The 44,427-nt window shown below is 43.7% G+C and carries 39 protein-coding genes and 1 riboswitch; of the genes, 19 read left to right on the top strand and 20 right to left on the bottom strand.

The window, feature by feature from the left end; all coding sequences use genetic code 11:
- Positions 1-759 precede the first annotated feature (759 nt).
- Positions 760-2,598, top strand: coding sequence for a hypothetical protein (locus AB4589_RS22590; RefSeq protein ID WP_372101728.1), 1,839 nt, complete (start codon positions 760-762; stop codon positions 2,596-2,598).
- 272 nt (positions 2,599-2,870) lie between these two features.
- Here AB4589_RS22590 and AB4589_RS22585 read toward each other — a convergent pair whose 3' ends face one another.
- Positions 2,871-3,092, bottom strand: a complete 222-nt coding sequence (locus tag AB4589_RS22585; protein WP_372101729.1) for a GyrI-like domain-containing protein — start codon at positions 3,090-3,092, stop codon at positions 2,871-2,873.
- 412 nt (positions 3,093-3,504) lie between these two features.
- Between AB4589_RS22585 and AB4589_RS22580 the strand changes: the two genes are divergently transcribed.
- The 7 genes from AB4589_RS22580 to phnE (AB4589_RS22550) all read left to right on the top strand — a co-directional run bounded on the left by AB4589_RS22580 (position 3,505) and on the right by phnE (AB4589_RS22550) (position 12,179).
- Entirely contained in the window at positions 3,505-5,478 is a 1,974-nt protein-coding gene (locus AB4589_RS22580; RefSeq protein ID WP_372101727.1) for an ATP-binding protein, read from the top strand.
- Positions 5,475-6,827, top strand: a complete 1,353-nt coding sequence (locus tag AB4589_RS22575) for a sigma-54-dependent transcriptional regulator (protein ID WP_372045870.1) — start codon at positions 5,475-5,477, stop codon at positions 6,825-6,827. Before AB4589_RS22580 ends, AB4589_RS22575 begins: the two co-directional genes overlap by 4 nt.
- A gap of 275 nt (positions 6,828-7,102) precedes the next feature.
- A complete protein-coding gene (locus AB4589_RS22570) occupies positions 7,103-8,323 on the top strand; it encodes a glycerophosphodiester phosphodiesterase family protein (RefSeq protein WP_371710784.1) in 1,221 nt (406 codons plus the stop codon).
- A 301-nt stretch (positions 8,324-8,624) separates the two neighbouring features.
- A complete protein-coding gene (phnD, locus tag AB4589_RS22565) occupies positions 8,625-9,665 on the top strand; it encodes a phosphate/phosphite/phosphonate ABC transporter substrate-binding protein (protein ID WP_004732989.1) in 1,041 nt (346 codons plus the stop codon).
- Positions 9,666-9,793: 128 nt separating this feature from the next.
- Positions 9,794-10,564, top strand: a complete 771-nt coding sequence (gene phnC / locus AB4589_RS22560) for a phosphonate ABC transporter ATP-binding protein (RefSeq protein ID WP_004732991.1) — start codon at positions 9,794-9,796, stop codon at positions 10,562-10,564.
- Positions 10,552-11,376 (top strand): phosphonate ABC transporter, permease protein PhnE, encoded by an 825-nt coding sequence (gene phnE / locus AB4589_RS22555; RefSeq protein ID WP_372101726.1) that lies wholly within the window; start codon positions 10,552-10,554, stop codon positions 11,374-11,376. The genes phnC and phnE (AB4589_RS22555) overlap by 13 nt, the downstream gene beginning before the upstream one ends.
- Entirely contained in the window at positions 11,376-12,179 is an 804-nt protein-coding gene (gene phnE, locus AB4589_RS22550; protein ID WP_017097992.1) for a phosphonate ABC transporter, permease protein PhnE, read from the top strand. The genes phnE (AB4589_RS22555) and phnE (AB4589_RS22550) overlap by 1 nt, the downstream gene beginning before the upstream one ends.
- Positions 12,180-12,335: 156 nt before the next feature.
- Here the strand turns inward: phnE (AB4589_RS22550) and AB4589_RS22545 are convergent, their stop codons facing one another.
- The 3 genes from AB4589_RS22545 to glgC all read right to left on the bottom strand — a co-directional run bounded on the left by AB4589_RS22545 (position 12,336) and on the right by glgC (position 15,265).
- A complete protein-coding gene (locus AB4589_RS22545) occupies positions 12,336-13,130 on the bottom strand; it encodes an HAD-IIB family hydrolase (protein WP_371710451.1) in 795 nt (264 codons plus the stop codon).
- A gap of 115 nt (positions 13,131-13,245) precedes the next feature.
- The gene (gene hpf, locus AB4589_RS22540; protein WP_009846260.1) at positions 13,246-13,602 is read right to left on the bottom strand and encodes a ribosome hibernation-promoting factor, HPF/YfiA family; all 357 of its coding nucleotides are present in this window, start codon (positions 13,600-13,602) and stop codon (positions 13,246-13,248) included.
- Positions 13,603-14,044: 442 nt separating this feature from the next.
- Positions 14,045-15,265 carry a glucose-1-phosphate adenylyltransferase gene (gene glgC / locus AB4589_RS22535; protein WP_065678951.1) on the bottom strand — a complete coding sequence of 407 codons (1,221 nt, stop codon included), beginning with the start codon at positions 15,263-15,265 and terminating at the stop codon, positions 14,045-14,047.
- A gap of 400 nt (positions 15,266-15,665) precedes the next feature.
- Here glgC and ompW point away from each other — a divergent pair, with 400 nt between their 5' ends.
- From ompW to AB4589_RS22520, 3 genes are all read left to right on the top strand, one after another.
- Positions 15,666-16,313: an outer membrane protein OmpW gene (gene ompW, locus AB4589_RS22530; RefSeq protein ID WP_012601085.1), complete on the top strand. Its 648-nt coding sequence runs from the start codon at positions 15,666-15,668 to the stop codon at positions 16,311-16,313.
- Positions 16,314-16,525: 212 nt separating this feature from the next.
- Positions 16,526-17,458: a TAXI family TRAP transporter solute-binding subunit gene (locus AB4589_RS22525; RefSeq protein WP_017102057.1), complete on the top strand. Its 933-nt coding sequence runs from the start codon at positions 16,526-16,528 to the stop codon at positions 17,456-17,458.
- 73 nt (positions 17,459-17,531) lie between these two features.
- On the top strand, positions 17,532-19,445 hold the full coding sequence (locus AB4589_RS22520) for a TRAP transporter permease (RefSeq protein WP_372101725.1): 1,914 nt from the start codon (positions 17,532-17,534) through the stop codon (positions 19,443-19,445).
- Positions 19,446-19,556: 111 nt separating this feature from the next.
- Here the strand turns inward: AB4589_RS22520 and AB4589_RS22515 are convergent, their stop codons facing one another.
- A complete protein-coding gene (locus tag AB4589_RS22515) occupies positions 19,557-20,276 on the bottom strand; it encodes an SDR family oxidoreductase (protein WP_009846263.1) in 720 nt (239 codons plus the stop codon).
- A gap of 210 nt (positions 20,277-20,486) precedes the next feature.
- Here AB4589_RS22515 and AB4589_RS22510 point away from each other — a divergent pair, with 210 nt between their 5' ends.
- The gene (locus AB4589_RS22510) at positions 20,487-21,392 is read left to right on the top strand and encodes a LysR family transcriptional regulator (protein WP_009846264.1); all 906 of its coding nucleotides are present in this window, start codon (positions 20,487-20,489) and stop codon (positions 21,390-21,392) included.
- Between the two features lie 47 nt (positions 21,393-21,439).
- On the opposite strand, the gene AB4589_RS22505 is transcribed toward AB4589_RS22510, so the two are convergent.
- The gene (locus AB4589_RS22505; protein ID WP_372101724.1) at positions 21,440-21,778 is read right to left on the bottom strand and encodes a winged helix-turn-helix transcriptional regulator; all 339 of its coding nucleotides are present in this window, start codon (positions 21,776-21,778) and stop codon (positions 21,440-21,442) included.
- 105 nt (positions 21,779-21,883) lie between these two features.
- Here AB4589_RS22505 and AB4589_RS22500 point away from each other — a divergent pair, with 105 nt between their 5' ends.
- Together AB4589_RS22500 and AB4589_RS22495 are read left to right on the top strand one after the other, a co-directional pair.
- Positions 21,884-22,651 carry an SDR family NAD(P)-dependent oxidoreductase gene (locus AB4589_RS22500; protein WP_009846265.1) on the top strand — a complete coding sequence of 256 codons (768 nt, stop codon included), beginning with the start codon at positions 21,884-21,886 and terminating at the stop codon, positions 22,649-22,651.
- A 134-nt stretch (positions 22,652-22,785) separates the two neighbouring features.
- Positions 22,786-23,439, top strand: coding sequence for a cupin domain-containing protein (locus AB4589_RS22495; protein WP_371727816.1), 654 nt, complete (start codon positions 22,786-22,788; stop codon positions 23,437-23,439).
- A 77-nt stretch (positions 23,440-23,516) separates the two neighbouring features.
- Here AB4589_RS22495 and AB4589_RS22490 read toward each other — a convergent pair whose 3' ends face one another.
- Complete coding sequence (locus AB4589_RS22490; RefSeq protein WP_372101723.1) at positions 23,517-24,155, bottom strand: NAD(P)-dependent oxidoreductase; 639 nt, start codon at positions 24,153-24,155, stop codon at positions 23,517-23,519.
- A gap of 154 nt (positions 24,156-24,309) precedes the next feature.
- Between AB4589_RS22490 and AB4589_RS22485 the strand changes: the two genes are divergently transcribed.
- Positions 24,310-25,206: a LysR family transcriptional regulator gene (locus AB4589_RS22485; protein ID WP_009846268.1), complete on the top strand. Its 897-nt coding sequence runs from the start codon at positions 24,310-24,312 to the stop codon at positions 25,204-25,206.
- 120 nt (positions 25,207-25,326) lie between these two features.
- Here AB4589_RS22485 and AB4589_RS22480 read toward each other — a convergent pair whose 3' ends face one another.
- The 6 genes from AB4589_RS22480 to ribB all read right to left on the bottom strand — a co-directional run bounded on the left by AB4589_RS22480 (position 25,327) and on the right by ribB (position 32,470).
- Positions 25,327-26,190: a hypothetical protein gene (locus AB4589_RS22480; protein ID WP_372101722.1), complete on the bottom strand. Its 864-nt coding sequence runs from the start codon at positions 26,188-26,190 to the stop codon at positions 25,327-25,329.
- A gap of 402 nt (positions 26,191-26,592) precedes the next feature.
- Positions 26,593-28,053 carry an ABC transporter ATP-binding protein gene (locus AB4589_RS22475; RefSeq protein ID WP_372101721.1) on the bottom strand — a complete coding sequence of 487 codons (1,461 nt, stop codon included), beginning with the start codon at positions 28,051-28,053 and terminating at the stop codon, positions 26,593-26,595.
- On the bottom strand, positions 28,050-28,928 hold the full coding sequence (locus AB4589_RS22470; RefSeq protein ID WP_372101720.1) for an ABC transporter permease: 879 nt from the start codon (positions 28,926-28,928) through the stop codon (positions 28,050-28,052). The genes AB4589_RS22475 and AB4589_RS22470 overlap by 4 nt, the downstream gene beginning before the upstream one ends.
- The gene (locus AB4589_RS22465; RefSeq protein WP_372101719.1) at positions 28,925-29,938 is read right to left on the bottom strand and encodes an ABC transporter permease; all 1,014 of its coding nucleotides are present in this window, start codon (positions 29,936-29,938) and stop codon (positions 28,925-28,927) included. The genes AB4589_RS22470 and AB4589_RS22465 overlap by 4 nt, the downstream gene beginning before the upstream one ends.
- A complete protein-coding gene (locus AB4589_RS22460; RefSeq protein ID WP_372101718.1) occupies positions 29,931-31,466 on the bottom strand; it encodes an ABC transporter substrate-binding protein in 1,536 nt (511 codons plus the stop codon). Before AB4589_RS22460 ends, AB4589_RS22465 begins: the two co-directional genes overlap by 8 nt.
- A 347-nt stretch (positions 31,467-31,813) precedes the next feature.
- Positions 31,814-32,470 (bottom strand): 3,4-dihydroxy-2-butanone-4-phosphate synthase, encoded by a 657-nt coding sequence (gene ribB, locus AB4589_RS22455; RefSeq protein ID WP_004733029.1) that lies wholly within the window; start codon positions 32,468-32,470, stop codon positions 31,814-31,816.
- A gap of 348 nt (positions 32,471-32,818) precedes the next feature.
- Positions 32,819-32,969, bottom strand: a riboswitch (FMN riboswitch).
- Positions 32,970-33,352: 383 nt separating this feature from the next.
- Here ribB and AB4589_RS22450 point away from each other — a divergent pair.
- Positions 33,353-34,099 (top strand): phosphatase PAP2 family protein, encoded by a 747-nt coding sequence (locus AB4589_RS22450; protein ID WP_372101717.1) that lies wholly within the window; start codon positions 33,353-33,355, stop codon positions 34,097-34,099.
- A gap of 177 nt (positions 34,100-34,276) precedes the next feature.
- On the opposite strand, the gene AB4589_RS22445 is transcribed toward AB4589_RS22450, so the two are convergent.
- The 4 genes from AB4589_RS22445 to AB4589_RS22430 form a co-directional block, all read right to left on the bottom strand.
- The gene (locus tag AB4589_RS22445) at positions 34,277-36,181 is read right to left on the bottom strand and encodes a methyl-accepting chemotaxis protein (RefSeq protein ID WP_372101716.1); all 1,905 of its coding nucleotides are present in this window, start codon (positions 36,179-36,181) and stop codon (positions 34,277-34,279) included.
- Between the two features lie 390 nt (positions 36,182-36,571).
- The gene (locus AB4589_RS22440; RefSeq protein WP_372101715.1) at positions 36,572-37,297 is read right to left on the bottom strand and encodes a sulfite exporter TauE/SafE family protein; all 726 of its coding nucleotides are present in this window, start codon (positions 37,295-37,297) and stop codon (positions 36,572-36,574) included.
- A gap of 224 nt (positions 37,298-37,521) precedes the next feature.
- On the bottom strand, positions 37,522-38,733 hold the full coding sequence (locus AB4589_RS22435) for an MFS transporter (RefSeq protein ID WP_280543644.1): 1,212 nt from the start codon (positions 38,731-38,733) through the stop codon (positions 37,522-37,524).
- 15 nt (positions 38,734-38,748) lie between these two features.
- Complete coding sequence (locus AB4589_RS22430; RefSeq protein WP_157933231.1) at positions 38,749-38,976, bottom strand: hypothetical protein; 228 nt, start codon at positions 38,974-38,976, stop codon at positions 38,749-38,751.
- A gap of 396 nt (positions 38,977-39,372) precedes the next feature.
- Here AB4589_RS22430 and AB4589_RS22425 point away from each other — a divergent pair, with 396 nt between their 5' ends.
- A complete protein-coding gene (locus AB4589_RS22425) occupies positions 39,373-39,987 on the top strand; it encodes a YitT family protein (protein WP_017065874.1) in 615 nt (204 codons plus the stop codon).
- A 120-nt stretch (positions 39,988-40,107) separates the two neighbouring features.
- On the opposite strand, the gene sigZ is transcribed toward AB4589_RS22425, so the two are convergent.
- A complete protein-coding gene (gene sigZ, locus AB4589_RS22420; RefSeq protein WP_017092193.1) occupies positions 40,108-40,722 on the bottom strand; it encodes an RNA polymerase sigma factor SigZ in 615 nt (204 codons plus the stop codon).
- A complete protein-coding gene (locus tag AB4589_RS22415) occupies positions 40,706-41,002 on the bottom strand; it encodes a helix-turn-helix transcriptional regulator (RefSeq protein ID WP_004733042.1) in 297 nt (98 codons plus the stop codon). The genes sigZ and AB4589_RS22415 overlap by 17 nt, the downstream gene beginning before the upstream one ends.
- 233 nt (positions 41,003-41,235) lie before the next feature.
- Between AB4589_RS22415 and AB4589_RS22410 the strand changes: the two genes are divergently transcribed.
- Positions 41,236-42,342, top strand: a complete 1,107-nt coding sequence (locus AB4589_RS22410; RefSeq protein ID WP_372101714.1) for a permease — start codon at positions 41,236-41,238, stop codon at positions 42,340-42,342.
- A 119-nt stretch (positions 42,343-42,461) separates the two neighbouring features.
- Here AB4589_RS22410 and trmY read toward each other — a convergent pair whose 3' ends face one another.
- The gene (gene trmY / locus AB4589_RS22405) at positions 42,462-43,061 is read right to left on the bottom strand and encodes a tRNA (pseudouridine(54)-N(1))-methyltransferase TrmY (protein WP_372101713.1); all 600 of its coding nucleotides are present in this window, start codon (positions 43,059-43,061) and stop codon (positions 42,462-42,464) included.
- Between the two features lie 257 nt (positions 43,062-43,318).
- Between trmY and AB4589_RS22400 the strand changes: the two genes are divergently transcribed.
- Positions 43,319-43,843, top strand: coding sequence for a DUF3087 family protein (locus AB4589_RS22400; protein ID WP_372101712.1), 525 nt, complete (start codon positions 43,319-43,321; stop codon positions 43,841-43,843).
- The last annotated feature ends 584 nt before the right edge of the window (positions 43,844-44,427 follow it).

The raw sequence follows: 44,427 nt of genomic DNA, 5'->3' as shown, positions 1-44,427 counted from the left end.
GTTTATGGCGCGTTTACAAAACAACCAGTTTTTGCTGTTTATTGAAACTTCTTATCGTATAGATTAGACCCGCTGCGGTAATAAAAGCAGCGACACCATCAGCAGATAACAACTCCCAAAATTTCTGTAGATATTCCACTTATTCTACCTTTTTTCATTGAAACACATAACATTTTACTATCGTGCCAGCACGAATTGATGTATTCAGCATATCTCACCAAACATCTCTAACCAACTGAAAGTATGCATATAATTCAGTTTTAATCTAATTTCTAGTTAAAAAACGAGCAAGCACATATTGCTTACGATTCAAAGCACGTTATCAATCAAAAACTTTCCTTTAGTTATCTATTACTCAATAGCTTAGAAATAGTTGAACAACATATTCGTGCGTAAGTGTGATTGAAGGTCAGTCTGTTGTGGATTAGAAAATTTAGCCACATTGTTGGAACTCTAGGCATGAAGAAAAGTAAGGCAAGTTGCAGGATTTGAAACTGAGCTCAATCCTTCTCTGGCTCACTTTGGGGCACAAACGTTCTAGCTGTCATGTTCACGTTGATCGTATTGGCACATATCTGGACAGCTTAATAGCGCTTTTCTTACAGTTCAGTATTGATTGTGTAAGTTGCTTTGGAGATTTACCTGTTTCTTATATCAAACCAGTGACATAGTTAACAGATTGATATTGATTAATATACCTAATAAAAACGCGGAGTTATCATTCACCGATTACTTTACGTATTTCACTAGGACATTCTCATGAAGTTAAATTTGGTTCTTAACCACACAAATCAAGTCGAGCGATCAAAGTTTGTAAATTGCATCGATAAGCTATGCCAAGACAGCAAAGGAGATTCTGATTTAACCAAACAACTCGAGAAAATCGATGGCCAACTTAAAGCAGCATCAGGCAATGAAATCACGCAATTATTTAGTCTAATTCAGTCTCTTTTCCAAAAGCATCTAAAAGAACAAATCGCTATCGGCGGACCTCAAGTGTCTTTACTTATCAATATCCTAGTCAGAGATGGGAATTGCATTGCTACCATTCCTTGGATTGAAAATCTTTATGCCAAAGAATATACCGAAATTGATGAGCTAAGCCAAAGCCTCATCAAAGAGATTGAAGAAAATGACTCAAGCGACTTTGAGCGATTGAATCGCCTAGATATATACCGTGAGTGCATGAAAACAGCATTTAACAACGATTTAAGGTCTAATCGCACCGCAAAGATATCTGAAGATGAACGAAGCATCTTAAATGTCTTAGCTGAACGTCTAGCGCTTTCAAGAGAGGAAATTCATGCGATTGAACACTCTGTCGACCCAATTCCAGAACTAGGTATTGAAAGTGCATTAGAGTACCTTCGAGAAAACGGTGTCATCCTTATCAACCGCCGTCGCTCTGAAATTATGATTGCCGATGAAGTTATCGAATCTCTTCATGACGTTCTTGGCAAAGAGCTGCATGATAAATATGTCCTTCGCATTCTAAGGTCACTTTCTGATGCTGATCTCTCCAATATACTCAAAAACCACGGCTACAAAATTCGTGGCATTGAAAGACAAGAAAAAATAACCACAATTTCGCACTCTGGCTTATCAATCAGAAGTATTTTAATGACAGATCTTCACGCTGAAGATGCCACTCAAAATCAGAGAAAAGAACGAATCAAGCAACTCATTGAAGATATGGACCTCGATATTTCAAGAATAGGGACAAGGCTACAAGACCGCATTGATGTTTTAATTGAACACCTAAGGTCGTCAGAAGAAGAAGAGTTTAACGTACTTAGTGTAAGTGGCTATAAAGAACTACTCGAAGCACTGTCTCAAAACGAATTAAATGTTGAAGATAGGATTCGAGCAGACTTCGAAATTGAGAACAAAGAGACGCTCGACCCTGAACGCCTCAAAGCACTAAGTATCACACCATTGGATATCCTTTATCTCTATAGTAATGATGAGATTAAGACTATCCGCAATGATATGAATTTGCCTCGACGTGGCAACCCTAGAAGCCAAATTATCGAGAGCTTTGCCAGTGCCAATGATCGACTCATCGAAAACTATCATCTTTTGGCCTGTCGTGACCTTCAAGGACTTCAATCAGCAGGTATTGATATCAAAGAAGCAGATATCGGTGTGAAATTTGAGGAGGCGACTCGTTCGATTCTAGAGCAACTAGGCATGACTGTTGATGAGGATTTGAGAAAAGATATCAACACAGCTAAAGACAAGGCTGACATCATCATTTCGTTAGAAAATGATGATGTTATCGTTGGTGAAGCAAAGTCATTTAAGAATGGACAATTTTCCAAATACTCTTCAACGTCTAGACAAGTTAAAGCATATGTTAAGCGCTGTGAAGCCAACGGGCATCGGGTCGCTCAAGTACTTATTGTTGCACCTGCATTTTCTGATGACTTTGTTGATGCAGCTGATATGGATACAGAGATAAACATTTCTTTACTAGAAGCTGAGGGATTACAGAAAATTCTAGTCGCATTTAAACAGCGTAGAAACCCCAATTTTTCACCTAAATTATTGACTAAAGGTGGGCTACTGAAAGCTGACTTGATCTCCAAATCAATCTAAACACTGTTTATTGTCCGTTGAAACCTAGGGGTTACCGCTAGGTCTTTAATTTCTCTATCATTTTAAAGTCTTGATGAACTAGAGCCAGATAGTTCACCTTCGTTAAGTCTAATATTGAGGTATAGGCAAGGCCTGAAAAAGCTAGACATTCTACTGGCATGAGGAAAAGTCAGTCAAATGACGCTAAGCAGAAGTATACGGTCAACCCGTCGTAAGAAGGTTTGGGGCAAAAAATGAGCCAGCCGTGACTGACTCAAGGGAAGCTCTGTTAGTTACTTGATCGGAATATAGATTTCGGTTTTCAAATTCTCAGGTTTAGTTCGTCTTGGGTCTCGATTCAGGTACACCTCAAAGCATGGTTGGTCTCGCAGTTCAAACCCGCTGTCTGGTAGCCATTTCAAGAGTAAATAACTGTATGCTTCAGTGAGTTTCTCGTAAGTACCTTTGTGTAAGGCCTTGGCATATTTGCCACCTAAAATTGTCTTGCGCTCGATACATCCATCCTATTTCGACATAGGTAGTGTCCTACACTGCGAGACTCAATGATTTTCCATTATTGCTAATTTGTCTGAAAGTTTAGATTCAAGACCGTTTTGCGAATGATAAGCCCAATACGATCAATCTCTATGATAAATGATCAGACGTTATTGGAAGTGCTCAAACTAAAATGTCCTCCGACAGGGATTGATAAAGTAATCGCGTTTCTGTCGGTGAGGTCACCTTCTATTATCGCAAAACAGACAGCTCAAAATTTATAAAATAATTGTTATGATATCTTATGTGAAATGTTAATGATTACTCCTCGTTTAATAGTTTCACTAAAGCTATTAGATGTAAGATTAAATAGGTAAACCACCTAACTGATTGAATCATTGACGGATCCTGTTGATTTTATGATGAGAGAAGGTGGAGCGAGTGAGTAGTCATGTCTCCGAGGTGATAGAAAACAAAGACAGTTTTGAACGCCTGTTTTCGATCAAAATCCCGCGTCGCAAGTGGTTTGGTTGGAAAGGCATTGAACTGCGCTTGGTGTTGGCATTGGCTATGTTATCGATGACAACCATCTTCCTTTCGGTTGTTTCTAGCTTTACTTTTGACGATCTAAACCAACGCCTCGTTGAATTAAAAGAGAGTGAAATCCCCGCCTTAGATAACGCTGCACGCCTCAATGACATGGTGCGTGTGATTATCACGACCTCATCTCAGCTCAGTGACGCTGAATCGAATATAGAACGTAAGCAGGCGATGCTCAAAATTGAAGAGGCCATTTCAGTGATGAATAGCGTTATGGTTCAGTTTCCTGATTATCACGCCTATTTTAAAGATCTTATCGCCCAAGTTAATAATAGTCTGAGCCTGTTGTATCAAAGTGAGATTGAGTCAGAACAACTCAATCAAGAACTTCGTAATTTGCTTGAGGGTTTTTATCCTCTGTTGCAACAAGCCAGTGACTCACTTGACAGTTTGCCTGACCCAGCCAAAGATCAAATCCAATATACTCAGTTGAAATCTCTGCTTTATTATCAATTAGGCTTAGTAGAGAAGCTGTATAACGACTCAAGCTTTAATGAGCTCGATTACACCAGTTACCGTCTAGAACAAGTCGGGGAAGAGTGGTGGAAGCTCTGGGTCAGTGGTGATTTAAGAAGTGATTTTCCTGAGTTAGATCATCAACTCACAGTGATCTATAACCTTGCCTCAAGTGATAGCAGCTTGTATGGGATGAAAAACAAAGCGCTCGATCATCTCTATCAAGAGCAATACTTCCTGCAAAACAGCCGCGAGCATTTGAACCAATTAACCGTGCAGATCGAAAGCAACACTAGCAAGGTGAATAGCAATATTGACCAATCGATTCAGCAGGCGCAGCTGTCTTTACAATCGAACCAACAACTCTCTCTTTTTCTTTCTCTGTTTAGCGTGTTGGCTGCCGCTGCCATTTCGTGGTTCTACGTGCGTAAGAGTATTTTAGAAAGGCTTTTACAGCTCAAAGACAACATGTTCGCGATTTCTACCGGCCATTTAGATACCGAGGTTTCCATTCGTGGCAAAGACGAAGTAACACAAATGGCTAAGTACCTAAAGGTATTCCAGACCACGGCTAAAGTTGTTAAGCAAACCAATCGTAAATTAGAGGCGGAGGTAGAAGAACGTACCTTAGCCGAAGCTAAACTACGAGTGACTCAAGATGAGTTGATCCAAGCAGGAAAACTGGCTGCATTGGGACAATTAAGTGTCGGGATCACGCACGAGATCAATCAACCTCTGACCGCAGTAAACAGTCACGTTCGAAGCGCGCAGCTTTGGTTAGGCAAGCAAAGGCCAGACAGGGCAGAAGAGAACCTAAAAAAGATCGAGATTTTGTTAGACAAAGTGGCTGCGATTACTCGTCACCTAAAGGCCTTCTCACGTAAGAGTGATGGCAAGATTGATAACGTTGAATTGAATAAGGTGATTGGTGATGCGATTGACCTGTTTGAAACCCGACAGAGCGCTGTGTCGATTCAGTATTCGCCCCAAAGCAGCCAGATGGTTCGAGCTAACAACATTCGCTTAGAACAGGTACTGGTGAATTTGATCAGCAATGCTCTGGATGCGATTGAGCATAAAGAGCAGCCTCAACTTAGTATTGCAACGCAAGAGCTTTCGAACACCATTCAGATTTTGGTGATGGACAACGGGTTAGGGATACCTGAAGAGGACATTCCGCATCTGTTTGACCCATTTTATACGCGCAAGACAACAGGTAAGGGGCTTGGGCTTGGTTTGTCTATCGCATACAACATCATAAAAGACTTTGGCGGCTCGATTCACGTGGAATCGGTTGAACACCAAGGCACCACCTTTATCGTCACTCTACCAAAAGGCACAGGTTCATGATTTCAGAAAAACACATAGTTCTTATCGACGATGAAATAGATGTCGTCGAAGCCGTGAGCGAAATGTTAGAGCTAGAAGGGTTTAGCGTTACCACTTTTACCGACCCTAACCTTGGCCTTAAATCGCTCAAAGCAAACAGCCAGTCGGTTGTATTGTGTGATGTACGAATGCCACAGGTGGATGGGCTTACGTTACTGAGTTCAATTCAACATAGAGCCGCTAACGTTCCTGTATTGTTGATGAGTGGCCATGGCGATATTCCCATGGCGATAGAGGCAATGAAGCTAGGGGCGTTCGACTTTTTAGAAAAGCCACTGAATGCGAGTGAGTTGGTAGAGAAGCTCGATTTAGCGTTGGCACAGTCTCAGCACAATTGCCCAGCAGCTACAGACGGTGATGAGGAAGCTGAGTTACCGATTGAATCTGTGGTTATTGGCCAATCAAAAGCGATGGATACGATACGCAAGCAAGTGCTCGCACTGTCTCATACTGGTGTTGATACCATCATCAACGGCGAAACAGGAACGGGCAAAGAGGTGATTGCTCGCGCCTTGCATCAATTTAGCCGTCGTAAGGCGAAGCCCTTTGTCGCGATCAACTGTGGCGGCATGACTGAAAGCATTATCGAAAGTGAGTTGTTTGGTCATGAAGCGGGTTCGTTTACCAGTGCCAACAAGAAGCGCATTGGAAAAATAGAACAAGCCAATGGCGGAACTCTGTTCCTTGATGAAATCGAAAGCATGCCAATTGCGGTGCAAATTAAACTGTTGCGCGTCATTCAAGAAAGAATGATTGAGCGCGTTGGTGGTAACGAGTTAATCCCGGTCGATATTGTGGTGGTAGCCGCCAGCAAAGCTGATCTCGCGAGCCTGAGTGAAACGGGGGAGTTCAGAGCCGATCTCTTCTATCGTCTTAATATTGCTAGCTTAAACCTTCCCGCATTGCGTCAACGCAAAGAAGACATTCAGGTGTTATTCCGCCATTTTGTGATTCAAGCGAGTCATAAATACAAGACGCGTCCGTCAACGATTTACCCTGAACAAATACAGCAGCTATGTCGACACGAATGGCCGGGTAACGTGCGTGAATTACGCAATGTCGCCGACCGATTTGTACTTGGTATTGTTGGTGATGGCTTCGATCTTCAATCACCAATTTGTGAAACGTCCGGAGAAGATTTTGCCTTTGAAAAACAGATGGAGCAGTACGAACGAAATGTTCTGACTGAGGCGCTTATTGAAAGCGCTGGCAACATTAACGAGGTATCAAGCAAGCTGAATTTACCGCGTAAAACCCTTTATCGAAAAATGAAGAAACACCAATTGGATAAAGAGAGCTTCAAGGCCTAGCTGGTTCATCCATTCGCTTAATAAAAGCACAAGACAACAATGACCCAATTAACTTTTAGTCGAATGGTTAACCGTTTCAAGTGATTGTAATAAAAGGGCTTTAACATTTGGCACAATGCGTGCAATTACTACGTTGTGGCATACGTTCACATGAGGTTATTCGGTGCTGAGTCAAAATATATATGACAGCTATCTATATATGACAGCTATCCAACACCGAATGATCGAATAAAGGAAGTTAGAAAAATAATTGCTTGTTGCAAGGAGATACAAACATGAAGCAAATACTGAAAGGTTCGATTGCTCTGATACTAGGCGTGAGCTCGATGACGGCATGGGCCGCAGCAGAATCAGCCGACTTAGGTCCTCGTCCCCTCTTTTTAGTGAACAATATGGATGAGAGCCCTTTGAAAACCAAACTGTTGAGTTGCAGTGAAGGACCTTTTCATCGTAGTGATTTTTCTATTGGACATCGCGGAGCTGCGATGCAGTTTCCTGAGCACACTAAGGAATCTTATTTAGCGGCGATTCAAATGGGCGCAGGCGTTGTCGAGTGTGATGTGACCTTCACCAAAGATAAGGCGTTGGTATGCCGTCACTCGCAAAGTGATCTGCACACGACGACCGATGTATTAGCACACCCAGATCTTGCGAAGAAGTGCTCAACCCCGTTTACACCAGCTAATCCAGCGACAGGCGAAGATGCTCAGGTTGAGTGCCGTACTTCTGATTTCACGCTGGCTGAGTTTAAGACGCTCAAAGGTAAAATGGATGGTGCGAACCCAAAAGCCACCACGGTTGAAGAGTACATGAACGGGACTCCAGGTTGGAGAACCGATCTTTACAGCCAAAGTGGCACACTGATGACACACGCAGAAAGTGCAGCACTCTTTAAAGAGCACGGCGTGAAGGTGACTCCTGAGCTAAAATCGGCGGCGGTAGAAATGCCTTTCAATGGCTTTAGCCAAGAGATGTACGCGCAGAAGCTGGTGGATGAGCTGAAAGAGGCGGGTTTTGAGCCTTCAGAGACTTACCTACAGTCATTCAACTTAGATGATGTTAAGTACTGGGTTAATGAGACGCCTAAGTTCGGTAAGCAAGCCGTTTATCTTGACGACCGTGTCTATGAGCAAGCGGACTTTGTCGCGTCTGTTGAAAACATGAAGGAGCTACACGATGCGGGCGTGAATATCATCGCACCACCTCTGTTTGCTTTGGTTGAGTTAGGTGAGAACAACGAATTGGTTGCGTCTAACTACGCAAAACTGGCAAAAGATGCTGATCTTGAGATTATTGCATGGACACTGGAACGTTCTGGCCCGCTAGCGCAAGGCGGTGGTTGGTATTACAAGAGCGTGAAAGATGGCATCAACAATGATGGCGATATGATGAAAATGCTTGATGTGTTGGCACAAGATGTTGGTGTGATGGGCGTATTCAGCGATTGGCCTGCAACGGTAACTTATTACGCTAACTGCATGGACAGCGACGCATAGGCGATTCTGAGAGCGCTGTTACGCCTGCTAATTATAGCGTTTGTATAGAGAGCGCTTAGCCAAAGAATAATAAGAGAAAAAGCAGTGAACCAAAGAGCCTTCGGGCTCTTTTTTTACCACTGAAATTGGCGGGACATAAATGACCCAAATGATGAGTTTTTAGTTGGACACTTATGACTCAAAAGTAATTTGAAAGTGTGGGATTTTATTTAAGTTACTGAAATTACAGGTATAAAAAGGTGGCACAAAGGCTGCAATAACGAAGGTGACTTTCAACAATAAGTAAAAGTAAGGTTTGAATATGAAAATCAGTGTTAAAGGACTGTTAATCGCTAGCTCATTACTACTTCCTTCAATGGCTATGGCAAGCGACTGCTCTAGCCGTGGTGTGTTAGACGATCGATACTGTGATGAAAACCAAGATTTGGTCGCCGATTCACCAAAGAATCCAGATGAGTGGAACGATCCAAGTACGCTTGTGTTTACTTACACGCCAGTAGAAGACCCTGCGTTGTACAAAGATGCGTTTGCGGATTTCCAAGCTCACCTAAGTAAAATTACAGGTAAGCGAGTGATTTACTACACAGTTCACTCGAACTCTGCACAAGTAGAAGCGATGCGTTCTGGTCGACTGCATGTTGCGGGTTTCTCTACGGGCCCAACAGGCTACGCAGTTAATTTAGCAGGTTACGTTCCAATTGCGGTGAAGGGCGATGAGTCTGGCTTCCAAGGCTACAACCTAATCACGATTGTGCGTAAAGACAGCGGCATTAACAAAATGTCTGATCTGAAAGGCAAAAAGGTTGCACACACTTCTGCATCTTCCAACTCTGGCAACCTAGCTCCTCGTGCGTTATTCCCAGCGAAAGGCCTAGTGCCAGATGAAGATTACAAGGTGCTTTACTCAGGTAAGCATGACCAATCGATTCTAGGTGTCTTCAATGGAGATTATGACGCAGCACCTGTGGCATCGGACGTGTACGATCGTATGGTAGCAGCAGGTCGTGTTGACGATTCTGAACTGAAGATTATCTACCGTAGCCCACGCTTCCCAACGTCTGCGTTTGGCTATGCTTACAACCTAAAACCAGAACTGGTTGAGAAGATCAACGAAGCTTTCTTTAGCTACCGCTTTACACCAGAGATGAGCGCATCGTTTAAAGGTGCCGATCGTTTCTCTCCAATCAGCTACAAAGAAGAGTGGGATGTGATTCGTGATATTGCTCATGCGACAGGTACGGCTTACACCAAAACAGGCCTTAAGAAGTTAGCTGAAAAAGATGCGGCTAAACGCGCGAAGAAAAAAGCCGCTGAGTTAGCAAAACAAGCAAACAACGGCTAATTCTTTTTCTATTAGAAGACTAAGTTTTCGAAAGACTTAGTTCTTTAAAAACACCTACCTTAACTAAAAATCTATGCCCTCGCGGGTAGGGCATAGATCATTCTAAAATTCGCACAAGGAAATGCAGTATGGCCGTAGCAAGCTATGAAGGAATAAAGATAAACAACCTTTTCCACGAATACGTGGCAGGCAAGCCAATCCTTAAAGGCATTAATATTGATATCGATGAGCCAGGCATCATCGCGATCATTGGCCCATCTGGTACCGGTAAAAGTACGCTTCTGCGCTGTATCAACCGACTCAACGATCCAAGCCAAGGTGAAATCATTTTTGATGGCGCAGACCTAACTCAATTAAAAGGCCAAGCGCTACGTAAACAGCGTCGACATATCGGTATGGTGTTTCAAGAATATAACCTCGTGGAACGTTTAACGGTTATCGAGAACGTGTTGAGTGGCCGTTTGGGTTACATGACCGCTTGGAATGCATGGCGTCGTAACTACTCTGCGCAAGACCTCGCCAAAGCGTTCGAGTTACTTGAATTTGTTGGCCTACAAGACTTTGCTAACCAACGTGCCGACAGTTTATCGGGCGGCCAAAGACAGCGTGTCGGTATCGCTCGCGCCGTTATGCAAGACCCATATATCTTATTGGCGGATGAACCGACGTCATCACTCGACCCGAAAACAGCGGTTGAGATAATGGAGTTGATGGAGACATTCGCAGAACAGAAAAACATTCCCGTGTTGGTTAACATCCACGATGTGAACTTAGCCAAGCGTTATGCCAAGCGCATCATCGGCATGTGTAACGGTAAAGTTCATTATGACGGTAGCCCTGAAGGGATCTCAGAAGAAGATCTAAAAATCATTTACGGGGGTGAGTCATGGCTGGATTAAACCCAAGCTCGTCGCCAAGCGTTTCATCAAGCACATCGTCAGCGAAGCATGAAAACCCGTTCAAAACCTCATGGACTAACCGAGCTATTATCGCTGCGATAGTTGCTTATCTGTTTTACAGTTTCTCGACGTTAGGGCTGACCTTTGATCGTTTGCTCATCGGTTTTGGTGAAAGTGATCGGTTACTATCAAGAATGTTCCCGCCAGATTTCTCGCGTACTAACCTACTGCTAAGTGGCTTAGCGGAGAGCTTACAGATAGCGATCATTTCGAGTTTCTTCGGCATCATCATCTCATTGTTTCTTGGCTTACTTGCTGCAAGAAACATGATGCCTTCGATTGTATCGACACCTATTCGTGGCTTCATCGCACTGTGTCGTTCTTTCCACCCAGTGATCATCGCAATTCTATTCGTGAAAGCGGTCGGCTTTGGTGCCCTTGCGGGGATCCTGACTTTAGTATTCGCATCGATTGGTTTTATTGCCAAGCTTTTTGCTGAAGCAATTGAAGAGATCTCTTTTAAACCGGTTGAAGCGATTAAAGCAACCGGTGCCAGTTTTATCAGCGTCATTTTGTATGCGGTAATGCCTCAAGTGTTTACTCGTTTTATTGGCTTTGCTAGTTACCAGTTGGATTCAAATCTACGTAACTCAACCATGGTTGGCATTGTGGGTGCGGGCGGCCTTGGTGGTACGCTTTTCTCTGCATTCCAACGCTTCGACTACGACTTTGTCGCCGCTATTTTGATCACCATCATCGCATTGATTCTTGTGGGTGAATTTCTTTCCAACATTGTTAGGAGAATCTTCTAATGACAACTGCATCTATCGATAAAGAGTGGCAGCGCTTTACACCAAACGAACGCGTGGCTCGATTTGCCGTTTACCTTAGCTTAGTGTGTGCGATTGTTTGGTCTTGGCAAACCGTTGAAGTGATTCCTGAGTTCCTATACGACGCGCCAGCCCAGTTTGCCGACATGTTCGAGCGTATGGTGCCAATGGATTACGCGTTCTATCCTGAGTCGATTCACGCAGCGATGATTGAGACACTGCACATCGCGACGTTAGGTACCTTGTTTACCTTGGTATTTGCTATCCCTTTGGCGCTGATGAACGCGCCAAATATCACTCCGAATAAAGCCTTGAACTGGATTGCTCAATTCTTTCTCGTGTCTTCACGTTCTGTGAACTCATTGGTTTGGGCATTGCTGTTCATCGCACTGTTTGGCCCCGGTGTTCTCGCAGGCATTATGGCAATTGCCATTCGTAGTATCGGCTTTGTAGGGAAGCTGTTAGCGGAAGCAATTGCTGAAGTGAACATGGGGCCTATTGAAGCTTTACGCGCGACAGGCGCTTCTTGGATGAGCGTTTTACTTAAAGGTTATTGGCCACAAGTGATGCCCGCGTTCTATTCCATTGTGTTGTTTCGTTGGGACATCAATGTGCGTGAATCTGCGGTATTGGGTTTGGTGGGCGCTGGTGGTATTGGCGTGGTGCTCAACGATGCGCAGAACCTTTTTGAGTGGCAAAAAGTATCAATGGTGTTGGTGAGTATTTTTGCAGTGGTTATCGTTGCAGAAGCGGTGGTGATCCACATCCGTAATAAACTCATATAAACATATGGTGCAATGCAGCGTGTTTTGTGTGATGTGTCAAAGTTAAGAGCTTATCTAGCATTTTGAAGCTCAAACGACCCTAGGTACTTCGGTCTACCTAGCGGTCGTTTTTTTATGTTGTTTGAATGGGCAGAAAGCTTGTTTAGACAAGGATGGTTAGCTTTTCGCTGTCTCACTTTTAAGCGTCAGAAGTGCATCCACAAATTCTGCAAACCCATAGCCACCCGGCTGCGACATCACCTGACTTGGATGATGATCTAACTTATCCCAATAATGCTGAATGTTAGCCACGCCAACGGTGAGCGGTAGTGATTCGAACATCTGTTGATCATTCATTGAATCGCCGACATAACACGCTTGCTTGTGGATTTGTTCAAGCGATAGGCCTTTATTAGCCAGAAAACGATGTACTGCGTTTTTCTTTGAGTGTTCGCCATACCAAGCATTGATATGAATCGAACTTGCCGTCGCGTGTGCGCCTAAAGCATGTATTCTTTCAAGTACCACTTGCACTATTTCAGGGTCAACAGGTTCACGGTTTTGGCCGATATCAATCGCGACCTCACACAAGCGGTAAGATTGATCCAGAGTTAGGGATAGATCTGGGTAACTCAACAAGATCGCTTCAACTTGTTGTTTTAGCTTTGCTTGGTTCTGACGCACTTGTTCTAAAGGTGTTTCCGATGAAAGCTGTAATGCACCATCTTGTTTCTCTAATAAGAAGGCGCCGTTCTCTCCAAGCACGGCATCGACAGGCCATAGTTGTGCAATATGATCACACCAACCCGCACAAGCGCCAGTCACCGCGACCACTTTGATTCCATTGTCTCTTAGCTTTTGTAACGCAATCAAGGTTTCAGGAGGGAGTGAGCCTTGCCAAGTGAGCGTGTCATCGACGTCGGTTAATACCCAGTTGATGTGCTTCCAGTTATTGCCTAGTTGGTGTTCCATCTAAAAACTCACTATTCCACTGATTGAGGTGTAGATCGAAAAAGCCAGCAACGCATGCTGGCTTTGGAATTCTTGTGCGCTTCTATTCGTCAGTGCGCTTTAACTATTAGTCGAGTTATACCAGTTTCATCTCTTGGATGATGTCTGAAGCAATTTCTGGCTTCGTGCTCGTTGGTTTCTCGTGTAAGTCTGATTTCAATTGTCCCTTACGGTTACTTAGGCCTGCTTCAAGTTTCTTGAGTGCTGAAGCGATAGCTGGATACATAACGTCATCTGTAGCTTTTGCGTTTACACGTACACCTTCGTAGTTGGTGAACACTTCAACCTGGTGTTGACCATGTTCTTTTGTGATGATGATGTCGCAGCTGATCAGTGATGGGAAATGGTTAGATATCTTCTCGAATTTACCTTCGATGTCTTTGCGTGACTCGTCGTTAATTGATACATGATGTGTTTGAACATTTATTTTCATAAATCATACCTTTCCAATGACTGTGTCATTTAAACGTAGCAAACATCGGTTAGTTTAACCAACTGCGAAATAGCACATGTGTGATTCACTTCAGTGTTATCAAATAATCTCCCTTTACTCCCTTGAAAGTCCGAAGAACTGATCGCATATTATGTTTCGTGTTTTCAATACATGTTCAAAAATACCTCACTCGCGAAGCATTCCTCTAATCTACCTTGCCAGCCTAGGTTTTATCGCCTTAACCAAACGTCAGCTCAAATACTTATTCTAGTTTAAGTTTTATAAATCATTGCTAGTTTGATGCCGATATTGCTTTCTTATTAAATCACTGCAGTTGATATAAAAAGTATGGTTTATATAAAAAAGCAAAGCTCCGTGAATGCGACTATTGAATAAGGCAACTCTTGGTTGCCTTTATAGCGCCATCTGGTTTTAGCAATAGCTATTCTTCAAATTGGTAAGAAGAGGGCACCACAATGACGCCTTGTTTCGATATGTGAAAGCGTTTAGCGTCGGCAAGGTTATCAATACCGATTTGGGTGCCATCTGGCACTTTGACGTTCTTATCTATGATGCAGTTTTGTATGTGGCAATTTTTCCCAATCTCAACATCTTCAAACAGAATACTATCAATCACAATCGCGGCATTACTGACTTTCACTTTAGGAAAGAAGATAGAGTTTTGCGCAGAGCCGCCTTCGATCACTACGCCATTCGCTATCATCGAGTTGATGAATATTCCTTGGTTTCCTTCTACAGAAGCAATGGTGCGTGCAGGTGGCAGTTGTGGCTCGTAGGTGCGAATTGCCCAATCTGGTTGGTATAAATCTATAGGTGAGGCTGGCTTTAACAGATCCATATTAGACTGGTAGTAAGAGTCGATGGTACCCACATCTCTCCAGTACGCATCTTGGGTCACTCGGCCTTCTTCGTCGCCAAACTTATACGCGTAAACACTGTTGTTGCCGACCAATTTAGGAATAATGTCTTTACCGAAATCATGGCTTGAATTCGGATCTTCGGCATCCGCCAGTAGTGCTTGAGTCAGAACTTCCTTATCAAAGATGTAAATCCCCATTGAAGCCATGCTTCGGGTCGGTCTACCGGGCACGCTGGCGGGGTAGCGTGGCTTTTCGGTAAAGTTATTGATCTCTAGAGATTCATCTATCTCCATCACACCAAATTCTTTGGCTTCATCAATCGAAACCTCCATGCACGCTACGGTTAGATCGGCCTCGTTCTTTTTATGTTGCTTGAGCATTGGCGCGTAATCCATGCGATAGATATGGTCGCCTGATAACACCACTACATGCTTAGCTTCGCTACGAGAAAGCAGATACAAGTTTTGATAAATCGCATCGGCAGTACCGCTATACCAACTATCACCTGTACGCATTTGTGGGGGGACATTGGTGATGTATTCGCCGAGCTCGGGGTTAAGCACCGACCAACCATCTCTTAAATGTTTTTGTAAAGAGTGAGACTTGTACTGAGTCAGCACCAAAATTTGGCGCAGCCCAGAGTGTAAGCAGTTCGCGAGCGTGAAATCGATGATTCGATATTTACCGCCAAAAGGTACCGCAGGTTTTGCACGGTTATCGGTAAGGGGAGAAAGCCGAGAGCCTACACCGCCGGCCAGAACGATTGTTAGAGTGTCTTGCATAGTCAGAACCTCAATGTATTTATGATTATGAACATCGACTTGCAAGCACTAAGCCAAATGTAACTCATTGAATATTAAACGAGGTGAGAGTGATTATTGTGGAAGTGCACCAAATTGATGCGTACGAGATATTGGATTGCTCTATTTTGATCCAAATAGACCCGGGCAAGGTGAAGGGGTTAAATTAACAAAATGACGCACGGGAAAGTTGCATTACAAAACTGTCAATAAAATGAAGCGATAAAGTGATCAAGTCGATGCAAATTTACATAAGTTCTCACAAGTTTTCACAAATTGATTTCCATCAATAAAGTAGGGTTATTATATGCTACCTTGCACGCAAAATAAGAAATGATTACTCATTCACCAATAACGATTAAGCCCTCAAAAGGAAATTATAATGAAAAAAACAGTATGTGGTATTGCGGTTGTTGCGGCTCTTATGTCAACTAGTGCTTTTGCTCATAAAGAAGGTGATTTCATCATCCGTGCTGGTGCCGCAATAGTGTCTCCTAACGATAGCAGTGGAGATGTTTTGGAGACATCGGGTTCAAAATTTGGTGTGGATTCAAACACCCAACTTGGATTGACATTTGGCTACATGTTTACAGACAACATCAGTCTCGAGATTCTTGCAGCGACGCCGTTCTCCCATACAATTTCTACAAACCATGGTGGTTTAGGTGATATCGCCGAGACAAAACATTTACCACCAACGTTGATGGTTCAGTACTACTTCGGCGAAGCAAACAGCAAGTTCCGTCCTTACGTAGGTGCTGGTATTAACTACACCGTATTCTTTGACGAAGAGCTTAATGGTGCGGCTAAAGATGCTGGTTTAAGTGACTTGTCCCTTGATGATTCGTGGGGACTGGCTGCGAATGTTGGTATGGATTACATGATCAACGACGACTGGTTTTTAAACGCATCCGTCTGGTACGCAGACATCGATACTACAGCCAAGTACAAGGCTGGTGGGAAACAGTACTCAACAGACGTTGATATTGATCCATGGGTATTCATGATTGGTGGTGGTTACAACTTCTAATCAACATCTTTAGTTTGTTAAAAGCGCTCAAGCACCAGCCAGCTTGGGCGCTTTTTTATTGATAAGTGATCAATTTAACACTTGCTTCACAATTGCATAGTATTTAATTGCACAATATTCGATCGCATGTAATGTTTGAACGGCTCAAAAAACGAACAGAAAATAAAGCCTGTAGTTAGGTGTATATCTAATTACGGTTAATAATCAAGGAGATGATTGTGCTTAAACGTAACTTATTAGTAGCTTTACTCGCGATTCTGCCTACGATGGCAAGTGCAGAAAACTATTCAATCGGTACAGGCGGTCAAAGTGGTATCTATTACCCATTTGGTGGCGCATTAGCTAAAGTCTGGTCTGAAAACGTACCGGATGTGAATGCAAAAGCAGAAGTGACAGCAGCGTCAGTCGAGAACACCATCAAGGTTGTACGTGGCGATATGATCGCCGGGATTGCAATGGGTAACGTGGTTCTGGATGCCTACAATGGCGAAGGTAAATTTCCTAAGAAAATGCCAGTGAAAACGCTGTTTGCTCTATATCCAAATCTAGTTCATACCATCACTCTTAAAAACTCTGGTATTGATTCATTATCGCAACTCAAAGGTAAACGTGTTTCCCTTGGGGCCCCTGCTAGTGGTACGGCAGTAACATCTGCAGCACTACTTGAGTCGATGGGTATTGATGTGAAAAAAGATATTGATGCGGTTTACCTTAATTACTCAGAAACCACTAATGCTTTGGCGAATGGTCAAATCGATGTGGGTTTCATTGTTGGTGGTCAAGGTGTTGGCGCGGTAACACAGATTGCGTTAACTCACGACGTTAAGGTGATTTCTATCTCTGAAGAAGAGAGTGCTAACTTCATGAGACAATATCCAGCCTACAGTGCTTACGACATTCCAGCAGGTGTTTACAATAAGGTTGATCCAGTATCGACACTTAGTGTGTGGAACGTATTGGTGGTTAATGCCAACATGAGTGATGACATGGCTTACAATCTGACTAAAGCCGCTTTTGAGAATATCGGTGATATTCGTAAAGTCGTGAAAATGGCTGAAATGACCACACCAGAGAATGCTTCTCGACTGCAAGGCGTACCGATTCATGCTGGTGCTCAGAAGTACCTAGATTCGGTAAGCAAGTAACATCTCTACCTCAGGGCAAGTGAAATCTCACTTGCCCTTTTTATCAATTCGTTCTTATCCAGCAGGCATTAATATGGATATTACCCCTGATAATCAAAATGCGTCACCCCAACTATTACCCTATGGAAAACTCGTGAAAACAATGGGCTATTTGACTTTAGTTGTTGCAGTAGCACTGTCGGCTTTTCAGATATGGCAAGGCGTGAGTTCAACGATCTCGGCAACCTATTTTAGACCCATCCACTTGTGTTGGGTATTGGTATTGATCTTCCTTCACTTTCCATTGCTCTCTAACCGAAAGAACAAGCTCTTTATTGTGGGCAAGCTGATCGATGTGATCTTGTGTGCCGTGGTGGTGTTTGCTGGCTACCGTTTATGGATATTCGATTATAACGACATCAATCATCTGTTTTATGGCCTTCAATTTGCTGACATGTTTGCTGGTAGTGCTTTGTTGGTACTGCTGCTAGAAGGATGCCGACGTACTGTTGGTTGGGTGATGGTGTTAATCGCAGTGTTGTTCCTTGCGTATAGCGCGTTCGGTGACATGCTGCCAAGTGGTTTTTCTATTAAGGCTTACACGCTACAAGAGCTGATTCAGTTCCAGATTTACTCCGCTAATGGTGTATTTGGTTCTGCGTTAGGGATCGCCGCGACAACGGTATTCATCTTTGTGTTGTTTGGTGCATTTCTAGAGGTGACCGGAGCCGGTAAATTCTTTATTGATCTCGCATTCTCAATCGCCGGTAAATACCGTGGCGGCCCTGCGAAAGCCGCGGTATTGGCATCGGCAGGTTTGGGTTCTATTTCTGGTTCTGCGATAGCGAATACGGTGACCACAGGCTCAATTACGATCCCTATGATGAAGAAGCTCGGTTATAAACCAGAGCAAGCCGCAGGTATTGAAGCTGCCGCCTCTACGGGTGGGCAAATTATGCCACCAATTATGGGGGCTGGTGCGTTCGTGATGGCGCAGTTTACTGGTGTGCCTTACAGCGAAATCATGATCGCATCGATTGCTCCTGCTATTTTATACTTTTTCTGTACTTTGCTTTACGTTCATCTAATGGCGTGCAAGTTGAACCTCAAAGCTGTAAGCAGAACAGAAGCCGTGGTTTCGGTGATGAAAGATGGCGCTCACCACCTGATTCCGTTGATCTTGATAACGGCACTCTTAATGATGGCTTACTCACCGTTGCTAGTTGGTGTTGCGGGTTGCAGTGCAATTCTACTAACCGCGGCGCTGCGTAAACACAGTCGAATCGGATTGAAGAAATTCATTGAAGGGATGAAAAATGGTGCACTGATGGCGTTGCCGATTTCTGCAGCGTGTGGTGCGGCGGGCATTATTGTTGGTGTGGTAGGGCAAACAGGAATCGGTTTGCAGTTTACTCAGTTTGTGATGGACTTCTCTGGTGGCTACATGCTTATTGCATTGGGCTTAATCAGTTTAGTGGCTTTAATTTTGGGTATGGGCTTACCTGTAACAGCGGCGTATATTGTGTTGGCGGTTATGGCTGTACCAATGCTAAGCGATTTTGGCTTACCATTGTTAACTGCTCACCTTATCGTATTTTGGCTGTCTCAAACCTCGAACGTAACGCCACCTATAGCCTTGGCTGCTTTTGCTGGGGCTGGTGTAGCGAATGCTAACCCAATGAAATCTTCGGTAGAAGCGTTCAAGTTGGCGGGTGGTCTGTTCATCATCCCAATTATGATGGCATACACAAGCCTTGTGAATCCTGACGACGGAATACCAGCGTTGCTTTTGTCAATCGTCCAGACGCTGACTATTATTGTCGCGATAGCGATCGCAATTGAAGGGTATTTGATTCGTTCACTGAGCATGGTTGAGCGCTTAGCAGCATTACTTGCCATTCCACTATTGTTACTCAATCCATTCGGGCTAGGACCTTTGGGGATTGTAATTATTGTCGCACTGATTGTGATTCAATGGCGTGGTCGAGAGGTCGCAAAACAAACCTAGTGTTTATCGAGTTCGGACAAAAGAAAAAAGGGACCTTTACTATGTATAGTAAAAGTCCCTTTCTCTATACGTCAATTAAACAAAGACGTTACGTAAGTTAATCACTGAAACTTACGGTTGTTGCTTAGTTGGTGCTAGAGCAATCTCACGGATACATACATTCTGTGGTTGTTGGTAAGCGTACGATACCGCGCGAGCAATATCGTCAGCAGCCAGTACGCCGCCCATGTCTTCTTTCCAAGAATCGTAACCGTCTTTGATTTCTTGAGATGTAGTGTGAGACAGAAGTTCAGTCTCTACAGCACCCGGTGCGATAGTGGTAACACGAACATTTGAAGCAGCAACTTCTTCACGAACGTTCTCAGAAATAGCGTGTACCGCGAATTTAGTACCACAGTAAGCAGCGTGGCTTGGGAATGTTTTCTTACCCGCGATTGAGCTGATGTTGATGATAGTACCTGTATTGCGTTCCATCATAGGAGCAAGTACAGATTGCATGCCGTTTAGAAGGCCAATCACGTTCACGTCGAACATTGTCTTCCACTCTTGAGCGTCTTGAGTATCGATTTGACCAAGAAGCATTGCACCAGCGTTGTTGATAAGCGCGTCTACAGGGCCAAATTTCGCTTCACCTTGAGCGATTGCTGCATCAAAAGACGCTTTGTCTGTTACGTCTACTTTTACTGACAGTGAGTTTGGTAGGTTCAGCGCTTCAAGGCGGTCAACACGACGAGCTAAAAGTAGCAGAGGGTGACCTTCATCGCTTAGACGACGAGCGATTGCTTCACCAATACCAGAGCTTGCACCTGTAATTACGATTAGTTTTTTCATTTTATTTCCTCTGTACTTTAATTGCGTCGGTTGGCTACGACGTGTTGTTTAAGTGCATTCGAATCAAGTGCTTGTTGCCTTGCTTCGTTGCGATGGAAGTATATTAAGGAAAATAGCATTGTTGATATATAGCGCTTTACTTGAAACACTGTTGCTGTGGTGCAACAATAAAGGCGTCTATCTCATAACTTCATTAGTAAGCTGGTGACTATGCTCAATCAAATTAACCTGTCTGATATTCGCTCCTTCGTGCTTATCGCTCGTTTAGGTAATTTCACCAAAGCGGCAGAGGAGTTGGATGTGTCTCGTTCCCACGTATCACGCCAAGTGAGTAGCCTAGAAAAGCAGATGGGTGTAACACTGTTTATCCGCACCACTCGAACCTTGAGGCTGACGCACGCAGGGCAAGATCTGTACGCGAGATGTGAGCAAGCCCTCGATAACATAGACCAAGCTCTGATTGCTGCTGTGGACGATGTCGAAGAAGTACGTGGCGACATAAAAGTAAACTGTGTCGGTGGTTATCTTGGTGAAGTGATCATCGCGGATTTGGTCAATGAGTTCATGCAACTCTACCCAGACATCAGCATTAGCCTTGATTTCAGTAGTAACCGAGTCGACTTGATTGAAGACGCGTTTGATATCGCTTTTCGCATGGGAAGCTTAGAAGACGCGGGCTTTATCGCAAGAAAGCTTTTAGACATTGAGATGGGAACACTCGCGAGCCCTGATTATTTTGCTCGTAAAGGAAAGCCAAGCCATCCTAAGGATCTGATCCACCATGACTGCTTAACGGGATCGGTGCGTAAGTGGAGTTTTCAAGCACTGGACGACACCAAGAAAACGGTCGATGTGCATGTGACGGGCAGACTGCAATGTAAAAATGGGCGAGTGTTGGTGCAGGGCGCGAAGTCGGGCAACGGAATTATTCGTGTACCAACCATCTATTGCTTACAAGAACTGAACGACGGGCAATTACTGCAAGTGTTTGAAGAATGGGTAGTGCCTAAGGTCGACTTTTCAGCGATCTACCATCGAGACCGCTATCAACCAAGCCGAATCCGAACCTTCATTGATTTTGTCAAAGGTCGCTTTGAGCAAATGCCAGTGAGCTAAATAGTGCGTGTTATCCATTATTTGGTATTGAGCGGATTTGCTTGGGCTTACATCTCGTCGATTTCGTTTTGCAGGTTTTCCAGCTGGTCTAGAATCAACAAGAACTTCTCACCGAACGGTGTCACTTGGTACTCCACTCTTGGTGGCAGTTCGTTGAACATTTGCTTATCTAAAATCCCGAATTCTACATTTCGCTTCAAACATTCATTCAATACCTTTGTAGATAGCCCTTCTACTGAGCGCACCATTTCACCGGGGCGATTAGTGCCATTTGCCAGTAATTGGTAAACCGTTAGCGACCATTTACAGCCGTAGATGGTTTCTACCATGCGAGCGGAACGCTCTGGTGCTGATTTTCTTGAAAAAAAGTTTTCCTGATTTTTCATAAAGATGTACCAATAAGTACCTACCTAACCGATTTGTACTTACTATTCATAGTGTTAGTTCAAAGCCTAAGATTACCACGTTCACATGACTTAGGAGATAACAAAATGAACTTCACTAAAAATGGTATTGCAGTAGTAATCGGTGGCACAAGTGGTATGGGCTTTGAAACAGCGAAGCAGTTAGTCGCTCAAAACATCCATGTGTTGGTTGTCGGCAATAACCCAACTAAGTTAGATAAAGCGGTGTCAGAATTGCAATCGTTAGGTCACGCTTCAGGCTGGCAAGCTAACCTTTATGATGATGCAAGTGTGTCTCGCCTTATTGCGCATTTAGAGTCGCTCGAAGAAGGCATTGGTTACCTTGTGAATGCGGCGGGTTACTTCAACCCTAAAGCGTTTATCGAGCACCAAGAATCTGATTACGAGCAATACATGCAGCTTAATAAAGCAACCTTCTTCATCACTCAAGCGATAAGTAAATTGATGATCAAGAACGGTGGTGGCAGTGTGGTTAACGTTGGCTCTATGTGGGGGAAGCAGGCAATCAAAGCGACGCCATCTTCTGCCTATTCAATGGCTAAAGCTGGCCTGCACGCATTAACACAGCACATGGCAATGGAACTGGCTGAACATAATATTCGTGTGAATGCGGTTTCTCCGGCTGTGGTTAAAACACCGATTTACGAATCTTTCATTAAACCTGAAGAAGTGGATCAAGCGCTAGAAGGTTTCAACGCATTCCATCCGATTGGCCGAGTCGGTTTGCCGAAAGACATCGCCAATAGCATCTCTTTCTTACTGTCAGACAGTGCAGATTGGGTAACGGGTGCAATCTGGGATGTTGATGGCGGTGTGATAGCTGGCCGCAATTAATTAGGCTTCTGTTAAGGTGGCTGTCGCGCAGGAAAAATGCAGCGAGATGGCCTCCTGGATGAGTATTCGCGTAGAATAAAAGCTAGAAAGATAATAAGAATAATTAAAACGATAACAAGAGTAAGGTCGCCATTATGTTCAACATGGACTTTTCAAAAAAGCTGGTTATTGAAACCGAATCATTAGGCTGGATTGCAAGCCCTGCCAAAGGGGTTTGGCGTAAGCCGCTTGAAAGAGAAGAGAAAGAATCGGGCCACACGACCAGTGTTGTGAAGTACGATCCTGAATCTTCGTTTTCTGAGCACCCGCATCCGCAAGGCGAAGAGATATTCGTATTAGAGGGTGTGTTCTCAGATGAAACTGGAGATTTCCCTGCGGGCACTTATATCCGTAATCCCCCGGGCAGTGCGCATTCTCCATCAAGCAAAGATGGCTGCACGATCTTGGTGAAGCTTAATCAGTTTGATGCGAGAGACTTAACTCAAGTTCGTATCAATACCCTAGAAACGGAATGGCTTCCGGGCATCGGTGGCTTACAAGTGATGCCGCTACATGTTTTTGAGCACGAAAATGTGGCCTTGGTGAAATGGCCCGTTGGTGAGCGCTTTCAGCCACACCGTCATTTTGGTGGTGAAGAGATCTTTGTGTTGTCAGGCACTTTTAAAGATGAACATGGCGTGTATCCAAAACACACTTGGATGCGTAGCCCTCATATGAGCGAGCATTTCCCTTATGTGGAAGAAGAGACGGTTATCCTAGTGAAAACGGGTCACTTGCCATTGGATTAAAGGAATGCTCAATATAAAGATGAGAAAGCCGCATTGTTGTGAACAAGCGGCTTTTTTAGTTTTTATATATGAATTGACTAGTAAGCGACACCAATACGTTGACGTGGGAACTTGCCAGCTTCGAGCTCATCAATCATCGCAATCGCGTAGTCGCTGACTGAAATTTTGCTGTTGCCATCTTCGTCGGTGAGCAGCTGATCACCACCTGTGCGGTAGGTTGATAGCTTATCGCCCGGGAAAATTTCTGCTGCAGGGCTAACAAACGTCCAGTTAACCTCGCTGTTCGATTGCTTGAACACTTCAAGAGCTTCACCCTGTGCTAGTGCTTCGTTTTTGTAATCTGCTGGGAAGTCAGGAACGGTCACTAACGGTACGTTTGGCGCCACTTCTAATGAACCTGCACCGCCAACCCAAAGCAGGCGCTCGATACCAATGCTTGGCAGTGTCTCAAGCAGCTTAGTCGCTGTGCTTTTTACGATGTCGTGATTACCCAAAGCACGTCCGCCAATCGAAGTGATTACTGCATCAACGCCGGATAGTACGGTTGCAAGGCTTGCTGCTTCATCTTGTAAATCAAATGAACGAACCTCAACATTGTTTATTTCTACACGGCTTGCATCTCTTACGACTGCAACAACCTCGTGACCACGAGATTGAGCTTCTTGAGCAATGTGACTACCAATCCAACCAGATGCGCCTAATACTGCAATTTTCATAATGTCTCTCCAATTATCTAATTTATTGAGTCTGTTTCTCGACAGCCATTGCAGTCTAATAGCTCACTAGGTTGCGATAAATATCGTAAAATGATGTAGATTGTATCTATACAGTTATCTAATAGGCTTGGTTAAGTCGGCAAGGGAGAGTGTGATGGACAGGTTGACGGCGATGCGTAGCTTTGTTGAAGTCGCAAATTGCGCCAGTTTTACTCAAGCAGCAGAGCATTTGGACATGAGCCGTTTACAGGTTTCACGGCATGTTCAAGAGATCGAAGGGTGGTTAAAACAAAGGTTACTGCACAGAACTACTCGTAAGGTCAGTTTGACAGCGGCAGGAGAGATTGCGCTGCAACGTTGCGAGAAGATACTCCATGAAACCGCAGAGCTAGAAGTCACTTCACTCAATCAAACCGACGATCTTTCAGGGGTAATTCGAATTGCAGCGCCGATTGGTTTAACTCAAAACATGCTGTTGGATGTGGTTGAGCAATTCACAGAGCGTCACCCTAATATCACGGTCGAGTTGTTTGCCTCAGACCGTTTTGCGCAGCTGGTGGATGAGAGAATAGATATTGCCCTTCGCTATACTGACCAACCTGACGATAGTTTGATTGCTCGAAAGCTCATGGAAATTGATTCAGTGGTGTGTGCCTCTCAAGTCTACCTAGACAAGTACGGAGAACCTGAAACGGTCGAAGCACTTCGACAGCATAACTGCTTTCGCCATTTGAGTGTTTCTAAGTGGGATTTCGTTAAGGATAACCAGCACTATTCGGTTGAGGTGTCTGGCACTATCAAGGCTAACGATGTTGGGGTATTAACTCGCGCCGCACAGCATGGAAAAGGGATTGTTCGCTTACCTTGTGATTTAGCCAATCCGTTGATTGCAGAAGGGAAATTGAAACGAATATTGGATGACTTTGTTTCACCCAGCAGTGTGCTTTGGGCGGTGTATCTGTCTCGCAGTTATCAGCTGCCTGTTGTTCGTCAGTTCATTGATTTTGCAGCAGAAGTTTGGTCTAGCGATATTAAGTCTGGTGATGTTTGAGGTTAAATATCTTAAGTACACAAGGCATAAGCAAACAAATACAAAAATCCGATATCAAAGGTGATATCGGATTTGAACTCAATCATTCAGAGTTCCACACGCTCTCCTCTCACGAAGTCTTTACACGTATCTGTGTACCGATAATCGTGTATTTATCACCTTATCGTTGATGCTAGGTAAAGGCTGATACAAGCTTTTGGTAATGTCTGATAATACTTGGTCGTAGACTTGCGATACGACAGTAGAGATATCACTGGTTAACTCGTACATGCTATCTGCTGACTGGGTCGCTTCAGTACTTGATGCGATCTCGGTAAGTGCATGCATCGCACGTGTACAAATGGGTGACCCACTGCTGATAGGGCAGATAATCGATAATTGGTTGAGTTTGCGGTGTGTCTGAGATGCGTAGAATTTGAATCTCGCATACTCCTCAGGCTTCTCCATATCCGCCTTTTCTATCCCAGGGATGGCCATTCTCAACTTGGTAAGGATCTCCATACAATCTAAGATCTGTTGCCAGTTCATGTGGTACTCACGGCTCATGTCTTCTCGTTCTGATTGAATCAGCCAGATGATCATCACTTCATCCATCAAGAACATGCTGTGACGAATCGTTTTTCCATGAATCGATTGATTACGTACTAAGCTACGGTTTTGCCAGTCGCTGTGCATAGCGATGAGTTTGAGGTGATAAATGCGATACATCGGACGGCTGTCAAACGACACATGAGATTGAAGCAGTTCAGATACCTCAAGTATGTTGTCGTAAATCTGATTCACTTTTCGAATTGAGTCGCTCGTCAATTGATACGCCAGAGCATAATGCGTTGCCGCGCGATGTTTGCGTGATAGCAACAATAACTGTCTGAGTAGAACTAAGGTTTCAAACCGGTGTGATAGCGCTGTTTGTCTCTTCTTTGAGAAATGAAACAGCGCTGCAAGTACTAATAGGGATAAACCCACTGAAATAACGACCAACATATTCAACTCCTAATATCTGAATACCTACTTAGTGGTAGTTCACGATTTGTGCCAAAATTGATAAACATTATATTTCAACGACTTATATTTTAAGCCCGCTTGTGGATGACCAATACTGGTGCATCACCTCACCATTCGAGTGAGTGCGATAGAAGAGGTTAGAGGTTTTTATAGTTTCTAGACTTTGCTATGGCTGAAGCATAAATAGCTACAATCTGGCTAACCTCTTATGCAAGGTTAGTCAGATTGGGTTACACAGAGATGTACATTCAGTGAGTAGATAGTGAAGGTATGACTAAAGATTTACGGCGAATGTACCACTGAGAAGGCAGATAACCGCGAAGCTCGTTTAGGTCGATAGCCCAATAAGTCGATCGATCCAGAAATCAATAGCTAGATAAATCAATAGCGCGATAAGTCGATCACTTTATTGCATAGCTTACTCAGAGCCAGTCGATCATGGCTGATCAAAATTAGGCCGCAATTAGCTTCTTTCGATACTTCAACAATTAGCCTTAGCGTTTGTGCTGCAGTGATGGGGTCTAATCGTGATGAGGGTTCATCTGCAATTAACAGTTTTGGACTCATTAGTAGCGCTCGTAAAATCGCAAACCTCTGCAATTCTCCTCCGGATACTTGGCTTGATGGACGTTCAAGCAAAGCAGAGTTAAGGCTCAATCTATCTAGAAGTACGGGGATCTTGGAGCGATTTAGCTTGTGAAGCGCACACAAGTCATCAAGCAACGTTTTTAGTGTTGTGTGAGGGGAGTGCGCACTGGGTGGATCTTGGTAAAGCTTGAGGCGTTGTCCTTTTTCGATTTTTTGAAGCCAGTCGATATTGCCGGAAAAGTCGTGATGCAACCCTAGTAAAGTATCGGCGAGAGAAGATTTCCCGCATCCGCTGTCACCATAAACTCCCAGTATTTCACCTTGTGATAATGAGAACGTGAGATCTGAAAAGAGTGTTCTTTGATCGCGGTAAATAGCTAAACTTTCAACTTCAAGCAATGGCTTCTGCCCGCTTTGTATACCAACCTCTGAGGGAGTAGCGTGACTATTTGATTCATTTGAAGGTTGCGAGGAAGTTGGCTGATCAAGATACCAATACTCAGGTTGCGCTTGTATTAGCGCTTTTGTGTAGGCCGCTTGTGGCTGATCTAAAATGGCTTTAGCGTCTCCCCTTTCAACAATTGCCCCTTCTTTCATGACAATGATGTCACCACCTAACATTTTAGCCAGCTTAATGTCGTGAGTGATGGTGAGCAGGCCACCGGGTTTGCCATTTTCAAGTTGTTGGCAGTGAGAAAGGAGAAGTTGCCCAACGTGATCCCGTCGGCTTTCGTCTAAGCCTTTTGTGGGTTCATCGGCAATTAACAGTTTGCCTCCAGCTTGTGTCGCACATAAGTACGCAGCACGTTGCGCCATTCCGCCCGAGAGTTCAAATGGGTGTTTATCTCCATCTTTGCCCAGATCCATTTGTTGAAGTGCATGATGGGTGAGTGTGTCACTCTGGGAACGACCTTCGTTTAAAACCAGCTTATGAACTTCGCTTATCTGCGATCCTATAGTCCGAAGCGGATTGAGTGCTAACCAAGGTTCTTGAGGTAGCAAAGCTATTTCTTTGCCCCAAAACCGTTCTCGATTTAAAGGGTTAAGCTCATCAAACAAAGTAATGTCGCCCTCTGGTTTTAAGGCATCAGGTAATGTGCCGGCGATAGCTGCCGCGATTAGGCTTTTCCCCGCGCCTGTTTCTCCCAAAATGGTGAGCGGACGCTGAGGATATAAATCTAAACTTAAGCTCTGGACTAAGGTTTGAGTATCAGTATGAATCGACAGGTTTTCAATTTTTAACATTGCGTTCATGCTGTTACTCCCTTATCCGCTTGTTTACCTAGTTGCAGTTTTTCTTGTTTAGATCTTGGTTCATTATGCGCATGGTTTTTTGAGGATTGCGTGTGACGTTTTCCTTGAGCTAATAAATGAAAGCTTAATACCAGAAGAAAAACGGTCAGTACCGGTTGAATCAAAACCCAAGGGGCTTGGTGGTAGTAACGGAATAGTTCAACCATCATTAAGCCGAGCTCAGCTTCTGGCGGCTTGAGCCCAACATGTAGAAAGCCTAAAGACGCGAGTGCCAGTATTGAATTACCCGTACCAAAACAGAACAGGGTGAATAAATCATTTCGGCAATCTGGCCACAAGTGACGCTTGAATATATACCAGTGGTTGAACCCATAAAGCCGAGAGGCTTCTACTGCAGGTGACTGAATGAGTGACAACGTTCGGTTGCGTGACACGCGGAAAAAATCCACCCACAGCATGAGCGATATGGCGATATATAGAATGAGGAATGATCCCGGAACCATAGCCGCAAAAAGTAAAACAAGAATTAAGCCGGGCATGGCGAGTATCATGTTCACGTTGAATGAAAAGATTTTATCCCACCATCCTTGCTTCCAGCCGGCTATTACTCCCATTGACGTCCCTAACAACGCTGCGGTGGTAATACTGATTAATGCCATGGAAAGTGAGGTGGTAATGGCGTGGCTTAATCTCGCTAAATTACTGCGTCCAAAATGGTCTCTGCCTAAAGGTTCTTCGACAGAAGGCGTTGTGAATGCAAGGTCTAAATTTTGCTTGGCAATATCACCTTGATAGACAGTCCGTTCTAGCATGACTAGGCATAATAAAGCGGCTAAGATAATCAGACCTAACCATTGCGGTTTTGTTAAATTCATACGATCTTAACCTTCTTTTTTTCGGGTTCTGCTTGTTGTTTATTAGGTGCAAATTTTGAAAATAAAGCAGAGGGTTTATTCGCGCGTTGCCTTGGATCTAATTGGTAGTTAACAAGATCGACTAAGGTATTAATGACCACAAACAAAAGTCCCATCAGCAGAGCAGAACCTTGAATCATTGGAATATCTCGACGGAAAATCGCATGCGCCAATGCATGCCCAATACCTGGCCAGGAGAACAATGACTCGATCATAATGATCCCTTCAATTAACCCGGTTGCTTGAACACCAACAAAAGTAATAACAGGTAAAGCGATGTGTTTATGAGCGTGATGCTGAAAAGCTTGCGCCTCACTGAGTCCTTTTAAACGAGCGAATAAAAAGTGCGGTGCTGTGATGGCATCGTGAGTGGCGTTTCTTATAAGACGACTAGACATTGCAGCCAGCGATAGTGCCAAGGCGAGGGCGGGCAGAACGATAAACTCGACTCGACCAAAGCCTGCCACAGGAAGCCAATTCAGCTGTAACGAAAATATAATCACCAAGGCCAAACCTATTAGAAATACAGGCTGAGCTCTTAAGATGATGGAACCTAATAGCGAGAAGTTGTCTGCAAAAGAGTCGGTCCGTTTTCCACAATAAATACCGATTGGGATGGCAATGAGAAGAGAAATGACGGTCGCGACGACTGCCAATAAAATGGAGTGCCCGAGCTGGTGGCTGATTTCATCAATGACGGGGGTACCACTAATCAATGATGTTCCTAAATCAAAATGGAGAAGATCCCACAGCCATTCGAGGTATAACTGCAAGCCAGAGCGATCAAGCCCTAACTCTTGGTAAACCGCTTGTGCCGCATCTGCATCCACATAATCGTACCCATAACGACCCGCTGCAATTCGAAAAGCAAAGTCGCCGGGTAACAAGCGCATTAAAATGAAAGTGAGTGTTCCGATACTCCAAGCCACAAAGCCGGCTTGGAGTACTCTTCGGATTAAGATATTAATCATTAATCGTCATCTCTGAGATGCGATAGTTGATTTCAAATGGGTCAAATGAGAAGTGGTTAACACGTTCATTCACCGCGACTAATTGAGTGTAGAAAGTCACAGGAATCAGCGGCATTTCTTCCGCTAATATGGATGAAGCCTCTTGAGTCATTAGATTATATTGTTCTTGGTTTGGTTCAACCGATAGACGTTGAAGTAAGCTGCTGAACTCATCAGAAGACCAGTTCATTGGTCCCCAGTCACTGCCTTTATGGCTAGCAAAATCTCGCATCAGTAAGGCTAGGGGATCCGCCGTAGTGCCAAAATTACGCGCCACGAGCGCCATTTCCAAGGTACCGTTTCTGTGCTTTGATGGAATTGCACTTGAGTTATCGATAGAAACATTCACTTGAATACCGACTTCTTTAAGCTGAGCTTGAATCGCGGTTGCTACGATAGGCAGCTCTGGTCTGTCTGAGTAGGTAGTTAAAGTAATATCGAATGTTTTGCCTTCTCGCGAAAGGAGACCTTCCTCATTTTCCTGCCAACCTTGCCCTGCAAGTAATGTTTTCGCTTGGTCGATATTGCGCTGAGTTTGCTCAAGGTTATTGATGTGCCATGCGCCAAGAGAAGGGGCAAACAGTTGATAGGCTTCAGAGCCTGGAACGCGGACGATTTGTTTTGAAATCCCCGTTCGGTCCAAAGCTAAACTGATAGCTTGACGCACATCTGAATGATTCAAAAGTGGGTGTTCATTATTCAACTTAATTAGGATCGTTCTTGGGATGGACTCCATCACCAATTCAACATTCTTTGCTGACTCAAGCAGGTCGATACTGGCTGGGTCGAGTGTGTAAACCAGATCGGCTTGACCGGTTTGTGCTAACAAAGCACGGCTTTCAGAGCGATGACCTGCAAGGTAGTGAACATGTTCAATCGAGGCTTTTGTGCCCCAGTAGTCAGCATTTTTGACAACATGCGCTTTATGAGGAGCTTGTAACTCTTGGATTTTATAAGGACCTGTACCACTCAGTTGTGCAACATTTCCTTGTTGATCAAACGAACTTGGTGCTGCAATCGCTGCTGTGTAATGAGCTAACACTGCCAGCAATGGTCGATAAGGTTGAGATAGTTCTATCACTAGAAGGTTGTCTGAAGCTGATACCTCTTTGATAGGTACACGCTTTAATACGCCAGGTTTTTTTAAAGCGTGAGAAAGAGAAGTTTGAACAGCTTGCGCGGTAAGCGGGGAGCCATCGTGGAACACAACGTCTGGGCGCAATGTGAATTCCCAGCGTAAATTGTTTGCGTTAGTTGTCCATTCTTTCGCTAATAAAGGGGTGACGTTGCCTGACTTATCGATAGCAGTAAGCGCTTCAACGACTTGTAACCGTGTAAATAAATAGCCGTTTTTAGATAAATCTTGGTCGGTAAATTCAAAGGGGCCAGAAATGTTTAGCGTTGTTGGTTGTGTTTCTTTTGATGGTAAAAATATCCATATGAGTAGTGCACTGATGGAAAGTAGCGCCAGTGCGGCAAGCTTTTTCATGCTTTTGTCCTAGTTATGAGTAATTGTTTGCGATGTTATAACATAACAATTGCGTATTGTTAATGATAATAGTTGCTAATTGGCTCGGTTTTTTATCGGACGTGAGTATGAAAAAAGCCCCACTGAAATCAGTGAGGCTCTAATTTTTGTATGCGGTTCTGATTCTAACAGGGTTTATTGGACGGTATCAGTCAGCTGTAAAAGCTGTTTGAGTGACAGTCACTATGCCCTGTTTAAAATAAGCTTGGCTCCATTGGTGAGCCTAGATCTGTTTAGGTCAATGCGCTTGAGTTAATATCGGGATACTAAGCACTAAGCACTAAGCACTAAGCATTAAATATTAAACATTAAGCCAGTTTTAGGTCGAACTCAGTGCGGTACATCACCATATCTTCAATGGTCAGTACAGGCATGTTGTGCATTTTACCGAAAGCAACGATCTCTGGCGCTTTTGCCATCGTGCCGTCTGGGTTGGTAACTTCACACAGTACACCTGCCGATTGAAGACCTGCCATTTGCATTAGATCCACAGTACCTTCTGTGTGACCGCGGCGAGCCAGTACACCACCTTTACGCGCACGCAGTGGGAATACGTGGCCAGGGCGAGCTAGGTCAGTAGGCTTAGCCGTTGGGTTTGCAGCTGTCTTGATCGTTGTTACACGGTCAGCGGCAGAAACACCTGTTGTTACGCCGACTTTTGCTTCGATAGTGACGGTAAACGCAGTTTGGTTTGCGCTGTTGTTATCAACAACCATAGGTGGAAGTTCAAGTTGGTTCGCTTGCTCGTCTGTTAAGCATAAGCACACAATACCGCTGCATTCTCGGATCATAAGCGCCATTTGCGCATTAGTTAGGTGTTCTACTGAGTAGATGATGTCGCCTTCGTTCTCGCGATCTTCATCGTCAAGTAGAAGCACGCCACGACCTTCGCGCAGAGCTTGCAGTGCGTTTTCAACGCGAGTGATTGGTTCGCCAAATTCGGCAAGTAGTGAAGACTGATTCATGGTTAAACTCCTAAAATATCACCAGAATCAGGGCTGTATGAGGGATCTCAACCGAGCACAACAAAGCAGACTCATTACAAGTCGACTTGTACCAATCGTAGTAAACAACTGGTCATTCTAGCTGGTTAAAACCCTTGATAACGGCGTTAAAAATTTTGACTGTAGAATAACTACTTATCGAAAAATTTTGCCTTGTTCTCAAGCGTTTTTCCTGCGCTATCTCTGATCATTTATTTACTGTGATTGGTATTAGCTCATTATGGTTTTATCCAAAACGAAATGCACCCGTCTAAGTTGGAGGCATGAACCTAATAAATAGGTACACCTTTCCAACTTAAACGAGTGTGTTTTCATTCTCTCTCATCCGGACTATGACCGTCGGCTCTGGCATCTCACCAGATCTGCTGACCTCGACGAATCGAGCGCTCGCGGGCTTATCTTTAGATTTTGCTAAAAACATACCGCCGGTGGGGAATTTCGCCCCGCCCTGAGAATAAAAATTAATAATCTGTTTTGCTTTGAAAGCAGACCAGATGGTAATCCTTTCAATAGTGGATTTAAAGGACTGACAGCAAAGTTTTTCAGATTCCAGCCTTATAATCGGGTAAGTGTTCACTTTATCAGCAGAACGTGTCCGGCAGTCTTTAGTGGGATAATGCCTTTGTCTCAGCTGGTTTGAGTGGTCTTTGTTGCTCTATGAACATCAGTGTATGTCGAACATTATTGGTGCTGGCGTGGCCGTTCACTGAATCAATACTCAAGAGGTTCATCAATCGAACATTGTTAGACCATGACGGCTTAATGACCGTTTTGACATAAAATTGATATTGGCAGTGCTAAGCTGCGCTAGCATCCATCCACTTTATCCAAAAGATCTTAGTCATGACATCTCCGTTCTCTAACAAATCCAAAGGCTTATTACTGCTCGTTTTAAGTTTGTCTTCTCTCGTACCGTTTTTGATCTTTGGATCTAATTTTGACTTTGGGGCTGCGGTTTCGCCTTTCCAAGGCGCCTTCATAACGTTTGTGACTTACTCGGCGGGTAATCAAGGATTCTTGGTAACGCTAGCTGTTTTGTCTTTGGTATTGCTCACGATGAAATTTTCCAAAGCTAAGCTCGTCAGCCTTTGTCTGCAGCTCGGCTTGTTGTTGGTTCTCAGCTTTGCAGCAAAAACTTTCTTGAAGCATTCTACAGAAAGCCCGCGTCCTTATTCTGAGTATTTGGTGACGCAAGAAGTCGTTGAAATGCCAGAGCTGTTTTACGAACTGCCATTGGTAGAAAAGAACGCAGCGATTGCATCTGTGCAAGACAAGGTGAGTGAGTGGCGAACACGTCATTGGCTAGGTGAGACTGACTATTCTTTCCCATCTGGGCACATGATTTTCGTTGGCGTGTGTCTGGCGTTCTTTGGCGGCTTGTTCCTAGAAGCGAAACGTTTTTACTTAGTCGGCGGTTTGCTAGTTTGGGCTGGTGGCGTTGCTTATAGTCGTGTTTGGCTTGGTATGCACCGCCCTGAAGACTTAGCTGCGTCTATCGCCTTTGCCGGTTTGATTTACCTATTGGTGCCACTGATTCCGACGCAAAGAATAGAACTTTTGTTACCGATGTTTCTAAGAGATCGCAAATGAGTAATAAACTTGCCTAGAAGAGCTCTGGTGGGGCTTTTGAAAGAGAGGAATAAAAAACCGCCTTCGGAGAAGGCGGCTATTTTAAAGATGACTGCTATTGAAAAACTATAGATGCTATTTGAAACTATAACCTCCATACACTACGGGTTTCATTCTAACTAACTGTTTTAGTAGAAATTAACGTAGTTTAAACATACCAACCATTGATGCCAGTCGTTCGTTTACTTGGGAGATATTGTTGGTTTGCACCAAAGCTTGATCTCCATTTTTGTTGAGTTCATTTACAATGTCACTCAGAGCCACCATGTTACGACTAATTTCCTGAGTGACGCTGCTTTGCTCTTCTGCGGCCGTTGCAATTTGAATACTTAGGTCATTGATCCCCGTTACTTGTGACGTTAGCTCATTTAAGCTGCTGCCCACTTTCTCGGTGTTATTAAAAGTTTCGTCACAAGTCCCTTTCGTCTTATTCATAGACTCTTCAACATTCTTGTTCACTGAAAGCAAACGAGTCAGCGCTTGTTCAATCTGTTGTGTACTCGCTTGTGTTCGACTCGCTAAGGCTCTCACTTCATCCGCTACGACTGCAAACCCACGACCTTGCTCGCCCGCTCGTGCTGCTTCAATCGCTGCATTTAACGCAAGAAGATTGGTCTGTTCAGCGATTTCACCAATCACTGTCAAAATATCACTGATTCCTTTAGTTTCTTGGCTCATGCTTTCTAGGTTCGATGATGTGTTCTCTATCTCAGAAACTAGTGCATTAACCTTCATTTGTGCATCACCGACAGCATTGAGTGATTGCTCCCCGATATCGGACGCGACTTTAGTTGATTGCGCCGTTTCACCTGCATTTTGGGCAACGGCGTCAGCTGTTGAACTCATTTCTTCAATGGCAGTGACAATTTGTTCAGTTTCTTGCACGTGCTGATTCAAAATGTGGTTATTTTCATCTGATTTATGTTCAAGTTGCTGCACATTTTCTTTCAGTTCAGACGATGCTGCGTCAATTTTTAGCATCAAGTCTTGTATATGCTCGATGAATTGGTTTACACCAGATGCGATTTGCCCTAAATCATCGTGTTTCTTTACTTCGAGTCTCTGAGTTAAATCACCATCACCATTTGATAGCCCTGTAATGGTTTCTTTCAACGCTAGGATGGGTTTGTAAAGAATATTGAGAATGAATAACGTGGCAACTACGCTGATCAATAGGTAGACAATCGTGATCATAATTGCTTGCTGTTGAGCGATTTCTAGCGCTGCGAATACGACGCTTTTGTCTAATCCAACAAGTAGGTACCACTCTTTATCACCATAGCTAACCGCATGGCTGAACATCACTTTCTCAACGCCGTTGATACTATAATTAACGATTGTGCTTTCTGAATTTTGTGCTTTTTTTGCAACGTCTTTCAAAGAAGCGTAATCCGTTAATTTAGTGCCCACCTTAACCACATTGGATGTGCTAGCCAGCACCGTCATGTCATTGGTCATCATCATCGAAATAGCACCGTTGAGGTCGATTTCAGAGACAGTGTCACTTAGAACATCGAGTGGAATGTCTGCCAATACCACACCGTTACCAACATCTTTACCAATGCTCACCATTAAGGTACCTGTTGTGGAGTCTGTATATGGGTCTGTATATACAAGGCTTCCTGAACGCTTACCTTCTTTGTACCAAGCTTTACTACGAGGGTCGTAGCTTGGTGGACTTTTGTGATTATCCCAGCCCGGGTAATCGAATGACGCATAAGCATCGCCATTGTCAAAACCTATCATTAAGTTCGCGACATCAGCACCTAATGAGCCCACGCGCATTCGCTCGGCGTGTCTATCTTGATAATTATGTTGACGATAATCAGCAGCTACTTTTGCTACTGCTTGTGTTTTTGCTTCTAGGTAAGTCTCAACCTTATTCCCTTCAATGCGAATACGGTCTTGTGTGCTCTGATAAATAGTGTCAGTGAGTGCTTCCTTCTTACTCTGATATGATAAATAGTTGGCTGAACCGACACTTATTGCGATTATTACTGATACTGCGACTAAAAGAACCTGCTTAAATCCAAGTTGTTTCATATGAATGTCCTTAATACTGAGCGTGCTCATCTGTCTGCCTAATGATTGTGCGAGTATATAGAGATATAGTGAATGCAACTACGCTCTCAATTGAACATTTAGTCTAATTTGAACAGTCTCAGCTCTGTATACAAAAAGCTCATGAAAAAATGGTTTATGCAGTAATGGTTCATTGATGCTGAATGAGAGGGAATCGTGACCGCCAGATAGAGATGTTTACGACAGTGTGGTACTGACTTTAAAGCTTAAATAAGGCGCCGCATTAGGGTATTTGAGCATAATGGATAACGTCACTAGTCAGTCATATGCGCTTGCTTATTGAGATGAGTGAGCTGTCATCAAAATAGTTACAAAACGTAAGCAACCTTCAGTACTTACGCTATCTCTATACTAACCAGCTAAGCCCTGCCAAATGGCAGTAAAGCCACTGATAGAACATAACAGTAAAGAACCAATTCGTATCTTCTCTTTAGGAATGCTTTGCGTGGTCATTAACGCCACTTTGTAACCCAACCAAGCAGCAGGCAGCAAAGGTATGGTGATGATCAAATGGTGCATAGTGAAGAAGCCAATTGGGATCTGAACAATCAACGAAATGATTGAACTAAACACGAAAAACGCAGAAAGGTTACCACGCAGCTGATTGGCATCTTGGTGTTGGAGTAGCAGTGCCATAGGTGGACCACCAATACCTGAACTGGTGCCAAAGAACCCAGAGAAGAATCCTGCAATACCCATCTTGATTGGGGTTGGTTCGAGTCTGAATGGCAGTAGGCTAACAATCACGGCAAATACCACCAATAAGCCTAACCATAATGACAACACGCTCGTTGAAACCATCACCAATAATGCTCCGCCTGCCAATGAGCCCGGAATGCGGCCCAGCAATGCGATTTTTAACCCGCCAATAGAAATGTTTGCACGGTGTTTAAAGGCGTTGAATAAAGAGATAAACAGGCCAACCAAGCAGATAGGCGCAGGTACATAGTCTGGTGAAACCAAAAACAGCAGTGGGGCTGCAACAATGGCCAAACCAAAGCCGATTGCGGTTTGCACAAATGAGCCAGCAAAAATGAGTGCCATTGCGATAAGGACAGTCTGATCTATGTATTCCATAAGCCTGCGGATTAGTTTTAAAGGAGCGAGTGGATACTATAAATTAAAACGAAAAGGATAGTCTTATTATTCAGTGAGGTTTATGCAAATATCGACCGTTTTAATTGGTGAAATAGTGACTAACAAAAAAGCGAGTGAGTATATCAGGATGTTTCCCTTCAATACTCACTCGCTTTATTGGAACGACTTGTTGTTTACGCTAGTGGGGGAGTCAGCGTTAAACGTTAAGCCATTGCCAATTTCAGTCGCTCAATCGGCTTGTCATTGATTGGTAAATGGATAAGCGCTGCCGCAAATGCAAGTACCACGGTTGACCACCAGATTGGCTCGTAAGAACCGTAGTAATCGTAAATACGACCGCCAACCCAAGCGCCTAAGAAGCTACCCACTTGGTGAGTAAAGAACACCAAACCGTACAACGTTGATAGGTAACGGGCACCGAAGATCTGACGAACTAAGCCAGACGTTAGCGGAACTGTACCCAACCAACAGAATCCGATTGCCGCGCCGAAGATAGCCGCAGTTGACTCAGTCACAGGCAGAGTAACAAACGCACCGATAACCACAGTACGCACTAAGTACAGTGCCGACATTACATGGCGTTTGCTGAACTTGTCGCCCATTACACCCCAGAAGTAAGACCCGAAGATGTTGAAGATGCCAACGTAAGCCAGTGCCATCGCAGCGCTACTCGCCGGTAGGTCTTTGTCTGCTAGGTAGCTAGGTAAGTGCGTTGCGATAAACATTACATGGAAACCACACACGAAGAAGCCCGCGTGAATCAACCAGTAACCTTTGTGAGCAAGCGCTTCAGATAGTGCTTCTTTGAGTGTTTGGTTCTCTTCAGCTTGCGCTTGTTTGTTTGAGGCTGCTTTAGGCGCTCGCATAAACAGGGCAAAAGAGATCATGAAACAACAAAGCACGCCAAATACTTGCATTGCACTCTGCCAATCGAATTCGTTCAACATGTATTGTGCGCCTGGAATCACCGCGAACATACCAAATGAACCTGCTGCTGTGGTTAAACCAAATGCCTTAGCTGCGTGCTCTGCAGGTACTACTTTTGCTACGGCACCTAATACGATCACATAGCTCGTCGCACTTAACCCAAGGCCAACCAGTGCGCCTAGTGAAACGTAAAGCATGCTTGATTCGGTAGAAATAGAGGTAAGAAGCAAACCCAAACTGTAAGCACATGCGCCAGCAATAATGATGCGTCTTGCTCCCCATTTGTCAGCAGCCATACCAACAAAAGGTTGGAACACGCCAAACAATAGGTTTTGTAGCGCAATCGCGAAGCTGAAAAACTCGCGACCCGTCCCGAAATGCTCTGAAATTGGCATCATGAAAATGCCGAATGATTGTCTGATCCCTAGACTGATAATAAGTGTGCCTATCCCTAGCCATACCAGTAAAGGAAAACGGAAAATGCTCATTCTAATACTCTTAAATTAATGGTGGTGATGTGGGTGGTCTTGCGCTGACATGTGTTGGTCAGTCATCTCATGGTGATGTTCGTGCCCAGAATGCTCATGAGCTGACTGCTGGTGGCATCCACTGCTCACGGCATGCTGAGCCAAGAGATCAATCAATGGCTGACTGTGATGCACAATAACCAAACTAATGACGAGAAATAGCGTCATTCTGGCCAGTTGGGCAAAAAGAGATTGTGAAAACATAAGGTGTTTACATGCGCTCAATGTTGTAAGAAGTCGCGCATCATAATGACGAGTAGGGTATGTATCAAATGACCATTTGTGATTTAGTCTATGCGTTTTATGCATAGATTTATGCGTCGTTAGAATTAGGGCGAAACGTGACCAATAAATAGGAAAACTCGAAGTTTGCTGGTTAATAGATAGAAGTATGTAATTAAGAATGAAAGTCCAAATGCAAGATTGTAACTGTCTGTTTAATTGAAGGTTTCACAAAACTGTAAAAACTAATATACAAACTAATCACTAATCAACATTGGCCATTCACTCGACTTATCTGTCAAACATCGTAAATTTGGGCATAAATCGTTTCAAAACTACTGAAACGCGATGTTAAAAGATTCAGGGAGAGTCATTCACATGGATAAAGATCATAACCTTCGCGAAAACTTACTGGCACTGATCTTAGGTAGCGCACTGGTTTCACTCGGCGTTATCTTTTTCAACCAAGTCGGTTTGCTCACCGGAGGCACGGCTGGTCTAGCGATCTTCATTACCAAAGTAACAGACCTAAGCTTTGGCCAAGTGTTCTTCGCACTTAACTTACCTTTCTATATTTTGTCGGTTGCTCGTATGGGCTGGCGCTTCACCATCAATACCTTTATCGCGGTTTCGATTGTTTCGTTCGCTGTGGATCACTTGTATCACGTGATTCAGATTGCCGAAATTCATGCATTGTATGCAGCTTTACTTGGTGGTGGCTTGATTGGTACCGGCATGTTGGTGATTTTCCGTCATAAGATGAGCTTAGGTGGCTTCAATATTCTGGCGTTGTTCTTACAAGAACGTTTTGGGATTCGAGCCGGTAAGGTTCAGATGGCTCTGGACTGCACGATTGTTGTGCTTTCTCTGTTCATTGTTGATGTGTCATTGGTTCTTCTGTCTGTGCTTGGTGCGATAGTCACCAACTTGATTCTAGCAATGAATCATAAACCGGGGCGCTATCAACCTGTAGTAAAAGCGGAAGCAGCATAGTTCGGTTCGCTCAAGCACTAGGTTCGCTTAAGCAAAGCGTGATTTGCAAATTATGAAAACAACAAAGCCAGCATCAATTGCTGGCTTTGTTCTATTGAAATAACGGGTTCTATGTAGCGATTAACACTTGCCGCAGCTGGCGTTCGGCTTAAGCTCGCAATCAATCACATTGCCTTGTTGATCAAGGGACAGGTTACAGCACTCTTCAAACAAGTTCTTAAGATCCCCGCGGCTTTTCTGAACACGAGACTTAACGGTTGAGTAGCTGATGTTTTGAGCCTCTGCGATCTCTTTTTGGCTTTGGCCTTTGATATCGACAGCAAGCAGTAATGATGAACTTTGTTCTGGCAGCGCCTGAATAAAAGGTTCAATACACAATGAGAGCTTCTGCTTAAATTCAGAGTCGTGGTCTAAATCGGTAAACCACAGATCTTCAGCATCAATTTGGCTATCGCGTTGTTGGCGTGCATGCTTACGGTAGAAGTCGATAATGGTGTTGTTGGCTAACTGGAACAGCCAAGCCTTAACACTGCTCGCATCTTGTACCTTGTCTAAGTTCTGATAGGTCTTAATCAAGATATCTTGGAGCAAGTCGTCTACATCCGCTGAATTGTTAATCTTTGAATGCAGGAATGACTTTAATGCTTGCTGATATTCGGCCCAGACTTGTTCGAGCTTTAAAGGTGCCTTATTCAAAGGTGCCCCGTTCAAAGGTGCATCAGTTGCACTGTTCATTTACGCAACATTCGTCTTGTAAGAAATCAATCACGCCTTCTAGGCACTCATACTCCGCCACGCAGAATAGAGTTCTTCCTTCTCGTCTTTGGCTGATTAGGCCCGCAGACGCCAAGCTTGATATGTGGTGAGACAAGGTAGAACCGGGAATGCCTAGTTCTTCTTGTAGGCCGCCAACTGCAATGCCTTGGTAGCCAGCTTTAACGACACTCTTATAAATGGTTAGGCGAATAGGGTGCCCCAACTCTTTAAGTGCTTTCGCAACGACTTCTAAGTTCATATTAACTCCTCAAGATTTAATTTCGATGTTAGTCGAAATGTATGTCGAATTCAAATTTAAAAACGGTGGCTGTGTAAGTCATTGAAAAAGTGTGTTTTAGAAAGTTATTTCGATTTTTATCGAAATAAAGCTTGATCTGGAGCTGTTTATTTCTATAATTCGATAATATTCGAAATTAAGGGTTGGTTACTTTTCTCATAGAGCCCGACCTTCAATCCAGTTTGGAGTTAATTATGAGCAATGAAATGTTAACAATGCTAAAAGACGCACTTGATATGTTCGCTTTTTTAGCAGTAGAGCTAATTATCCTTTTCTTAGCGATCAGCTACATTGTTGGGATTCTTCAAGAGTTCCTTACACCAGAAAAGATTCAATCTATCCTGAGCTCACGTAATGGTAATGGTAAGGGTTATGTGGTTGCAGCACTATTGGGTGCAATTACACCTTTCTGTTCATGTTCGACCATTCCTTTCTTAAAAGGATTGCTGCGTGCAAGAGCGGGTTTCGGTCCAATGATGGTGTTCCTATTCGGTAGCCCACTATTGAACCCGGTTATCATTGGTTTGTTCGTGATTACCTTCGGCTGGCAAGTTGCTGTGTTCTACTTCCTTGTAGCAATGACGGTGTCTGTAGTGGCTGGTTACGCACTTGAGAAGCTTGGCTTTGAGCGTTACGTAAAACCTGAAGCGTATGAATCAACAGGTTCAGCTTCAAGCGGTGGCACTAGCTGTGGTGACTCTGCTCCTGAGAAAGCAGCACCGGCTAAAGCGGAATCTTCATGTGGTACAAGTGTATGTGGCGAACCTGCACCAGTAATGACTAAGGAGACATCTTGCTGCGATTCGAAAAAAGAAGAGCCACAAGTCACTGTTTCATGCTGTTCAGCGGATGGAAGCGTAACAGCTGAAATCGTAGAGAAGAAAGAACCTAGCCGTTGGATGAGAATTTGGTTCTCAACTTGGAAAGACTTCAAACAAGTTTTCCCTTACCTGATGATGGGTATCGCGATTGGTTCATTCATCTACGGCTTCATTCCTACAGACCTAATTGCACAGTACGCTGGTGAAGGTATGTGGTATGCGATTCCTGTAGCGGCTGTGATTGGTATTCCACTGTACATTCGTGCTGAAGCGGTAATCCCACTAAGTGCTGCTCTAGTTCAGAAAGGTATGGCGTTGGGTTCAGTAATGGCATTGATTATCGGTAGTGCAGGTGCAAGTTTGACAGAAGTTATCCTACTTAAATCAATCTTCAAGAACCAAATGATTGCAGCATTCCTATTCGTTATCCTAAGCATGGCGATGGGTGCAGGCTTCCTATACAGCTTCATCTTTGGTTAATCAGGTCTGATTTCGAGATAACACCATTGATACCAAACACCATTGATACCAATAGATAGATAATAAAAAAGAGCTCACATAGTTGAGCTCTTTTTTTGCTTAGACTATTAGTTTGGAGATTAGAACCCTCTAATGTCCAGCTCATTGTTGATTAACACAACACACTGAGAAGCAAACAGCATGTTTGGACCTAAGCTGATTTTCTCTGTCCCTAAACGCTTCAAGCTATTGTAGCTTTTCTTCGGCATAGGGATGTGATCAGTAAGAAGGAAACATGGATTTTCAGCAATCTCTGCATCACGGATAAAGTCACCCTTCTTATCCATCATGTATAGCTGGTGGTCTTCGGCCAGTTCTTTGACCAACTTTTCAAAGCTCATGGTACGGACAGTGAGGCCCGGTTCTACCTGACGTGTCTGTTCTTTTGTCATGCCTTGAGAAGCGTCAACCGCTCTTACTACCGCAGATAACAGTGCAGATTCATGAAAGCCGCCAATGTTGGTGATTTCATTTGAATCGAATGTAATGGTACGTGAAAAGTCTTTAGTACTCTCTAGCACAAGGTGCACGGTGACATTCTCACGGTGAGATTGAGCAACGAAGATCGTGTTCATCAGAGTATGAGCCAGAATCTCAGTATGAGCGTCTTGCCCAACACCTTCTAAGATAAGTTTGCTCTCTGTAGGGGCTGCGCGAGCGCGTAATACAAATGAACGCATGGAATGTACCTTGTCAGTATGTGATAAAGCGAAACAGACTTTATCAGCATGAATTGATGAATAACTGAAAATTATGGCGGTATGTAACTCTTTTCTATTAATGAAGTCAAATGGAGTTATGTATAGTACTGACCACAAGAACTATACGTATTAAATAGAGAGTGACCACATTACAAGATGGTAAAGGTTGAAGAGAGACAAGGTTTACATAGATAGTATGCGCAAATTATTAGGTGACTTACATAAGGAAGTAGTCGATGAAGTTACAGAAGATAAATAAAGAAGAATATAGAAAGAAGATGAACCTACTGTTGGTTTCATTGGTTGGGTCACTCGCCTTGTTTGCCATTGTATTCGGTAGCATTCTGATTGAACTTTTTGGTTCAGTTGGATTCGTTACTGGGGAAGCGACAGGTAATTTCCATTTGAATGTACTTGGCGTGATTTTATCAGTCGCACTGAATGCCTTTATCGCGAGTCGTGTGAAAGGGCATGATTACTTTAAGGAAGCGCTTTATGTGTGGAACCTTAAACAAACTCACAATCAAATCTATCGTAAGCTCAAGCGTATTCAACCGAAAGCTGAGCAAGGTGATCGAGAAGCATTAACTATCCTTTACTTCTATTACACTACGCAAAAACAGGTATACAACCTAGATAACAATACATTGACGATAAAAACGGTTCAGCAATCGCTAGATAACATAGTGGAGCTAAGTGAAAAGTGGAGTATCGAACTGGATATAGAGGCATTTTCGAAAGATCTAGTCGCAAAATTCTAAGTTATATGCTCTTGATTGTATGAGCTTTAACCTGTGAAAGAGGGTTTTGACGTAAAAATAGCCGCTTAAGCAACTTTTTTGAATTTTTATTAAAATAGGGGTTGCCATGTTTTCGATGATCTTTATAATGCCGCCTCACTGACATGGCAGACGCCACAAGGCTTCAGCGGTAATCAGTAAGACGGAAGGTTCGAAAGAAATTAATTTTAAAAAGTGTTTGACACTTAAGATTAAATCGCTAGAATTCACGTCCGCTTTCAAAGGTTTCTTTGTAAAAAGAAAGTTTCGATAAGCAAAGCTCTTTAACAATTTAAACCTATCAATCTGTGTGGGCACTCGTTGATGAATATCAAAACGTTTTATCTTCCCTTTTTATAAAGAGAAGTAAAACAGATTCCTCGGAATCAACTTTGGTTTCAATGAACTGAGTGACCAATTCAATTTGGTACAGCCTTGAGCTGTTTGATTTCACTTTTTAAAGTGAAAGCCAAAAAGAGCACAGTCAATTCATTATCATTCTGTTGGAATGATAATAGCTTTAGAATTACATGTTCATGTTTACATGAATATTAGTTTTGAAGTCA

The sequence above is a fragment of the Vibrio sp. 10N.222.49.A3 genome, assembly GCF_041475145.1.
Classification (GTDB): Bacteria; Pseudomonadota; Gammaproteobacteria; order Enterobacterales; family Vibrionaceae; genus Vibrio; species Vibrio tasmaniensis_A.
Note: the sequence above shows the minus strand (reverse complement) of the source record. Positions and strands in the feature narration are given on the sequence as shown.

Coding starts and splice junctions, on each gene's coding strand:
- AB4589_RS22525 (WP_017102057.1), top strand. CDS start 16,526: ATGATTGTGCTTAAACGTAACTTATTAGTAGCTTTACTCGCGATTCTG.
- AB4589_RS22445 (WP_372101716.1), bottom strand. CDS start 36,181: ATGAAACAACTTGGATTTAAGCAGGTTCTTTTAGTCGCAGTATCAGTA.
- AB4589_RS22425 (WP_017065874.1), top strand. CDS start 39,373: ATGGATAAAGATCATAACCTTCGCGAAAACTTACTGGCACTGATCTTA.
- AB4589_RS22460 (WP_372101718.1), bottom strand. CDS start 31,466: ATGAAAAAGCTTGCCGCACTGGCGCTACTTTCCATCAGTGCACTACTC.
- ribB (WP_004733029.1), bottom strand. CDS start 32,470: ATGAATCAGTCTTCACTACTTGCCGAATTTGGCGAACCAATCACTCGC.
- phnE (WP_372101726.1), top strand. CDS start 10,552: ATGGCTGGATTAAACCCAAGCTCGTCGCCAAGCGTTTCATCAAGCACA.
- AB4589_RS22440 (WP_372101715.1), bottom strand. CDS start 37,297: ATGGAATACATAGATCAGACTGTCCTTATCGCAATGGCACTCATTTTT.
- AB4589_RS22495 (WP_371727816.1), top strand. CDS start 22,786: ATGTTCAACATGGACTTTTCAAAAAAGCTGGTTATTGAAACCGAATCA.
- AB4589_RS22545 (WP_371710451.1), bottom strand. CDS start 13,130: ATGGAACACCAACTAGGCAATAACTGGAAGCACATCAACTGGGTATTA.
- trmY (WP_372101713.1), bottom strand. CDS start 43,061: ATGCGTTCATTTGTATTACGCGCTCGCGCAGCCCCTACAGAGAGCAAA.
- AB4589_RS22515 (WP_009846263.1), bottom strand. CDS start 20,276: ATGAAAAAACTAATCGTAATTACAGGTGCAAGCTCTGGTATTGGTGAA.
- AB4589_RS22590 (WP_372101728.1), top strand. CDS start 760: ATGAAGTTAAATTTGGTTCTTAACCACACAAATCAAGTCGAGCGATCA.
- AB4589_RS22570 (WP_371710784.1), top strand. CDS start 7,103: ATGAAGCAAATACTGAAAGGTTCGATTGCTCTGATACTAGGCGTGAGC.
- AB4589_RS22430 (WP_157933231.1), bottom strand. CDS start 38,976: ATGTTTTCACAATCTCTTTTTGCCCAACTGGCCAGAATGACGCTATTT.
- AB4589_RS22480 (WP_372101722.1), bottom strand. CDS start 26,190: ATGTTGGTCGTTATTTCAGTGGGTTTATCCCTATTAGTACTTGCAGCG.
- AB4589_RS22500 (WP_009846265.1), top strand. CDS start 21,884: ATGAACTTCACTAAAAATGGTATTGCAGTAGTAATCGGTGGCACAAGT.
- AB4589_RS22485 (WP_009846268.1), top strand. CDS start 24,310: ATGGACAGGTTGACGGCGATGCGTAGCTTTGTTGAAGTCGCAAATTGC.
- AB4589_RS22505 (WP_372101724.1), bottom strand. CDS start 21,778: ATGAAAAATCAGGAAAACTTTTTTTCAAGAAAATCAGCACCAGAGCGT.
- ompW (WP_012601085.1), top strand. CDS start 15,666: ATGAAAAAAACAGTATGTGGTATTGCGGTTGTTGCGGCTCTTATGTCA.
- AB4589_RS22475 (WP_372101721.1), bottom strand. CDS start 28,053: ATGAACGCAATGTTAAAAATTGAAAACCTGTCGATTCATACTGATACT.
- AB4589_RS22415 (WP_004733042.1), bottom strand. CDS start 41,002: ATGAACTTAGAAGTCGTTGCGAAAGCACTTAAAGAGTTGGGGCACCCT.
- phnC (WP_004732991.1), top strand. CDS start 9,794: ATGGCCGTAGCAAGCTATGAAGGAATAAAGATAAACAACCTTTTCCAC.
- AB4589_RS22465 (WP_372101719.1), bottom strand. CDS start 29,938: ATGATTAATATCTTAATCCGAAGAGTACTCCAAGCCGGCTTTGTGGCT.
- AB4589_RS22520 (WP_372101725.1), top strand. CDS start 17,532: ATGGATATTACCCCTGATAATCAAAATGCGTCACCCCAACTATTACCC.
- AB4589_RS22435 (WP_280543644.1), bottom strand. CDS start 38,733: ATGAGCATTTTCCGTTTTCCTTTACTGGTATGGCTAGGGATAGGCACA.
- AB4589_RS22490 (WP_372101723.1), bottom strand. CDS start 24,155: ATGAAAATTGCAGTATTAGGCGCATCTGGTTGGATTGGTAGTCACATT.
- glgC (WP_065678951.1), bottom strand. CDS start 15,265: ATGCAAGACACTCTAACAATCGTTCTGGCCGGCGGTGTAGGCTCTCGG.
- AB4589_RS22450 (WP_372101717.1), top strand. CDS start 33,353: ATGACATCTCCGTTCTCTAACAAATCCAAAGGCTTATTACTGCTCGTT.
- hpf (WP_009846260.1), bottom strand. CDS start 13,602: ATGAAAATAAATGTTCAAACACATCATGTATCAATTAACGACGAGTCA.
- phnE (WP_017097992.1), top strand. CDS start 11,376: ATGACAACTGCATCTATCGATAAAGAGTGGCAGCGCTTTACACCAAAC.
- sigZ (WP_017092193.1), bottom strand. CDS start 40,722: ATGAACAGTGCAACTGATGCACCTTTGAACGGGGCACCTTTGAATAAG.
- phnD (WP_004732989.1), top strand. CDS start 8,625: ATGAAAATCAGTGTTAAAGGACTGTTAATCGCTAGCTCATTACTACTT.
- AB4589_RS22510 (WP_009846264.1), top strand. CDS start 20,487: ATGCTCAATCAAATTAACCTGTCTGATATTCGCTCCTTCGTGCTTATC.
- AB4589_RS22400 (WP_372101712.1), top strand. CDS start 43,319: ATGAAGTTACAGAAGATAAATAAAGAAGAATATAGAAAGAAGATGAAC.
- AB4589_RS22410 (WP_372101714.1), top strand. CDS start 41,236: ATGAGCAATGAAATGTTAACAATGCTAAAAGACGCACTTGATATGTTC.
- AB4589_RS22575 (WP_372045870.1), top strand. CDS start 5,475: ATGATTTCAGAAAAACACATAGTTCTTATCGACGATGAAATAGATGTC.
- AB4589_RS22470 (WP_372101720.1), bottom strand. CDS start 28,928: ATGAATTTAACAAAACCGCAATGGTTAGGTCTGATTATCTTAGCCGCT.